Genomic DNA, 46,614 nt, shown 5'->3' with positions numbered 1-46,614 from the left:
ACAAGGAAATGGTCATGCCCGGCGACAACGTGTCGATCACCGTCAAGCTGATCGCCCCGATCGCCATGGAAGAAGGCCTGCGTTTCGCCATCCGTGAAGGCGGTCGTACCGTCGGCGCCGGCGTCGTGGCAAAGATCCTCGACTGATAAGGTCGATCAGCGGATACGGCACCAACCGGCCGTATCCGTTGCCAGAGGGGTTGGCGCCAGCGCCGACCCCAAAGTTGTTTTAGGGGTATAGCTCAACTGGCAGAGCGTCGGTCTCCAAAACCGAAGGTTGGGGGTTCGATTCCCTCTGCCCCTGCCAATTCAATCAGCCGCGTCGCGATAGAGTATCGTGACGCGGCTTAGTCTCGTTTGCGAAACATGGCCAATCCCAACGTTGAAACCGTGAACGCCTCCAGCGGCAAGTTGTTGCTGGGCGTGGCGGTGCTACTGGTGGTTGCCGGCGTCATCGGTTTCTATGCCCTGGCACAGCAGCCCTCCTATGTGCGCGGCGCCGCGCTGTTCGGCGGCATCGCACTGGGCGTGGTGGTCGCGCTGGTCTCGGCGCCGGGCAAGGACTTCATCGGATTCGCCAAGGAATCCTATCGCGAAGTCCGCAAGGTCGTTTGGCCCACCCGCAAGGAAGCTGGCCAGATGACGGGCTTGGTGTTCGTCTTCGTCGTGATCATGGCCGTGTTCTTGTGGTCTGCGGACAAGCTCATCGAGTGGGTCATCTTTTCGCTCGTGCTTGGCTGGAAATGAAGGATAGGACATGACGGATAACGCACAACAGGAAGTCCCCGCAGCGGAATCGCCTTCGTCGAAGAAGCGCTGGTACGTGGTGCACGCTTATTCCGGCATGGAAAAGAGCGTACAGCGCGCGCTGCAGGAGCGCATCGAGCGCGCCGAGATGCAGGACAAGTTCGGCCGCATCCTGGTGCCGTCGGAAGAAGTGATCGAGATCAAGGGCGGGCAGAAGTCCGTTACCGAGCGCCGTTTCTTCCCCGGCTACGTGCTGGTCGAGATGGAAATGACCGACGAAACCTGGCACCTGGTGAAGAACACCAGCAAGGTCACCGGTTTCGTGGGCGGTGCGCGCAACCGCCCGAGCCCGATTTCCCAGAAGGAAGTCGACAAGATCATGACCCAGATGCAGGAAGGGGTCGAGAAGCCGCGTCCCAAGACGCTGTTCGAAGTGGGCGAAATGGTGCGCGTCAAGGACGGCCCGTTCACCGACTTCAACGGCAATGTCGAGGAAGTGAACTACGAGAAGTCGCGCCTGCGTGTCTCGGTCACGATCTTCGGACGCGCTACCCCGGTCGAACTCGAGTTCGGCCAGGTCGAGAAGGTCTAAGGATTTTCGGCCGTCGCCGGCCCGCAAGGCAGACGACGGGCGAAAGGGCGGGTCGAGAGGCCGCGCCCAAAGAGGAGCGTGAGGTCGTGCCAGCGGCACGGCGACAGCGCGTTACGACTCAACAGGATCCTTTTCAAAAGTGAAGGATCCGGATTGGAGTAAAGATGGCCAAGAAGATCATTGGCTTTATCAAGCTGCAAATTCCGGCTGGTAAGGCAAATCCCTCCCCGCCCGTGGGCCCGGCACTGGGTCAGCGCGGTCTGAACATCATGGAGTTCTGCAAGGCGTTCAACGCGCAGACCCAAGGCATGGAACCCGGCCTGCCGGTGCCGGTGGTGATTACCGCCTTCGCCGACAAGAGCTTCACGTTCGTGATGAAGTCGCCCCCGGCGACCGTGCTGATCAAGAAGGCTGCCGGCCTGACCAAGGGTTCGGCCAAGCCGCACACCGACAAGGTCGGCAAGATCACCCGCGCCCAGGCTGAAGAAATCGCCAAGGCAAAGAACGCTGACCTGACCGCTGCCGATCTGGACGCTGCCGTGCGTACCATCGCTGGCTCGGCTCGTTCGATGGGCATCACCGTGGAGGGTCTGTAAATGGCTAAGCTTTCGAAGCGCGCAGCCGCCAACAAGGCGAAGATCGAGCGCACCAAGTTCTACCCGATCGACGAGGCCCTGGGCCTGGTGAAGGGATGCGCATCGGCCAAGTTCGACGAATCGATCGACGTGGCCGTCCAGCTCGGCATCGATGCGAAGAAGTCGGACCAGGTGGTTCGCGGTTCCGTGGTGCTGCCTGCCGGTACCGGCAAGTCGGTGCGCGTGGCTGTGTTCGCGCAAGGCGAAAAGGCTGAAGCTGCCAAGGCAGCCGGTGCCGATATCGTCGGCATGGAAGACCTGGCAGAGCAAGTCAAGGCCGGTAACCTGAACTTCGACGTGGTGATCGCCTCGCCGGACACGATGCGTATCGTTGGTACGCTGGGTCAGATCCTCGGCCCGCGCGGCCTGATGCCGAACCCGAAGGTTGGCACGGTGACTCCCGACGTGGCCCAGGCCGTGAAGAACGCCAAGGCTGGTCAGGTGCAATACCGCGTCGACAAGGCCGGTATCATCCACGCCACCATCGGCCGTCGTTCGTTCCAGGACGCCGACCTGAAGCGCAACCTGAGCGCACTGATCGAAGCGCTGGTGAAGTCGAAGCCGGCCACGAGCAAGGGCGTGTACCTGCGCAAGATCGCCGTTTCGTCCACCATGGGCGTTGGCGTGCGCGTGGAACAGGGCTCGCTGTCGGCCTGAGGCTGGCGGCAAGGCACCGGGCGGACCCGATAACGTCGCCCGGCGCAAAGAATTGAAGATCCCGGCCCCAGGCCGGGATCGTCTCCAAGCCGGCGCAGGGCCTGAACAGGCACTGTGCGGAGCAAGGAGCAAGGCTTTGGGCAGTGGTGCCCGCCGGCGCGCAAGCGCGGCAGGCATCGCTGGTTATCAAAGACCGCTGGTGGCGGGCGTGGCCGAAGTCTGGCCGGCTCGCCTTAATCGGACGGAACGTACGCGACAGGGCTCTGGCCCTGCAGCCACGTCCCCCGCCCCACCAGCGCAGATGGCGCACCCGAGGGATTGGAGAATCCGGGCAATGACCCGGGTGATTCGGGCCAATCGGACGCCGTTCGTTTGGACTGATGTGCGTGCCCCGGACGATCCGGGGGACAAGCATCGTTTTGGAGCTTAACCGTGCCACTCAATATTGAAGATAAGAAGGCCGTCGTTGCTGAGGTTTCGGCGCAAGTCGCTAAAGCTCAGACCATCGTCGTGGCCGAATATCGCGGCATTGCGGTTGGCGATCTGACCAAGCTGCGCGCCAAGGCCCGCGAGCAAGGCGTGTACCTGCGCGTTCTGAAGAACACGCTGGCCCGCCGCGCCGTGGAAGGCACGCCGTTTGCCGGCCTCGCAGAGCAAATGACCGGCCCGCTGATCTACGGTATTTCCGAAGATGCAGTGTCGTCGGCCAAGGTTCTGAACGACTTTGCCAAGACCAACGACAAGCTGGTTCTGCGTGCAGCGTCGTACGACGGCAACGTGCTCGATGCTGCTGCCGTCAAGGCACTGGCCTCGATCCCGAGCCGTGACGAACTGATTGCTCAGCTGCTTGGCGTGATGCAGGCACCGGTGTCGGGCTTCGCCCGTCTGCTGGCCGCCCTGTCCGCCAAGAAGAGCGAAGGCGCCCCTGCCGAAGGCGAAGGCGCTGCTGCCGCCGCCGAGAGCGAAGGCGCTGCTGCTTAAGGCGCAAGCCCCCGCAGCCTGGCTCATCAAGATCGCATTACCGATACCGAATCACATTTAGCAGGAGTATTCCAAATGGCAATCAGCAAAGACGACATCCTCGAAGCCGTAGGCGCGATGTCCGTAATGGAACTGAACGACCTGGTCAAGGCGTTCGAAGAAAAGTTTGGCGTGTCCGCCGCTTCGATGGCCGTGGCTGCTGCCCCGGGCGCTGGCGCTGCCGCTGTCGAAGAGCAAACCGAGTTCAACGTTATCCTGTCGGAAATCGGCGCGAACAAGGTTGGCGTGATTAAGGCTGTCCGCGAAATCACCGGCCTGGGCCTGAAGGAAGCCAAGGACCTGGTCGACGGCGCACCGAAGGCTGTCAAGGAAGGCGTGGACAAGGCTGCTGCAGCCGACGCCAAGAAGAAGCTGGAAGACGCCGGCGCAAAGGTCGAAGTCAAGTAAGCTGTGCTCGCGTGCCATTTTCCGGCACGCGAATGGGGCTGGCAAAGGGAGTTTCCCGGCGCCAGCCTTTTTGCGCTTCTGCGATGAGTGTTTTATCCGGCACCCAGAACCGCGAAGTACCGTAGGCAAGACGTCAGAAAATGGCGCAATCGATGCTTGAACGCATGGGCTCGTGCCTAAGCTTCAGCAGAGGCCAAACATCAGTGGCACACTAAGTGGTTGCTGATGTTTGTCTTCTGAACCGACTGCAGAAGACAAGTTTGGTCGGGTGTCCCCCGGGCCGGCATGGCGCATCGCGTCGTAGCTGCCGGCTCGCAGCGTGCGGACACCGTCAGCCAGAGGTTGGTAGCGGCCAACCGCCAAATCCCCTCCCAGTCGCTGAACACCTCAGGTGCTGCGCCAGGTCCAGCCAGCCCCTGCGATGATTCGGAGATCCCATGGCGTACAGCTTCACCGAAAAGAAGCGCATTCGCAAAAGTTTTGCGAAGCGCGCGACGGTTCACCAGGTTCCTTTCCTGCTTGCCACCCAGATTGAATCCTACACTCAGTTTCTGCAAGAGGATACGCCACCCTCGCGTCGCAAAACAGAGGGCCTGCAAGCGGCATTCAGCGCAATCTTCCCGATTGTGTCGCACAACGGGCTCGCCCGCATGGAGTTCGTCTCCTACCATCTTTCCAACCCGCCGTTCGACGTCAAGGAATGTCAACAGCGTGGCCTGACCTTCCACTCGGCCCTGCGCGCGAAGGTGCGCCTGATCATCAACGATCGCGAAAACCCGGGCAAGGTCAAGGAAGTAAAGGAACAGGAAGTCTACATGGGCGAAATTCCGCTCATGACGTCGACCGGTTCGTTCGTGATCAACGGTACCGAGCGCGTGATCGTCTCGCAGCTCCACCGTTCGCCGGGCGTGTTCTTCGAACACGACAAGGGCAAGACCCACAGCTCGGGCAAGCTGTTGTTCTCGGCTCGTATCATCCCCTACCGCGGTTCGTGGCTCGACTTCGAGTTCGACCCGAAGGACATCCTGTACTTCCGTGTCGACCGCCGCCGCAAGATGCCGGTGACGATCCTGCTGAAGTCGATTGGCCTGACGCCCGAACAGATCCTCGCGCATTTCTTCGTGTTCGACAACTTCACGCTGCAGTCGGAAGGCGCGCAGATGGAGTTCGTGCCCGAGCGCCTGCGCGGTGAAGTCGCGCGCTTCGACATCGCCGACAAGAACGGCCGCGTCGTGGTGGAGAAGGACAAGCGTATCAACGCCAAGCACATCCGCGACCTGGACTCGGCCGGCACCAAGCTGATCAGCGTGCCGGAAGACTACCTGCTGGGCCGCGTGCTGGCCAAGAACATCATCGACCCGGACACCGGCGAGGTGATTGCCAACGCCAACGACGAACTCACCGAGACCGTCCTGGAGAACCTGCGCGAAGCCGGCGTCAAGCAGATCCAGACGCTGTACACCAACGACCTGGACCAGGGTCCGTACATGTCGCAGACCCTGCGCGTGGACGACACCGCCGACCAGACCGCTGCGCGTATCGCCATCTACCGCATGATGCGTCCCGGCGAGCCGCCGACCGAAGACGCGGTGGAAGCCCTGTTCCAGCGCCTGTTCTACAGCGAAGAGTCGTACGACCTGTCGCGCGTTGGCCGCATGAAGGTCAACAGCCGCCTGGGCCGCCCGAGCGGCGAAGGCAGCATGGTGCTGCAGGACGAGGACATCCTCGAGACCATCAAGATCCTGGTCAACCTGCGCAACGGCAAGGGCGAGGTCGATGACATCGACCACCTGGGCAATCGTCGCGTGCGTTGCGTCGGCGAACTCGCGGAAAACCAGTTCCGCGCCGGCCTCTCGCGCGTGGAGCGCGCCGTCAAGGAACGTCTGGGCCAGGCCGAGACCGAAAACCTGATGCCGCACGACCTGAYCAACTCGAAGCCGATTTCCTCGGCGATCCGCGAGTTCTTCGGTTCGTCGCAGCTGTCGCAGTTCATGGACCAGACCAACCCGCTGTCCGAGATCACGCACAAGCGCCGTGTCTCCGCACTGGGCCCGGGCGGTCTGACGCGCGAACGCGCAGGCTTCGAAGTCCGCGACGTGCACCCGACCCACTATGGCCGCGTGTGCCCGATCGAAACACCGGAAGGCCCGAACATCGGCCTGATCAACTCGCTGGCACTGTACGCCCGCCTGAACGAATACGGCTTCCTGGAAACGCCGTACCGCAAGGTCGTCGACAGCAAGCTGACCGACCAGGTCGACTACCTGTCGGCCATCGAGGAAGGCAAGTACGTGGTGGCGCAGGCCAACGCGACGGTGGACGCCGACGGCACCCTCATCGACGAACTGGTGTCGTCGCGTGAAGGCAGCGAGCGTGAAACCCGCATGGTCACGCCGGACCGCGTGCAGTACATCGACGTGGCGCCGTCGCAGATCGTCTCGGCCGCGGCATCGCTGGTGCCGTTCCTCGAGCACGATGACGCGAACCGTGCACTGATGGGCGCGAACATGCAGCGTCAGGCCGTGCCTTGCCTGCGTCCGGACAAGCCGCTGGTGGGTACCGGCATCGAGCGTACCGTCGCGGTCGACTCGGGTACCGCCGTGCAGGCCACCCGTGGCGGCGTGGTGGACTACGTCGATGCGATGCGTATCGTGATCCGTGTGAACGACGACGAAGCCGTTGCAGGCGAAGTCGGCGTGGACATCTACAACCTGATCAAGTACACGCGCTCGAACCAGAACACCAACATCAACCAGCGTCCGATGGTCAAGGTCGGTGATTTCGTCGCCCGCGGCGACGTGATCGCCGACGGCGCCTCGACCGACCTGGGCGAGCTCGCGCTCGGCCAGAACATGCTGGTGGCGTTCATGCCGTGGAACGGCTACAACTTCGAAGATTCGATCCTGATCTCCGAACGCGTGGTCGCCGAAGACCGCTATACCTCGATCCACATCGAGGAACTGTCGGTCGTCGCCCGCGACACCAAGCTGGGACCGGAAGAAATCACGCGCGACATCTCCAACCTCGCCGAAGCGCAACTGGCGCGCCTGGACGAGTCCGGCATCACCTACATCGGTGCCGAAGTGGAAGCCGGCGACGTGCTGGTCGGCAAGGTCACGCCCAAGGGCGAGACCCAGCTGACCCCGGAAGAAAAGCTGCTGCGCGCGATCTTCGGCGAGAAGGCTTCGGACGTGAAGGACACCTCGCTGCGCGTGCCGTCGGGCATGAGCGGCATCGTGATCGACGTCCAGGTCTTCACCCGCGAAGGCGTGACGCGCGACAAGCGCGCCCAGTCGATCATCGACGACGAACTCAAGCGCTACCGCCTGGACCTGAACGACCAGCTGCGTATCGTGGAAGGCGACGCCTTCCAGCGTCTGGAACGCCTGCTGCTCGACAAGACCGTCAACGGCGGCCCGAAGAAGCTGGCCAAGGGCGCCAAGCTGACCCACGAGTACCTGGCCGACCTGGACAAGTACCACTGGTTCGACATCCGCCCGGCCGACGAGGAAGTCGCTGCCCAGCTGGAAGCCGTCAAGGAAGCCATCGAGCAGAAGCGCCACGAGTTCGACCTGGCCTTCGAAGAGAAGCGCAAGAAGCTCACGCAGGGCGACGAACTGCCGCCGGGCGTGATCAAGATGGTCAAGGTGTACCTGGCCGTCAAGCGCCGCCTGCAGCCTGGCGACAAGATGGCCGGCCGTCACGGCAACAAGGGTGTGGTGTCGAAGATCGTCCCGATCGAAGACATGCCCTACATGGCTGACGGCACGCCTGCCGACATCGTGCTGAACCCGCTCGGCGTGCCGTCGCGGATGAACGTGGGCCAGATCCTGGAAACCCACCTGGGCTGGGCCGCGCGCGGCCTGGGCCTGCGTATCGGCAGCATGCTCAAGGCACAGGCCAAGGCACAGGAGCTGCGCAAGCTGCTGGCCCAGGTCTACAACGAGAGCGGCAAGCCGGAAGACCTCGACAGCCTGAGCGACGCCGAAATTCTGGAACTGGCCACCAACCTGAAGAAGGGTGTGCCGTTCGCCACGCCGGTGTTCGACGGTGCGCACGAGGACGAAATCCGCCGCATGCTGGACCTGGCTTACCCGGAAGAGATCGCCAAGGACATGGGCCTGACCGCTTCCAAGCAACAGGTCACGCTGCACGACGGCCGTACCGGCGAAGCGTTCGAGCGTCCGGTGACGCTGGGCGTGATGCACATGCTGAAGCTGCACCACTTGGTCGACGACAAGATGCATGCGCGTTCGACCGGCCCGTACTCGCTGGTGACCCAGCAGCCGCTGGGYGGYAAGGCSCAGTTCGGTGGCCAGCGTTTCGGTGARATGGAAGTGTGGGCGCTGGAAGCYTAYGGCGCSKCSTACGTGCTGCAGGAAATGCTGACGGTSAAGTCCGATGACGTGMACGGCCGKACCAAGGTSTACGAGARCATCGTCAAGGGCGARCACTCSATCGAWGCCGGCATGCCGGAATCGTTCAACGTGCTGGTGAAGGAAATCCGCTCGCTGGGTATCGACATCGATCTCGATCGCTACTGATCGAGAGCGCGCGGGAGGCCGGTCGCGGCCAGCCTCCCGCCGATTGCCCGCTACGGATTTCCCACAGAATGAATGCCGCGGGCCCGACATGACGTCGGGCTGGCGGCGAAACAAGGAGTTGCAATGAAAGCATTGCTCGATCTCTTTAAGCAGGTTCAGCAGGAAGAGCAGTTCGACGCGATCAAGATCGGCCTGGCTTCGCCGGAGAAGATCCGTTCGTGGTCGTACGGTGAAGTGAAGAAGCCGGAAACGATCAACTACCGCACGTTCAAGCCCGAGCGCGATGGCTTGTTCTGCGCCAAGATCTTTGGCCCGATCAAGGACTACGAGTGCCTGTGCGGCAAGTACAAGCGCCTCAAGCACCGTGGCGTGATCTGCGARAAGTGCGGCRYCGAAGTSACSCTGGCCAAGGTGCGCCGCGAGCGCATGGGCCACATCGAACTGGCTKCGCCGRYCGCGCACATCTGGTTCCTGAAGTCGCTGCCGTCGCGTCTGGGCATGGTGCTCGACATGACGCTGCGCGACATCGAGCGCGTGCTGTACTTCGAGGCATTCGTGGTGCTCGAGCCCGGCATGACCCCGCTCAAGAAGAGCCAGATCATGTCCGAGGACGACTACATCGCCAAGTGCGAGGAGTACGGCGAGGGCGAGTTCGTGGCCATGATGGGCGCCGAAGGCATCCGTGAACTGCTGCGTGGCATTGACATCGAAAAGCAGATCGAAACGATCCGCGCCGAGCTGCAGGCCACCGGTTCCGAAGCCAAGATCAAGAAGTTCGCCAAGCGCCTGAAGGTGCTCGAGGCGTTCCAGCGCTCAGGCATCAAGCCCGAGTGGATGATCCTGGAAGTGCTGCCGGTGCTGCCGCCCGAGCTGCGTCCGCTGGTGCCGCTGGACGGCGGCCGCTTCGCGACCTCGGACCTGAACGACCTGTATCGCCGCGTCATCAACCGTAACAACCGCCTGAAGCGCCTGCTGGAWCTGRMKGCGCCMGAKATCATCGTGCGCAACGAAAAGCGYATGYTGCAGGAAGCGGTCGAYKCRCTGCTGGACAACGGCCGTCGCGGCAAGGCGATGACCGGCGCCAACAAGCGTCCGCTGAAGTCCCTGGCTGAAATGATCAAGGGCAAGGGCGGCCGTTTCCGTCAGAACCTGCTGGGCAAGCGCRTCGACTACTCGGGCCGTTCGGTCATCGTGGTGGGCCCGACGCTCAAGCTGCACCAGTGCGGCCTGCCCAAGCTGRTGGCGCTCGAGCTGTTCAAGCCCTTCATTTTCCACAAGCTGGAAACGATGGGCATCGCCACCACCATCAAGGCGGCGAAGAAGGAAGTGGAAAGCCAGACCGCGGTGGTGTGGGACATCCTCGAAGAGGTGATCCGCGAGCATCCGGTCATGCTGAACCGCGCGCCGACGCTGCACCGCCTGGGTATCCAGGCGTTCGAGCCGGTGCTGATCGAAGGCAAGGCCATCCAGCTGCACCCGCTCGTCTGCGCGGCGTTCAACGCCGACTTCGACGGTGACCAGATGGCTGTGCACGTCCCGCTGTCGCTGGAAGCGCAGATGGAAGCCCGCACCCTGATGCTGGCCTCCAACAACGTGCTGTTCCCGGCCAACGGCGACCCCTCGATCGTGCCGTCGCAAGACGTGGTGCTGGGTCTGTACTACACGACCCGCGACAAGATCAATGGCAAGGGCGAAGGCCTGACGTTTGCCGACATCAGCGAAGTGATCCGCGCCTACGAGAACAAGGAAGTCGAGCTGGCTTCCCGCGTGAACGTGCGTATCACCGAGTATGAGCTGGTGGACAAGGACGCCGTGGGCGATGCCCGCTTCGCGCCCAAGATCACGCTGCAGGCCACCACGGTCGGCCGCGCGATCATGTCCGAGATCCTGCCGAAGGGCCTGCCTTTCTCGGTGCTGAACAAGCCGCTGAAGAAGAAGGAAATCTCGCGCCTGATCAACACCGCGTTCCGCAAGTGCGGCCTGCGCGAAACCGTGATCTTCGCCGACAAGCTGCTGCAGTCGGGCTTCCGCCTGGCAACGCGCGCCGGTATCTCGATCGCCATCGACGACATGCTGGTGCCGCCGCAGAAGGAAAAGATCATTTCCGACGCGGCAGCCAAGGTCAAGGAATACGACAAGCAGTACATGTCGGGCCTGGTGACCGACCAGGAGCGTTACAACAACGTCGTGGACATCTGGGGCGCCGCCGGCGACCAGGTGGGCAAGGCGATGATGGAACAGCTCCAGCACGAAGACGTGGTCGACCGCGACGGCAATACCGTCAAGCAGGACTCGTTCAACTCGATCTACATGATGGCCGACTCGGGTGCGCGTGGTTCCGCTGCGCAGATCCGTCAGCTGGCCGGCATGCGGGGCCTGATGGCCAAGCCGGATGGCTCGATCATCGAAACGCCGATTACGGCGAACTTCCGTGAAGGCCTGAACGTTCTGCAGTACTTCATCTCCACCCACGGCGCCCGTAAGGGTCTGGCCGACACGGCACTGAAGACCGCCAACTCGGGTTACCTGACCCGTCGTCTGGTCGACGTGACGCAGGATCTGGTGGTGGTGGAAGACGATTGCGGCACCACCAACGGCGTGGCCATGAAGGCCCTGGTCGAAGGCGGTGAAGTGATCGAAGCCCTGCGCGACCGTATCCTCGGCCGTGTGACGGTGAGCGACGTGGTGAACCCTGAAACCCAGGAAACCGCGATCGAAACCGGCACCCTGCTGGACGAAGACCTGGTCGACATGATCGACGCCCTGGGCGTGGACGAAGTGAAGGTGCGCACCCCGCTGTCGTGCGACACGCGCTACGGCCTGTGCGGCATGTGCTATGGCCGCGACCTCGGCCGCGGCGTGCTGGTGAACTCCGGCGAAGCGGTTGGCGTGATCGCCGCCCAGTCGATCGGCGAACCGGGCACGCAGCTGACCATGCGTACGTTCCACATCGGTGGCGCGGCATCGCGTGCGGCAGTGGCATCGAGCGTGGAAGCGAAGGCAACCGGTACCGTGCGTTTCACGGCGACCATGCGTTACGTCACCAACGCGAAGGGCGAGCTGATCGTCATTTCGCGTTCGGGCGAAGCGCTGATCACCGACGACCACGGCCGCGAGCGCGAGCGCCACAAGATCCCGTACGGCGCGACGCTGCTGGTGCAGGACGGCCAGGCCATCAAGGCTGGTACGCAGCTCGCAACGTGGGACGCACTGACGCGCCCGATCGTGTCGGAGTACACCGGCACGACCAAGTTCGAGAACGTCGAAGAAGGCGTGACCGTCGCCAAGCAGATGGACGAAGTCACCGGCCTGTCGACCCTCGTGGTGATCGACGCCAAGCGCCGCACGGCTGCCACCAAGGGCCTGCGCCCGCAGGTGAAGCTGCTCGACGCGAATGGCCAGGAAGTGAAGATCCCGGGCACGGACCACTCCGTGACCATCGGCTTCCAGGTCGGCGCGCTGATTACCGTGAAGGACGGCCAGCAGGTGCACGTGGGTGAAGTGCTTGCACGTATCCCGACCGAATCGCAGAAGACCCGCGACATTACCGGGGGTCTGCCGCGCGTGGCCGAACTGTTCGAAGCGCGTTCGCCGAAGGACGCCGCCGTGCTGGCGGAAGTCACCGGCACGACTTCGTTCGGCAAGGACACCAAGGGCAAGCAACGCCTGGTGATCACGGACCTGGACGGCAACGCCCACGAGTTCCTGATCGCCAAGGAAAAGCAGGTCCTGGTGCACGATGGTCAGGTGGTGAACAAGGGCGAAATGATCGTGGAAGGTCCGGCGGACCCGCACGACATCCTGCGCCTGAAGGGCATCGAGGAACTGGCGCACTACATCGTCGACGAAGTGCAGGACGTGTACCGTCTGCAGGGCGTGAAGATCAACGACAAGCACATCGAAGTGATCGTGCGCCAGATGCTGCGCCGCGTGCAGATCTCAGATGTGGGCGACACCAAGTTCATCCCGGGTGAACAGGTGGAGCGTTCGGAACTGCTCGACGAGAACGATCGCGTGATCGCCGAAGGCAAGCGTCCGGCCACGTACGAAAACCTGCTGCTCGGTATCACCAAGGCGTCGCTGTCCACCGACAGCTTCATCTCGGCGGCATCGTTCCAGGAAACCACCCGCGTGCTGACCGAAGCCGCGATCATGGGCAAGACCGACGACCTGCGTGGTCTGAAGGAAAACGTGATCGTCGGCCGTCTGATCCCGGCCGGTACCGGCCTGGCCTACCACCGCGCCCGCAAGGCGCGCGAGGCGGCCGAGCGCGAACGCGCCCAGGCGATCTCCGACGAAGAGCAGTCGCTCTTCATCGAGCCGCCGGTGGTGCCCGCGACGACGGAAGGCGAGGGCGACGCGGTCTGATTTCCATGACCACGTTCCATCCCGCCTGCTGAGTCACAGCGCAAGGCAGCAGATGTTGAAAAAGCCCGGCTTTCGAGCCGGGCTTTTTTTCGTCCGACGTTCCCGCATCGCGCATGGGGTCTTTCGGCAGCCTTTCATCATGCTTTCGCCCGCCTTTCAGCGGCCCGGCCGGGGTGTTGTCGCGCGTTTTCGGGAATCCCGCGGGATACGGCGGGATGCAGGCAAAAGCGGTTCAATTCGAAGCATTTGTCGGAAAGTCTGCCGAATTATTGCGAATTAAGAAATTAAAGACGCAACTCATTGACTTGACCCCTTCCGGCGATGCTCCTAGCATCCAGGCCAACCGCCTGTTTTGTTCGCAGCAAGAACCGGAGTTCGACAGGCGATACAAATCATCATCTTGTGGGGACAAGCAGTGAGCAAGATCGCAGGTTTCTTTACCGAATTGATGCGCCGGTATTTGCCGGATCCTTTCGTTTTCGCCATCGCGCTGACGTTGTTGACCATGGCCATGGCGGTCCTGGTGGAAGGGCAGCCGGCCCCTGCGGTGATCCTGAGCTGGGGCAAGGGATTCTGGAACCTGCTGTCGTTCACGACGCAGATGGCGGTGATCCTGGCCATGGGCTATGTGCTCGCCACCGCGCCGCTGACCGACCGGCTGCTTGAGCGCATCGTCAGCGCTGTGCACACCCCGCGCGGCGCCGTGATCGTCGCCACCCTGGTCGGCGGCATCGGCAGCTACCTGAACTGGGGCTTCGGCCTGGTCATCGGCGGCATCATCGCCAAGAAGCTCGCCACCAAGGTGCGCGGCGTGCATTACCCGCTGATCATCGCCGCCGCATACAGCGGCTTCACCATGTACGGGCTGGGCCTGTCGGCCAGCATCCCGGTGCTGATCTCCACGCCGGGACACCCGCTCGAGAAATCGATGGGCGTGGTGCCGCTGTCCGAGACCATCTTCTCGCTGCCGATGCTGCTGACCAGCCTGGTGGTCATCGTGACCCTGCCGCTGCTCAATGCCTGGCTGCACCCGCGCAATCCCGCCGACGTGGTCGAGATCAAGCCCGAGGCCGCCGGCGGCAACGACGCTGCGCAAGGTTCCGCGCACAGCCTGGGCGTGGAGAACACGATCGCATCGAAGCTCAACAACAGCCGCATCCTGAGCCTGGCCATCGGCCTGTGCGGCGTGGGCTACGCCGCGCTGTACTTCCGCGCCGGCGGCTCGCTCGACCTGAACCTGATCAACTTCATGATCCTGTTCCTCGGGGTGCTGCTGCTGGGCACGCCGGTCAACTACGTGGCCAAGCTCAACGAAGGCATCAAGACGATTTCCGGCATCATCCTGCAATACCCGTTCTATGCCGGCATCATGGCCATCATGGCGGGCTCGGGGCTGGTGGACACGATCTCGCGCGTGTTTGTCGACATCGCCACGCCGCAGACACTGCCGTTCTGGGGCCTGATCAGCTCCTTCGTCATCAACTTCTTCGCGCCGTCCGGCGGCGGCCACTGGGTGATCCAGGGCCCGTTCATGATCGATGCGGCCAAGGCCATCGGCAGCTCGATCAGCCAGACCTCGATGTCGGTGATGCTCGGCAACGCGTGGAACGACCTGGTGCAGCCGTTCTGGATCCTGCCCGCGCTGGCGCTGTCCAAGCTCAGCCTGAAGGACGTGATGGGCTACACCGTGATCATGATGTTCTGGGTGGGCCTGGTGTATATCGGCGCCCTGCTGCTGTGGGGCACGCAGATCGGCTGAGTGCCTGCCGCGGCGTAGATCGTGATGCATTTCGCAACGAAGCAGACAAGACAGAGGAGACCATCATGCCGTTCCTGATCGAAACCTGGGACAAGCCCGCCCACCAGCACGTGCGCCAGGCCAACCGGGCATCCCACCTCGGATACCTCGAGGCCAACAAGGCGCTGCTGCTGGCGTGCGGCGCCAAGCTCAACGACGACGGCAGCGATGCCGGCGGCGGTTTCTACATCGTCGACCTGGAAACACGCGAAGCCACGCAGGCCTTCATCGACGCCGATCCCTTTGCCGCCGCCGGGCTGTTCGCCGAGGTGCGCATCACGCGCTGGCGCAAAGCCTATCTGGGCGGCGAGCGCTACATCTGAACCTGCGTCCGGGCGACGCCAGACCCGGCCCGCGCGCCGGCACGACGGCCTGCCCTGGCAGGCGCGCGCCGGTGCAATACCCGAGATCAACATGCGATGGAAGAACCGGCCGGACGGCTCCAACTGGGGCGATTTCGGCCCTGACGACCAGCTCGGTCGCCTGAACCTGATCAGCCCGGACAAGGTGCGCGACGCGGCGCGCGAGATCCGCACGGGCAACACCTTCAGCCTCTCGCTGCCGCTCGACATGCCCGGCGGCAATGCACTCAATGTGCGGCGCCATCCGCCGCAACTGCGCCCGACCTTCCGCGACGGCGTCGCCTACGTCAACTTCCCGCTGGCCAAGGTCGACGCCAGCGCCGTCGACGTGCTCAGCGACGACCAGGTCCTGCTGTCGCTGCAATATTCGACGCAGTGGGACGCGCTGGCGCATGTCGGCGCGTTGTTCGACGCCGATGGCGACGGCGTGGCCGAGCGCGTCTACTACAACGGCTTCCGCCCGAACCAGGACATCGTCGGCCCGGTCGACTATGCCGAAGCGGACGGCTTCGCCGCCCACGCATGCGGCCACGACCACAGCCATGCGCACGCGCTGGGCATCGAACGCTTTGCCGAGCACGGCGTCCAGGGCCGCGGCGTGCTGCTGGACCTGGCCGAATACCACGGGCGCGAGTTCGCCACCCTCGGCTACGACGCCCTCATGCGCGTGATCGAGGCCGACCACGTGGAGATCGGTGAGGGCGACATCCTGGTGCTGCGCACCGGTTTTGCCGAGATGGTGCTCGAAATGAACGGCACCCCCGACGCCGAGCGCCTGCACCATAGCTGCGTCGCGCTCGACGGGCGCGACGAGCGCCTGCTGCAGTGGATCACCGACAGCGGCATCGCCGCGCTGGCGGCCGACAACTATGCCGTGGAGCGCTTTCCCGCGCGCCCGGCCAGCGGCACCGCGCCGGCACTTCCCCTGCACCACCATTGCCTGTTCAAGCTCGGCCTGCCGCTGGGCGAGCTGTGGTACCTGCGCGAGCTGGCGGCATGGCTGCGCGCCAACGGCCGCACGCGCTTCTTCCTCAGCGCGCCGCCGCTGCGGTTGCCGGGCGCGCTCGGCTCGCCGCTGACGCCGGTCGCCACGGTGTGACCCTGCATTCGTCGAACGAAATACCACTTCCCGCAAAGCTCAGGAGATATTCATGTTGTTCATGGCCGAAATGACCGTCCGCATCCCGCATTCGCTCGATCCGCAATTCGTCGAGCAGCTCAAGCAGGACGAGAAGGCGCTGTCGCAGAAGCTGCAGCGCGAGGGCAAGTGGCGCCACCTGTGGCGCGTGGCCGGCCAGTATGCCAATGTCAGCATCTTCGACGTCAGGGACAACGACGAGCTGCACACGCTGCTGACTTCGCTGCCGCTCTACCCATACATGGACATTTCGGTAACGGCGCTGGCGCAGCACGGTTCGGCCATCGCGCAGAACTGAGCGGCGCCGCCACCCGTCCGCCGGACGATTCGCCGACCGATTCGCCGACCGACCGTTCCAACCCATCGATCCACCGGAGTTCCGCACCATGCCCCACGCAGATCTTTCCGACGTCCGCCTGCACTATCGCCTCGACGGCGATGCCAGCCTGCCGGTGCTCGTCCTGTCCAACTCGCTCGGCACCAGTCTCGACATGTGGCAGCCACAGGTGGCGGCGTTCTCGCAGCGCTACCGCCTGTTGCGCTATGACACGCGCGGCCATGGCGCGTCCTCGGTCACGCCCGGGCCTTACACCATCGCGCAACTGGGCCAGGATGTGACCGGCCTGCTGGACCACCTGCAGATCGAGCGCGCGCATTTCTGCGGCCTGTCGATGGGCGGCATCACCGGCATGTGGCTGGGCGTGCACCAGCCGCAGCGCATCGACCGCCTGGTGCTGTGCAATACGGCGGCCTACATCGGCCCGCCGGAGAACTGGACCAACCGCGCGGCGGCGGTCGAGCGCGACGGCGTGGCGTCGATCGCCGCGGCGGTCGTCGATAAATGGCTCACCCCCGGGTTTGCCGCGCAGCAGCCCGCGCTGGTGGCGTCGCTGCAGGCCATGCTGGGCGCGACCGACGCGGCCGGCTACGCCGCCAACTGCCGCGCGGTGCGCGATTCGGACCTGCGCGAGGCCATCCAGGCCATCGCGCGCCCGACGCTGGTGATCGCCGGTGCCAACGACCTGCCCACGCCGCCGCGCGATGGCGCCTTCCTGGCGCAGGCCATCCCCGGTGCGCGCTATGTCGAGCTGGAGCCGGCGGCGCACCTGTCCAACCTGGAGCAGGCCGAGCCGTTCACCAGGGCCGTGCTGGATTTCCTGCAGGGCTGATGCGGCGGGAGGCGGGCCGGCAGGCTTGCCGCTGCCCCCGCCGTCTCCCCGCGGCCATCCGCGCGAATGCGCAACGGTCGGAAACGTTTGTACCGTGCCCTTAGTGGTATGGTTACGCCTTTCCCGGCTAGCCGGGGCTTTTCTGGCTTCACCGCTTTCGTTTCCCTATGTCGCGCGCGCTGGCGATTCTCAAGGATGTATTCGGGTACCACGCCTTCCGCGGCCGGCAGGCCGAGATCATCGACCATGTGGCCGAGGGCGGCGACTGCCTGGTACTGATGCCGACCGGCGGCGGCAAGTCGCTGTGCTACCAGATTCCCGCACTGCTGCGGCAGCGCGCGGGGCAGGGCACCGGCATCGTGGTGTCGCCGCTGATCGCGCTGATGCAGGACCAGGTCGCCGCGTTGTCCGAGGCGGGCGTGCGCGCTGCCGTGCTGAACTCGACACTCAGCGGGGCCGAGGCCGCCGCGGTGGAGCGCGACCTGCTCGCCGGCCGCCTCGAGATCCTCTATGTGGCGCCCGAGCGGCTGATGACGCCGCGCTTCCAGGACCTGCTCGAGCGTACCCGTATCGGCGTATTCGCCATCGACGAGGCGCACTGCGTGTCGCAGTGGGGGCATGATTTCCGCCCGGAATATATCCAGTTGTCGGTGCTGCACGAGCGCTTTCCGTACGTGCCGCGCATCGCGCTCACCGCCACCGCGGACTCGGTCACGCGCGAGGAAATCGTCGAGCGCCTGGCGCTGCATGACGCGCGCGTCTTCGTCTCCAGCTTCGACCGCCCCAATATCCGCTACCGCATCGTCGAGAAGGACAACGCGCGCCAGCAGCTGCTGTCCTTTATCAAGGCCGAGCATCTGGCGGCGGACGGCACCCACGACAGCGGCATCGTCTACTGCCTGTCGCGCAAGAAGGTCGAGGACACGGCCAGCTGGCTGAGCAGTCACGGTCTCAACGCGCTGGCATACCACGCCGGCATGGACGCTGGCGTGCGCCAGCATCACCAGGCCCGTTTCCGCRAGGAAGAGGGCGTGATCATGGTCGCCACCATCGCCTTCGGCATGGGCATCGACAAGCCCGACGTGCGCTTCGTCGCCCACCTGGACCTGCCCAAGAGCATGGAAGGCTACTACCAGGAAACCGGGCGCGCCGGCCGCGACGGGCTGCCCGCCAGCGCGTGGATGGCCTATGGCCTGGGCGACGTGGTCCAGCAAAAGCGCATGATCGACGAGTCGGAGGCCGACGAGGCCCACAAGCGCGTCTCCTCGGCCAAGCTCGATGCCCTGCTGGGACTATGCGAAACCGCGGGCTGCCGGCGCGTGCGCATCCTGGCGTACTTCGACGAGGCCAGCGAGCCATGCGGCAACTGCGACACCTGCCTGGAGCCGCCCGCAACCTGGGACGGCACGCGCGAGGCGCAGATGGCGCTGTCCTGCGTCTATCGCACGGCGCAGGCCAGCCGCGTGCATTTCGGCGCGACCCACCTGGTCGACGTGCTGCGCGGCAACGCATCCGAGAAAGTGCGCCAGTGGGGGCATGACAAGGTGTCGACGTTCGGCATCGGCGCCGAGCGCACGGTCTCGGAATGGCACGCGGTCTTCCGCCAGCTGATCGCCCACGGCCTGCTGGTGATCGACCACGGCGGGCATGGCGCGCTGCTGCTGGGCGAGTCTGCCCGCGCCGTGCTCAAGGGCGAGATGCAGATCACGCTGCGCCGGCAGGCCAGCAAGCCTGGCCGCAGCGGCGAGCGCGCCGCGCGCGGCGGCGGCACGCGCACCGACCAYACCGCGGACATGGATGCCGATGCGCTCGCCAACTGGGAGGCGCTGCGCAAGTGGCGCACCGAGACCGCGCGCGAACATGGCGTGCCGGCCTATGTGATCTTCCACGACGCCACGCTGGCCGAACTGGCGCGCAGCGCGCCGGACTCGCTGGTCGCGCTGGCCGAGGTGCCCGGCATCGGCGCGGCCAAGCTCGAGCGCTATGGCGACKCCCTCCTGGAGGCGCTGGGCTCGGTCTAGCAGGGCAGGCGGCGCCAAGGTATACGTATACGAAAGCGGCTTGACCGTTTACGGATCCCCTGCTAGCATGTCAGATTCGAGTTTTTGGCTTTGGATTTCGCTCGCCTGTCGGATTTGTGGCCTTCGGTTCGCAATCGGCAAGCCTGCCGGGGGATCAACGATGTTCCCGGCGGTGTGGTCGCAGTGGGATCCCTGGCGAGCTCGCGCTCTTTGGCCGTCTGTACTTCCACAGGTCCCGTCTCAAGAGCGCCCGCTCACTTTTCCCGCCCAAAACCCGTCGTTGCCCTTCCGGCCCATTGCTTGTGGCGGAGGGGTGTTTTTCCGTAAAACCAAGCTGGATTGAACAATGCCAACTATCAACCAACTGGTTCGCAAGCCGCGCGTCTCTGAAGTCGTCAAGAGCAAGAGCCCGGCGCTTGAGAACTGCCCCCAGCGTCGCGGCGTGTGCACCCGTGTGTACACCACKACKCCGAAGAAGCCGAACTCGGCMCTKCGTAAGGTYGCCAAGGTGCGCCTGACCAACGGTTTCGAGGTTATCTCGTACATCRGCGGTGAAGGCCACAACCTGCAAGARCACTCGGTYGTKCTGATCCGCGGCGGCCGTGTGAAGGACTTGCCGGGTGTGCGTTACCACATCGTCCGTGGCTCGCTCGACCTGCAAGGCGTGAAGGATCGCCGCCAGGCTCGTTCGAAGTACGGCGCGAAGCGTCCGAAGGCTGCCTGAGGCTAACGCCAGGCAAGCAGGGCGAACAGCCCGAAGCAACAACCGATGGCCTGTGGCGATTGCGTCATGGTGCTGTCACCAGGCGGCGGTACAACGGAGCGTTTTTCGCGCCGTGCCGTCGAGTAAGTGGTCACCCGGCGAATTTGCCTGAATGGAAAGGCAAGCTAGTTGGTGGCCGGAGAGCGGGAAATTTGTGCCGCGCTCTCAACTGAATCTAAAGGAAAAAAGATGCCACGTCGTCGTGAAGTCCCCAAGCGGGAAATTCTGCCTGATCCGAAGTTCGGTAACGTTGAAGTTGCCAAGTTCATGAACGTGCTGATGCTGGACGGCAAGAAGTCGGTTGCCGAACGTATCGTCTACGGCGCGTTCGACCAGATCGAGAAGAAGGCAGGCAAGGCCCCCGTCGAAGTGTTTTCCGTTGCCATCAACAACGTGAAGCCGGTGGTCGAAGTGAAGAGCCGTCGCGTGGGCGGCGCCAACTATCAGGTTCCGGTCGAAGTCCGTCCGTCGCGTCGTTTGGCATTGGCGATGCGTTGGCTGCGCGAGGCCGCGAAAAAACGCAGCGAGAAGTCGATGGCGCTGCGCCTGGCAGGTGAGCTGCTGGAAGCATCGGAAGGCCGCGGCGGCGCAATGAAGAAGCGCGACGAAGTGCACCGCATGGCCGAAGCCAACAAGGCGTTCTCGCACTTCCGCTTCTAAAGCGCGCGGGTTACGTCGTTGGTTGCCGGGCGGGCTGTGTCATGACACGCTCGCCCGTTTGTGTTACGGGTGCTGGCAATGAGATGTCGGCGCCTCACGGACGAATAGAGGATTAAAGTGGCTCGTAAGACTCCCATTGAGCGCTACCGCAACATCGGTATCTCGGCTCACATTGACGCGGGTAAAACCACCACGACCGAACGTATCCTGTTCTACACCGGTGTGAACCACAAGATCGGTGAAGTSCAYGATGGCGCMGCCACCATGGACTGGATGGAGCAGGAGCARGAGCGYGGCATCACCATCACCTCCGCTGCCACCACCGCCTTCTGGAAGGGCATGGCGGGCAACTACCCCGAACACCGCTTCAACATCATCGACACCCCGGGCCACGTGGACTTCACCATCGAGGTGGAGCGCTCCATGCGCGTGCTGGACGGCGCGTGCATGGTGTACTGCGCAGTGGGTGGCGTGCAGCCGCAGTCGGAAACCGTCTGGCGTCAGGCCAACAAGTACGGCGTGCCGCGTCTGGCATTCGTCAACAAGATGGACCGTACCGGCGCGAACTTCTTCAAGGTCTACGACCAGCTGAAGACCCGCCTGAAGGCCAACCCGGTGCCCGTCGTGGTGCCGATCGGCGCTGAAGACGGCTTCCAGGGCGTCGTCGATCTGCTGGAAATGAAGGCGATCGTTTGGGACGAAGCCAGCCAAGGCGTGAAGTTCGAATACCAGGACATCCCGGCTGAGCTGCAAGCCACCGCTGAAGAATGGCGCGAGAAGATGGTCGAGTCCGCCGCCGAAGCCAGCGAAGAGCTGATGGAAAAGTACCTGGGCGGCGAAGAGCTGACCCGCGCCGAGATCGTCAAGGCGTTGCGTGACCGTACCATCGCCTGCGAAATCCAGCCGATGCTGTGCGGCACCGCGTTCAAGAACAAGGGCGTGCAGCGTATGCTCGACGCCGTGATCGACTTCCTGCCGTCGCCGGTCGATATCCCGCCGGTCAAGGGCGTGGACGAAAGCAACGACGAGAAGAAGCTCGAGCGCAAGGCTGACGACAGCGAGAAGTTCTCGGCGCTGGCGTTCAAGATCATGACCGACCCGTTCGTCGGCCAACTGATCTTCTTCCGCGTGTATTCGGGCAAGATCAATTCGGGCGACACCGTGTACAACCCGGTGAAGCAGAAGAAGGAGCGTCTGGGCCGTATTCTGCAGATGCACGCCAACCAGCGCGAAGAAATCAAGGAAGTGCTGGCCGGCGACATCGCTGCTGCGGTGGGCCTGAAGGATGCCACCACGGGCGATACGCTGTGCGATCCGGCTGCCCCGATCGTGCTCGAGCGCATGGTGTTCCCGGAGCCGGTGATCTCGCAGGCTGTCGAGCCGAAGACCAAGGCTGACCAGGAAAAGATGGGCATCGCCCTGAACCGCCTGGCCGCTGAAGATCCGTCGTTCCGCGTGCGTACCGATGAAGAATCGGGTCAGACCATCATTTCGGGCATGGGCGAGCTCCACCTCGAAATTCTGGTCGACCGCATGAAGCGCGAATTCGGTGTGGAAGCCAACATCGGCGCGCCGCAGGTGGCCTACCGCGAAACCATTCGCAAGAAGGCCGAAGACGTCGAAGGCAAGTTCGTCAAGCAGTCGGGCGGCCGCGGCCAGTACGGTCACGCTGTGATCACGCTGGAACCGCAAGAGCCGGGCAAGGGCTTCGAGTTCATCGACGCCATCAAGGGCGGTGTGATTCCTCGCGAATACATCCCGGCGGTCGAGAAGGGTATCGTCGACACGCTGCCGGCCGGTATCCTGGCTGGCTTCCCTGTGGTGGACGTGAAGGTCACGCTGACCTTCGGTTCGTACCACGACGTGGACTCGAACGAAAACGCGTTCCGCATGGCCGGCTCGATGGCTTTCAAGGACGCCATGCGCAAGGCCAGCCCGGTTCTGCTCGAGCCGATGATGGCCGTGGAAGTGGAAACGCCGGAAGACTACACGGGTACCGTGATGGGCGACTTGTCGTCCCGCCGCGGCATCGTGCAGGGCATGGACGACATGGTGGGCGGCAGCAAGATCATCAAGGCCGAAGTCCCGCTGTCGGAAATGTTCGGTTATTCGACGTCGCTGCGCTCGGCCACGCAAGGCCGCGCCACGTACACCATGGAATTCAAGCACTACGCTGAGGCACCGAAGAACATCGCCGAAGCCGTGATGGCGGCCAAGGGCAAGTAAGTAAAGCTTAACCGCCGCGCGCGACCCGCGCGGCGGTGCAATGAACTGTATAAAAGACTGCATTCCATTAGGAGCTGAAAAATGGCAAAGGAAAAGTTCGAGCGGACCAAGCCGCACGTGAACGTTGGTACGATCGGTCACGTTGACCATGGCAAGACCACGCTGACGGCAGCGATCGCCACGGTGCTGGCAGCAAAGTTTGGCGGCTCGGCCAAGAAGTACGACGAAATCGACGCAGCGCCGGAAGAGAAGGCACGCGGTATTACCATCAATACCGCCCACGTCGAGTACGAAACGGCTAACCGCCACTACGCCCACGTTGACTGCCCGGGCCACGCTGACTATGTGAAGAACATGATCACGGGCGCAGCGCAGATGGACGGCGCGATCCTGGTGTGCTCGGCCGCCGACGGCCCCATGCCCCAGACCCGCGAGCACATCCTGCTGGCCCGCCAGGTTGGCGTGCCTTACATCATCGTGTTCCTGAACAAGTGCGACATGGTCGACGACGCCGAGCTGCTCGAGCTGGTCGAAATGGAAGTGCGCGAACTGCTCTCGAAGTACGAGTTCCCCGGCGACGACACCCCGATCATCAAGGGTTCRGCCAAGCTGGCACTCGAAGGCGACAAGGGCGAGCTGGGCGAAGTGGCGATTCTGAGCCTGGCCGACGCGCTGGACACCTACATCCCGACGCCGGAACGTGCCATCGACGGTACCTTCCTGATGCCGGTGGAAGACGTGTTCTCGATCTCGGGCCGTGGCACGGTTGTGACCGGTCGTATCGAGCGCGGCATCATCAAGGTCGGTGAAGAAATCGAAATCGTCGGTATCAAGCCGACGGTCAAGACCATCTGCACCGGCGTGGAAATGTTCCGCAAGCTGCTGGACCAAGGTCAAGCCGGCGACAACGTGGGTCTGCTGCTGCGCGGCACGAAGCGCGAAGACGTCGAGCGCGGCCAAGTGCTGTGCAAGCCGGGTTCGATCAAGCCGCACACGCACTTCACCGGCGAGGTCTACATCTTGTCGAAGGACGAAGGCGGCCGTCACACCCCGTTCTTCAACAACTACCGTCCGCAATTCTATTTCCGTACGACACAAGGAAATGGTCATGCCCGGCGACAACGTGTCGATCACCGTCAAGCTGATCGCCCCGATCGCCATGGAAGAAGGCCTGCGTTTCGCCATCCGTGAAGGCGGTCGTACCGTCGGCGCCGGCGTCGTGGCAAAGATCCTCGACTGATAAAAAACTTCCTGGAACTGGCTGGCGGTACAATACCGCTGGCCTTTTCCCATGTTCCAGGGCGCTCGCGCCCATCGCTCTTTTAAGGAAATATCATGCAGAACCAGAAGATCCGTATCCGCCTGAAGGCTTTCGACTATCGCCTGATCGACCAGTCGGCAGCCGAAATCGTGGATACCGCCAAGCGTACTGGCGCGATCGTCAAGGGCCCGGTGCCCCTGCCGACCCGCATCCAGCGCTTCGACATCCTGCGTTCGCCGCACGTCAACAAGACCAGCCGCGATCAGTTCGAGATCCGCACTCACCAGCGCCTGATGGACATCGTCGATCCTACCGACAAGACCGTTGACGCACTGATGAAGCTCGACCTGCCGGCAGGCGTCGACGTCGAAATCAAGGTGTAAAGTCATTCCGCGCAAGGCCGCTCCGGCGGCCTCGGGCAACAGAGACGGCGAACTTCGGTTCGCCGTTTTTGCTTTTGGGCTCCTGTGCCGTGCGCGGCTGCGCACCCTTACGGCGGTCCGCGCCGCCGCAAGGTCCGGCCCGGCGGTTCGCCGAAGCTTTTGCGGTACTCCACGCTGAACCGCCCCAGGTGGCTGAAGCCCCAGCGCAGCGCCGCCGCCGTCACCGAGTCGACGGTCTTGTCGTTGAGCAAATCGTGCCGGACGCGCTCGAGCCGCACCGCGCGCAGATAGGCCATGGGGCTGATGCCTCGATGCTCGCGGAAGCCCGCGTACAGGCCCCGCAGGCTGACGCCGGCCACCTCGGCCAGCACCGCCGGCGTCAGCGGCGCATGGGCATGCGCATGGATGTATTCCTCCACCAGCCTGACATGGCGCGGCGCCAGCGGCTTGCCCCGTGCCTGCAGCGCATCGCTGAGATTGTTCGGCTGCACCGTCAGCAGCGTTCCGATCACGAGCTGCTCGAGCTGGCAGGCGGTCAGCGGATGCCGCGCCGCGTCCGGCGCCAGCGCGAGCAGCTCCGCCAGGTAGTGCATCAGCTGGTACCAGGATGCCTGGCGGCGCCAGGCCATGCCAAGTTCGAAGCGCAGCGCCTGCTGCGGGCGATGGCCAAGGTGGGCCGCGCAGACCCGCTCCAGCGCGCCGCGCTCCACGCGCACGATCAGCTGGTCGCTATCGGCGCTCCAGCGCATCTGTAGCGGATCGGCGGGCGTCAGCACCGAGGCGGTGTCCTGGTCGGAAACGATGTGCTGGCGTCCGCAGCGGATCTCGGCATGCCCGGCGACAGGCATCTGCACCAGCAGGAAATCCTCGAGCGGGCCCGGCTCGATCCGGACCTCGGCCCCGTAGGACAACCGGTTGAACGATACCGCGCCGAGTGGCGCGTGATGCATGCGCGCGGCCAGCAGGGTGCCGGCAATGGTGAGCTTGTGGGGTTTGAAGACCGCGCCGACCGCCGCACGGGTGCGCGCGTGGTCGGTCGAGGCGAAGACCAGCCGGCTTGGGTCTGACAGCAGGGCGCCTGCCAGCGGCTCGGCGGCCGTGGCAGCGGGGGGCTGCGGCATTGTCTCGCTCCTCGGCGTCAGTGCGCGCCGTTGCTGGGGGTGGCTCCACGGTCCCGCGCGGGCGGGTTCCTTCGCACCACTATAGTGGATCGCCGCGCCCCGGTTTCGCGCGTCCCTTGCCCGGGCCGGCATTTTCCTGCACTAATCGGATAGCCGCTGCATCCGGCGGCTAGCTTGCTGCAGTGCGGATATCCCATCATGGAATCCAGCACGGCAGCCCCAACCCCCCGACAAGACAAGAAAGGAACGCAGCTCATGGGCCAGACCATCCAGATCCAAGCCGCCGACGGCAGCGGTGCGTTCAACGCCTACCTGGCCACACCCGCGGCGGGCAAGGGCCCCGGCATCGTGCTGTGCCAGGAAATCTTCGGCGTCAACGCCACCATGCGAGCGGTGGCGGACTACTACGCCGAGGAGGGCTACACGGTGCTGGTCCCGGATCTGTTCTGGCGCCTCGCACCCGGCATCGAGCTGGACGAGCGCGGCGAAGATTTCCAGCGCGCGCTCGGCCTCTACCAGCGGTTCGACGAAGACCTTGGCGTGCAGGACGTCGGCGCCACGCTTGCCGCGCTGCGCGCGCGCCCCGAATGCGCGGGGCATGCCGGCGTGCTCGGCTTCTGCCTGGGCGGCAAGCTGGCCTACCTGGCCGCCTGCCGGCTCGAYGAGGTGGCTTGCGCGGTAGCGTACTACGGGGTCGGCATCGAACGCGCGCTGGATGAGGCCCGCCATATCAAGGGCCGCCTGGTGCTGCATGTCGCCCAGCGCGACGGCTTCTGCCCACCCGAGGCACAGGCGCAGATCCGCGCCGCGCTGGGCGGCCGCGACGGCATCGAGCTTTATGTCTACCCCGACGTCGACCACGCCTTCGCGCGCGCCGGCGGCGAGCACTATGACCGCCCCTCTGCGCTGATGGCGCACCAGCGCTCGATCGGCGCGCTGCGCGCCGAGATGGGCCCGTACTACGACTTCTCGGCGTTGTGGGACAAGCATTGCGAATACGAATTCGCCACCCGCGATGTCGACGCAACCATGGCGACGATGGTGGCCCAGCCCTACGTCAACCATATCCCGACCATGACCGGCGGCGTGGGCCACAGCCAGCTCAAGCGCTTCTACAAGAACCATTTCGTCCACAGCAATCCGCCCGACACCACGCTGATCCCGCTCTCACGCACGGTAGGTGCCAGCCAGATCGTCGACGAGATGCTGTTCTGCTTCACCCATACCTGCGAGATCGACTGGATGCTTCCGGGCGTGCCGCCGACCGGCAAGCGGGTGGAAGTCCCGCTCATCGCCATCGTCAAGTTCCGCGGCGACAAGCTTTATCACGAGCACATCTACTGGGACCAGGCCAGCGTGCTGGTGCAGATCGGCAAGCTCGATCCCGCGGGCCTGCCCGTGGCCGGCGTGGAAACGGCGCGCAAGCTGCTCGATGAAACGCTGCCGTCGAACACGCTGATGGCGCGCTGGCAGGAGAGCGAAGGCAAGTAGCCGCCGCCTTCGAAGGGATCCTGATCTCGTCGCGACGTATTCATATTTCAAAAAGGGCGCGCCCGCCTTGTGCGGCGACGCCCCATCATCGGGAGACAACGTCATGAAAGGACTGCAGGACAAGGTCGCCATCGTCAGCGGCGGCGCCACCCTGATCGGCGCGGGCGTGGCCAGGGCCTTCGCCCAGGCCGGCACGCGGGTAGCCATACTCGACATCGACGCCGCCGGCGGCGAGCGCATCGCCGCAGAACTCGGCGAACGGGCGCTGTTCGTGCGCACCGACATCACCGACGACGTCCAGGTCGGTGCCGCGGTGGCGCAGGTGAAGCAGCATTTCGGCGGCATCGATTACCTGGTCAACCTGGCTTGTACCTATCTCGACGACGGCTTCAGGTCAGGCCGCCGCGACTGGCTTGCCGCGCTCGACGTCAACGTCGTATCCGGCGTGATGCTGGCGCAGGCCGTGCACGGCGTCATGCGCGAGCGCGGCGGCGGCGCCATCGTCAACTTCACCAGCATCTCGGCCAATGTGGCGCAGACCGGGCGCTGGCTCTATCCCGCCTCCAAGGCGGCGATCCGGCAACTCACGCGCAGCATGGCCATGGACCTCGCGCCCGACGGCATTCGCGTCAACGCCGTCTCGCCCGGCTGGACCTGGTGCCGGCTGATGGACGAGGTCAGCGGCGGCAACCGCGAGCGCACCGATCGCGTGGCGGCCGACTTCCACCTGCTCGGCCGCGCCGGCGAGCCCGACGAAGTGGCCCAGGTCGTGCTGTTCCTCTGCTCCGACCACGCCAGCTTCGTCACCGGCGCCGACTATGCCGTGGATGGCGGCTACGCGGCGATGGGGCCGGAGCAGAACGTCCCCGCGATTCCACGGCTCGCAGGCTGACGCCACGCAGCCCGAGGGCGGCCGGCACGAGCCGGCGCCGGACCGCCAATCCAGACCGTCATTCCAAGCGCGCTATCCGCATCGAGGAGATTGCCATGAGCCAACGCATTGCCATCGTGGGCGCCGGCCAGTCCGGCCTGCAGATGGCCCTCGGCCTGCAGGCCCGGGGTTACCAGGTGACATTGATGACCAACCGCACGCCGGACCAGGTCCGCGCGGGCAAAGTCATGTCCAGCCAGTGCATGTTCGACCGCGCCCTGCAGTGCGAGCGCGAACTCGGGCTCGGCTGGTGGGACGATACGTGCCCGCCCGTCGAAGGCATCGGCCTGGCGGTGCCGCACCCCGAGCAGCCCGGTGCGAAGCTGATCGACTGGGCCGCCCGCCTCGAGCGTCCGGCACTGGCAGTGGACCAGCGTCTCAAGATGCCCGCCTGGATGGAGGCCTTCGCGCAGCGCGGCGGCGACCTGCGTATCGCCGACGCCGGCGTGGCCGAGCTGGAGGCGCTGGCAGGCGAGCACGACCTGGTGCTGCTCGCCGCCGGCAAGGGTGAGATCGTGAGCCGCTTCGAGCGCGATCCCGCCCGCAGTCCCTTCACCGCGCCCCAGCGCGCGCTGGCGCTGACCTATGTGAACGGCATGCGGCCCAGCAGCCCGTACTCGCGCGTCGCCTTCAACCTGATCCCGGGCATCGGCGAGTACTTCGTCTTCCCCGCGCTGACGCTCAGCGGGCCCTGCGAGATCATGGTGTTCGAAGGCGTGCCGGGCGGCCCGATGGATCGCTGGGCCGAAGCCCGCACCCCGGAGCAGCACCTCGCCGAAAGCCTGCGCATCCTGCGCACGTGGCTGCCGTGGGAGGCGCAACGCTGCGAGGCGGTGACGCTGACCGACGAGCAGGGCATCCTGGCCGGCCGCTTCACGCCGACCGTGCGCCATCCTGTCATGACGCTGCCATCCGGCAAGCTGGTCTTCGGCATGGCCGACGCGGTGGTAGTCAACGATCCCATCACCGGGCAGGGCTCGAACAACGCCGCCAAGTGCTGCAAGGTCTACCTCGACGCCATCGTCACGCACGGCGAGCGCGCCTTCGATGCTGGCTGGATGGAGCAGACCTTCGCGCGGTACTGGCAGTACGCCGGCGACGTGGTGAACTGGACCAACTCCCTGCTCACGCCGCCRCCGCCGCATATCCTGTCGCTGCTCGGCGCCGCCGGGCAGGCGCCGGCACTGGCCGCGCGCATCGCCAACGGCTTCGACAATCCGCCGGACTTCTTCCCCTGGTGGGCGGATCCCACAGCCTGCCAGCAACTGATCGACCGGCATCTGCCAAGGGCGGCGTGAGATGGCGGTCGCCCAAGCGATGCACGACCCCCGGGCCCTGCGGCGCGCCTGCGGGCGCTATGCGACGGGCGTGGCGGTCATCGGCGCGCGCGGCGCTGGCGGCCGCCCGATCGGCCTTACCATCAACTCCTTCGCCTCGCTGTCGCTGGCGCCGCCGCTGATCCTCTGGAGCCTGGCCCTGCATTCGCCGAATGTCGCGCACTTCGCCGCTGGCGCCAGTTTCGGCGTCAGCATCCTGCGCGCAGGGCAGGGGGGACTGGCGCGCCGCTTCGCGACGCCGGCCGAGGACAAGTTCGCGGGCATCGCGCACCGGTGCTGCGAGCGCGGGGTGCCGTACCTGGAAGAAGCGCTGGCCACGCTTGCCTGCCGCGTCGAGCGCGCCGATCCGGTGGGGGATCACCTGCTGATCGTGGGCGCGGTCGAAGGGTTTGAGGTGGGGGAGGGGGACCCACTGGTGTTCTATGGCGGCGAGTTCGTCAGGGTCGGGCCGTAAGACCCTTGGGGAATCGCCGGCGGCGATGGGAGGCCCGGACCGGGGCCATCCGCGGCGCGAACCCCGCAACGCGGAGCCGGTGAGGAGCGAAAGCAGCACAATCGCGCCGCGATCCGACGGCAAAAGAGCGGGAAAACGCCATAAAGCAACACGCAGCCCCGCGCACCGTCACTACCTCCCACTCAAACTCTTGCTCTTTCCAAACCAGTCGGATATAGTGTAAGGCTACCCGTTTGTCTATGGGTAATCGGGCTGGCCATTTTGGCCATGCGCAGTCTTCTTTAGCGCAAGCCCTTGTACTGCAAACACACAGTTTTCGTGTATCAATCAGCCCCGGCCAATCGCAGCTGGGAATGGAGCAAACCATGAGCCTTGGCCTTGTAGGTCGCAAGGTTGGCATGACCCGTATTTTCACGGACGACGGTGATTCGATTCCCGTTACCGTGGTCGAGGTCGGCGACAACCGCGTGACGCAAATCAAGACGGACGAGACCGACGGTTATACCGCGGTTCAAGTCACTTTCGGCGCACGCCGCGCTAGCCGCGTCACCAAGCCGCTGGCGGGTCACCTCGCCAAAGCCGGTGTCGAAGCTGGCGAAATCATCCGCGAATTCCGTATCGATGCCGCTAAGGCTGGCGAACTGCAAACTGGCGGTTCGCTGTCGGTCGACCTGTTCGAAGTCGGTCAGAAGATCGACGTCCAGGGCGTGACCATCGGTAAGGGCTACGCCGGTACCATCAAGCGCCACCATTTCGCATCCGGTCGTGCCACCCACGGTAACTCGCGTTCGCACAACGTGCCGGGTTCCATCGGTATGGCGCAGGATCCGGGCCGTGTGTTCCCCGGCAAGCGCATGACGGGCCACCTGGGTGACGTCACCCGCACCGTCCAGAACCTGGAAATCGCCAAGATCGACGCAGAGCGCAAGCTGCTGCTGGTCAAGGGCGCGATCCCCGGTTCCAAGGGCGGCAAGGTCATCGTGACCCCGGCCGTCAAGGCCAAAGCCAAAGCTTAAGGAGCGAATCAATGGAACTCAAGCTCCTTCAGGACAATGGCCAAGTCGGCGCAGGCGTTGACGCCTCGCCCGAAGTCTTCGGCCGTGACTACAACGAAGCCCTCGTTCACCAGATCGTCGTCGCTTACCAGGCCAACGCTCGCAGCGGTAACCGTAAGCAGAAGGATCGTGAAGAGGTCAAGCACACGACCAAGAAGCCGTGGCGTCAGAAGGGTACGGGCCGTGCTCGTGCCGGTATGTCTTCCTCGCCGCTGTGGCGCGGGGGCGGCCGCATCTTCCCGAATTCGCCGGAAGAGAACTTCACGCAGAAGGTCAACAAGAAGATGTTCCGTGCCGGCATGCGCTCGATTTACTCGCAGCTCGCACGTGAAGGTCGTATCAACGTGGTGGAAGGTTTCACCGTCGATGCGCCCAAGACCAAGCTCTTGGCCGACAAGTTCAAGGCCATGGGCCTGGACTCGGTGCTGATCATCACCGACAGCCTCGACGAAAACCTCTACCTGGCTTCGCGCAACCTGCCGCACGTGGCAGTTGTCGAGCCGCGCCAGGCTGACCCGCTGTCGCTCGTGCACTACAAGAAGGTGCTGGTGACCAAGGCAGCCGTCGCGCAGATCGAGGAGTTGCTGAAATGACGCAAGTAGCCAAGAACGATCATCGTTTGATGCAGGTGCTGCTCGCCCCGGTGGTTTCCGAAAAGGCAACCCTGGTCGCCGACAAGAACGAACAAGTCGTGTTCGAAGTCGCTCGCGATGCCAACAAGGCAGACGTGAAGGCGGCGGTCGAACTGCTGTTCAAGGTCGAGGTGCAGTCCGTTCAGATCCTGAACCAAAAGGGCAAGCAAAAGCGCTTTGGCCGCTTCATGGGGCGTCGCAACCACGTGAAGAAGGCTTACGTTTCGCTCAAGCCGGGTCAGGAAATCAATTTTGAAGCGGAGGCCAAGTAATCATGGCACTCGTCAAGACCAAGCCGACGTCCCCGGGCCGTCGCTCCATGGTGAAGGTTGTTAACCCCAACCTGCACAAGGGCGCGCCCCATGCTCCGCTGCTGGAAAAGCAATTCCAGAAGTCGGGCCGTAACAACAACGGTCACATCACCACCCGCCACAAGGGCGGTGGTCATAAGCACCACTACCGCGTGGTCGACTTCAAGCGCAACGACAAGGACGGCATCGCCGCCAAGGTCGAGCGCCTGGAATACGATCCGAACCGCAGCGCCAATATCGCGCTGGTGCTGTTCGCCGACGGCGAACGCCGCTACATCATCGCCACGAAGGGCATGGTAGCTGGCCAGCCGCTGATGAACGGCTCGGAAGCGCCGATCAAGGCTGGTAACAACCTGCCCATCCGCAACATCCCGGTCGGTACCACGATCAACAACGTGGAAATGCTGCCTGGCAAGGGTGCCCAGATCGCCCGCGCCGCCGGCGGTTCCGCCGTGCTGCTGGCTCGTGAAGGCATCTACGCTCAAGTGCGTCTGCGCTCGGGTGAAGTGCGTCGCGTGCACATCGAATGCCGTGCCACCATTGGCGAAGTCGGCAACGAAGAGCACAGCCTGCGCGTCATCGGCAAGGCCGGCGCAACCCGTTGGCGCGGTATCCGCCCGACGGTGCGTGGCGTTGTGATGAACCGCCACGGGCGGCAAGGACAAGAAGCCCATCAAGACTTGGTCGCGTCGCTCGACCATTCTGCCGGAATTCATCGGCCTGACGATCGCCGTCCACAACGGCCGTCAACACGTGCCGGTGTACGTTTCGGAAAACATGGTCGGCCACAAGCTCGGCGAATTTGCGCTCACGCGTACGTTCAAGGGCCACGCGGCTGACAAGAAAGCGAAGAGGTAAGGTGCCATCATGGAAGTGAAAGCGATTCATCGCGGTGCCCGCATCTCCGCCCAGAAAACTCGCCTGGTCGCCGACCAGATCCGCGGTCTGCCGATCGAGCGCGCGCTCAACGTCCTGACGTTCAGCCCGAAAAAGGCTGCAGGGATCGTGAAGAAGGTGGTCGAATCGGCCATCGCCAACGCCGAGCACAACGAAGGCGCCGACATCGACGAACTGAAGGTCAAGACCATCTTCGTCGACAAGGCAACCTCGCTCAAGCGTTTCACGGCACGAGCAAAGGGCCGCGGCAACCGCATCGAGAAACAAACTTGTCACATCACTGTGACGCTCGGCAACTAAGGAGTCACGATGGGACAGAAGATTCATCCGACTGGCTTCCGTCTGGCCGTCAGCCGTAACTGGGCTTCGCGTTGGTACGCCAACAACACGAAGTTCGCCGGCATGCTGAAGGAAGACATCGAAGTTCGCGAGTTTCTGAAGAAGAAGCTCAAGAACGCTTCGGTTGGCCGCGTCGTCATCGAGCGCCCCGCCCGCAATGCACGCCTGACCATTTATAGCTCGCGTCCGGGCGTGGTCATCGGCAAGAAGGGCGAGGACATCGAACTGCTCAAGGCTGAGCTGCAACGCCGCATGGGTGTGCCCGTGCACGTGAACATCGAGGAAATCCGCAAGCCGGAAACCGATGCGCAGCTGATCGCCGACTCGATCACCCAGCAGCTCGAGCGCCGCATCATGTTCCGCCGCGCCATGAAGCGCGCGATGCAGAACGCGATGCGCCTCGGTGCCCAGGGCATCAAGATCATGAGCGCCGGTCGTCTGAACGGCATCGAAATCGCACGTACCGAATGGTATCGCGAAGGCCGTGTGCCCCTGCACACCCTGCGCGCCGACATCGACTACGGCTTCTCCGAAGCAGAAACCACCTACGGCATCATCGGTGTCAAGGTGTGGGTCTACAAGGGTGATCACCTCGGCCGCAACGACGCGCCGGTGGTGGAAGAGCCGCAAGACGAACGTCGCCGTCGCCCGGGTCGTCCCGAAGGCCGCCGCCGTGAAGGCGAAGGCCGTCCGGGCGGCAACCGCCGCGGTGGTGCTGGTGCCGGTGCCGGTCGCCGCGCTGGGCCTGGCGCAGATGCGAAGAGTGGAGAATAASRATGCTGCAACCTAAGCGCAGRAARTAYCGCAAGGAGCAGAARGGCCGCAACACGGGTAAGGCTACCCGTGGCAACGCCGTGTCTTTCGGTGAATTCGGCCTGAAGGCAATGGGCCGTGGCCGTCTGACGGCTCGCCAGATCGAGTCGGCACGTCGTGCGATGACCCGTCACATCAAGCGTGGCGGCCGCATCTGGATCCGGATTTTCCCGGACAAGCCGATCTCGAAGAAGCCCGCCGAAGTCCGTATGGGTAACGGTAAGGGCAATCCGGAATACTACGTGGCAGAAATCCAGCCGGGCAAGATGCTGTACGAAATGGATGGCGTGACGGAAGAGCTGGCACGTGAGGCGTTCCGCCTCGCAGCTGCCAAGCTGCCGATCGCCACCAATTTCGTGGTGCGCCAGGTCGGGACGTAAGGAGAGCAGGGATGAAAGCATCCGAACTTCGCGGCAAAGATGCCGCAGGGCTGAACCAGGAGCTCTCCGAGCTGCTGAAGGCCCAATTTAGCCTGCGCATGCAAAAGGCCACCCAACAGCTGCAGAACACCAGCCAGCTGAAGAAGGTGCGCAAGGACATCGCGCGGGTGCAAACCGTGCTGAACGAGAAGGCGACCACGAAATGACTGAAACTGCACAAACGGAATCGTCGCTTCGCCGCACTCTGGTCGGCCGTGTAGTTAGCGACAAGATGGACAAGACCGTCACGGTCCTGATCGAAAACCGCGTCAAGCATCCCCTGTACGGCAAGTACGTGCTGCGTTCCAAGAAGTACCACGCACACGACGAAGCCAACCAGTACAAGGAAGGCGACAAGGTCGAGATCCAGGAATCGCGTCCGCTCTCGCGGACCAAGTCCTGGGTGGTTTCCCGTCTGGTCGAAGCTGCGCGCGTCATCTAAAAACCACAAGGTTTGCGGTTGACTTGCGAGTCCAGGGTTATGTGCTATAATCCTGGACTTCCGCTTTGTTGCATTCGCCTTAGCTGTATCACCCCGGCGAATTGACTGAGCGAACCTAGGCCGAGCGGCTCCTGATTAACCATGTTCAGGCCGCCTGGTAACTACCGACTTCAAAGTTGATCAACCCAAACGGTTGCTGGCGCAAAGCCGGAGACCGACGGGACCAAGACTGACCGGCGGGCGTTGCCCGGTGGATTAAGTTGGGAAGATAACACCATGATTCAGACAGAAAGCCGGCTCGAAGTGGCCGATAACACTGGTGCGCGCGAAGTACTGTGCATCAAAGTGCTGGGTGGGTCCAAGCGCCGCTATGCGAGCGTGGGCGACATCATCAAGGTGACCGTCAAGGACGCAGCGCCGCGCGGTCGCGTGAAGAAGGGCGATATTTACAATGCCGTCGTCGTGCGTACCGCCAAGGGCGTGCGTCGCGCTGATGGTTCGCTCGTCAAGTTCGACAGCAATGCCGCTGTCCTGCTGAACACCAAGCTCGAGCCGATCGGCACCCGTATCTTCGGGCCGGTGACTCGTGAACTCCGTACCGAGCGCTTCATGAAGATCGTGTCGCTCGCGCCGGAAGTGCTGTAAGGAGCCGCCATGAACAAGATTCGCAAAGGCGACGAAGTCATCGTCCTGACCGGCAAAGACAAGGGCAAGCGCGGTACCGTGCAAGCCATGCTCGGCGACAAGGTCGTGGTTGACGGCGTGAACGTTGCCAAGAAGCACGCACGTCCGAACCCGATGCTGGGCACCACTGGTGGTGTGGTCGACAAGGTCATGCCGCTGCATATTTCCAACGTTGCGCTCGTGGATGCCAATGGCAAGCCGTCGCGCGTCGGCATCAAGGTGGAAGACGGCAAGCGCGTGCGCGTGCTGAAGACCACCGGCGCCGTCGTGGCAGCTTGATTCTGGGCAAGGATAGGAGTTGAGCATGACAGCACGTCTGCAAGAGTTTTACAAAGAACAGGTCGTACCGAAGCTGATCGAACAGTTCGGTTTCAAGTCGGTCATGGAAGTGCCGCGCATCACCAAGATCACCCTGAACATGGGCCTTGGCGAAGCCATCAATGACAAGAAGGTCATTGAGCTGGCCGTGGGCGACCTGACCAAGATCGCCGRTCAGAAGCCGGTGGTGACCAAGGCCAAGAAGGCAATCGCCGGCTTCAAGATCCGCCAGGGTTATCCCATCGGCGCGATGGTGACGCTGCGTGGCGAGCGCATGTTCGAATTCCTGGATCGTTTCGTCACCGTGGCACTGCCCCGCGTGCGTGACTTCCGTGGTGTGTCGGGCCGCTCGTTCGATGGTCGTGGCAACTACAACATCGGTGTGAAAGAGCAGATCATTTTCCCCGAAATTGAGTACGACAAGATCGACGCACTGCGTGGTCTGAACATCAGCATCACGACGACGGCGAAGAATGACGAGGAAGCCAAGGCACTCCTCGGCGCATTCAAGTTCCCGTTCCGCAATTAAGGGGTTACCGTGGCTAAATTGGCTCTGATTGAACGTGAGAAGAAGCGCGCCAAGCTCGTGGCAAAGTATGCCGACAAGCGCGCAACCCTCAAGGCCATTATTGACGATCAGGAAAAGTCGGAAGAAGAGCGTTATGGCGCACGTCTGGAGCTGCAACAGCTCCCGCGCAACGCGAACCCGACCCGTCAGCGCAATCGCTGCGCGATCACCGGTCGTCCCCGCGGTACCTTCCGCAAGTTTGGCCTGGCGCGTAACAAGATCCGTGAAATCGCCTTCCGTGGCGAAATCCCGGGTCTGACGAAAGCCAGCTGGTAATTACGCACAGGCTACAGGAGAAACAGTATGAGCATGAGCGATCCTATCGCCGATATGCTGACGCGCATCCGCAACGCCCAAGGCGTGCAGAAAGCGTCGGTTGTCATGCCGTCGTCGAAGCTGAAAGTGGCAATCGCCAAGGTCCTGAAGGACGAAGGCTATATCGACGACTACGCCGTGAAGGAAGAAGGCGGCAAGGCACAACTGAGCATCGGTCTGAAGTACTACGCCGGCCGTCCGGTCATCGAGCGCATTGAGCGCGTCTCGAAGCCCGGTCTGCGCGTGTACAAGGGCCGCAGCGACATTCCCCAAGTGATGAACGGCCTGGGCGTCGCGATCATCTCGACCCCGCAGGGTCTGATGACCGACCGCAAGGCACGTGCCACTGGCGTGGGCGGCGAAGTTCTTTGCTACGTCGCGTAAGGAGTAACCATGTCCCGTGTAGGTAAGGCTCCCATCGCGCTGCCCAAAGGCGCAGAAGTCAATGTGGCGGCTGGCGTGCTCTCCGTGAAGGGCCCGCTCGGCACGCTGWCSCAGCCGATTCACARCCTGGTGCAGGTCAAGGTCGAAAACGACACGCTGACCTTCGCCCCGGCCGACGAATCGCGCGAAGCAAACGCACTGCAGGGCACCATGCGCGCCCTGGTGGCCAATATGGTCAAGGGTGTGACCACCGGTTTCGAGCGCAAGCTGAACCTGGTCGGCGTGGGCTACCGTGCCCAGCTGCAAGGTGCTGCGCTGAAGCTCCAGCTTGGTTTCTCGCACGACGTGATCCATGCGATGCCGGAAGGCGTGACGGCGACAACGCCCACGCAGACCGAGATCATCATCAAGGGTGCGGACAAGCAGAAAGTCGGTCAGGTTGCCGCGGAAGTTCGCGCGTACCGTCCGCCTGAGCCCTACAAGGGCAAGGGCGTTCGCTACTCGGACGAGCGCGTCATCCTGAAGGAAACCAAGAAGAAGTAAGGGGTGCAATCATGAACAAGAAAGACGCTCGTTTGCGCCGTGCACGTCAGACCCGCGCCAAGATCGCGGAGATGAAGATCAATCGTCTGACCGTGTTCCGTACGAATTCGCATATTTACGCCCAGGTCTACTCGCCGTGCGGCACGCAAGTGCTGGCTTCGGCTTCGACCGTCGAGGCAGAAGTGCGCAAGGAACTGACTGGCAGCGGTGCTACCGCCGCCGCCGCGACCCTGATTGGCAAGCGCATCGCCGAAAAGGCGAAGGCTGCCGGCGTGGAAACCGTTGCGTTCGATCGCGGCGGCTTCCGCTTCCATGGTCGCGTGAAGGCTCTGGCTGACGCTGCGCGTGAAGCCGGTCTCAAGTTCTAAGCGCACATAGAGAGATACGTCATGGCAAAAATGCAAGCAAAAGTCCAGCAGGACGAACGCGACGACGGCCTCCGCGAGAAGATGATCTCGGTCAACCGCGTCACCAAGGTGGTGAAGGGTGGCCGGATTCTCGGTTTCGCTGCGCTGACTGTGGTTGGTGACGGCGATGGCCGCATCGGCATGGGCAAGGGCAAGGCCAAGGAAGTGCCGGTGGCAGTTCAGAAGGCAATGGACGAAGCCCGTCGCAAGATGGTCAAGGTCTCGCTGAAGAACGGCACGCTGCAACACGAAGTCGTGGGCAAGCACGGCGCCGCCAAGGTGCTGATGATGCCGGCCAAGGAAGGTACCGGCGTGATCGCCGGCGGCCCGATGCGCGCGATCTTCGAAGTGATGGGCGTCACCAACGTGGTGACCAAGTCGCACGGCTCGACCAATCCGTACAACATGGTTCGCGCCACGCTGGACGGTCTTCAGAAGATGAGCACGCCCGGCGAGATCGCCGCGAAGCGCGGCAAGTCGGTTGAAGACATCCTCGGTTAAGGAGTCGGACGAAATGTCGCAACAAACCGTAAAAGTGCAACTCGTGCGCAGCCTGATCGGCACGCGTGAGGATCATCGCGCCACCGTCCGTGGCCTGGGCCTGCGCCGCATCAACTCGGTGTCGGAGCTGCAGGACACGCCCGCCGTGCGCGGCATGATCAACAAGGTGTCGTACCTGGTCAAGGTTCTGGCCTGATACAGGACACGGAGAGCAAGATGCAACTGAACAACCTGAAACCGGCCGCCGGTTCGAAGCACGCCAAGCGTCGCGTCGGCCGCGGTATCGGCTCCGGCCTGGGCAAGACTGCCGGTCGTGGTCACAAGGGTCAGAAGTCGCGTTCGGGCGGCTTCCACAAGGTCGGCTTCGAAGGCGGTCAAATGCCGCTGTATCGTCGTCTGCCGAAGCGTGGCTTCACCTCGCTGACGAAGGAATTCACCGCCGAGGTGAGCCTGCGCGACATCGAGCGTCTGGAAGCTGCCGAAGTGGATCTGCTGGTTCTGAAGCAGGCTGGCCTGGTGGGCGATCTGATCAAGAGCGCCAAGGTCATCAAGGCCGGTGAGCTGACCCGCAAGGTGACGATCAAGGGTCTGGGTGCCACCGCTGGCGCCAAGGCTGCGATCGAAGCCGCCGGCGGTCAGATCGCGGCGTAATTTAGCAGCTGATTTCGCAGCATAGGCGAGTCACAGTCGGAGCATCGTTTGGCCACGGCGAAACCCAATGCAAGCACGCAAGCCAAGAACACGGCGAAGTACGGCGACCTCAAGCGCCGGCTGATGTTCCTGGTGCTGGCCCTGATCGTGTACCGCATCGGAGCGCATATTCCGGTGCCGGGGATCGATCCGGAACAGCTTGCGAAGCTTTTCCAGAGTCAGTCGGGTGGCATCCTCGGGATGTTCAACCTGTTCTCGGGCGGTGCGCTGTCGCGCTTTACCGTCTTCGCGCTCGGCATCATGCCGTACATCTCGGCGTCGATCATCATGCAATTGCTGACGATCGTGCTGCCGCAGCTGGAGTCGCTGAAGAAGGAAGGGCAGGCGGGTCAACGCAAGATCACGCAGTACACGCGCTACGGCACGGTGGTCCTGGCCACCTTCCAGGCGCTGTCGATCGCGGTCGCGCTGGAGTCTCAGCCCGGCCTGGTGATCGACCCGGGTCTGATGTTCCGGGCTACGGCGGTGATCACGCTGGTGACCGGCACGATGTTCCTGATGTGGCTGGGTGAGCAGATCACCGAGCGGGGTCTGGGCAACGGCATTTCGATCATCATTTTCGGCGGTATCGCGGCGGGCTTGCCCAACGCGATCGGCGGTCTCTTCGAACTGGTTCGCACTGGTTCCATGAGCATCATCGCGTCGATCCTGATTGTCGCGATCATCGCCGGCGTGACGTTCGCCGTGGTGTTCGTCGAACGTGGCCAGCGCAAGATCCTGGTGAACTATGCCAAGCGTCAGGTCGGCAACAAGGTGTACGGCGGTCAGTCGTCGCACCTGCCGCTGAAGCTGAACATGGCAGGGGTGATTCCGCCGATCTTCGCATCGTCGATCATCCTGTTCCCGGCGACCATCGCGGGCTGGTTCACGTCTGACTCGACGGGCGCTGCAGGCCGGTTCATCAAGGACCTGGCGGCAACGCTGTCGCCGGGCCAGCCGGTCTACATCCTGCTGTACGCTGCTGCGATTGTATTTTTCTGCTTCTTCTATACGGCTCTGGTGTACAACAGCCGTGAAGTGGCGGATAACCTGAAGAAAAGCGGTGCCTTCATTCCGGGCATTCGTCCGGGCGAGCAGACGACGCGCTACATCGACAAGATCCTTGTGCGTCTGACGCTGGCTGGTGCGATCTACATCACACTGGTCTGCCTGTTGCCGGAATTCCTGGTACTGCGCTGGAACGTTCCGTTCTATTTTGGCGGAACCTCGCTGCTGATCATCGTGGTCGTCACGATGGACTTCATGGCCCAGGTCCAGTCCTATGTCATGTCGCAGCAATATGAGTCCCTGCTGAAGAAAGCGAATTTCAAGGGTAATTTGACCTTGCGCTAAAGCCGGGTCGGTACGGGCTAGGTATGGCAAAAGACGACGTCATCCAGATGCAGGGGGAGGTCCTGGAAAACCTTCCCAATGCGACGTTCCGAGTCAAACTGGAGAATGGCCACGTAGTGCTGGGCCACATCTCCGGAAAGATGAGAATGAACTACATCCGGATTCTTCCGGGTGACAAGGTGACGGTTGAGCTGACTCCATATGATCTGTCACGCGCGCGTATCGTCTTTCGGACGAAGTGAAGCGAACAGGAATTGAAGGAAGAGGAAAATCATGAAAGTGCTGGCTTCTGTTAAGCGCATTTGCCGCAACTGCAAAGTTATCAAGCGCAACGGTGTCGTGCGCGTGATCTGCTCGTCGGATCCCCGCCACAAGCAACGCCAAGGCTAATCGTAAAGAGGATTGACGAATGGCACGTATCGCAGGGGTTAACATCCCGAACCACAAGCATACCGAGATCGGCCTGACGGCTATTTACGGTATCGGCCGCTCGCGCGCCCGCAAGATTTGCGAGGCCACCGGCGTTCCGTTTGACAAGAAGGTCAAGGACCTGACCGACGCCGACCTGGAAAAGCTTCGTGACGAAGTCGGCAAGGCCACGGTCGAGGGTGACCTGCGTCGTGAAACCACGATGAACATCAAGCGTCTGATGGACCTTGGTTGCTATCGTGGCGTCCGTCACCGCAGGGGTCTCCCGATGCGCGGTCAGCGCACCCGCACCAACGCCCGTACCCGCAAGGGTCCGCGTAAGGCCGGCGTGGCTCTGAAGAAGTAAAGCCGAAGGCAGAGGAAGAAACTAATGGCAAAAGGTCCGAATAACGCCGCCCAGCGCGCGCGTAAGAAGGTCAAGAAGAACGTTGCCGACGGCATTGCGCACGTCCACGCTTCGTTCAACAACACCATCATCACGATCACCGACCGTCAGGGCAATGCCCTGGCGTGGGCGACCTCGGGTGGCCAGGGCTTCAAGGGTTCGCGCAAGTCGACCCCGTTTGCAGCCCAGGTCGCAGCAGAGAACGCCGGCCGCGTGGCGCAAGACCAGGGCATCAAGAACCTGGACGTGCGCATCAAGGGCCCCGGCCCTGGCCGTGAATCGGCTGTCCGTGCGCTGAACGCGCTGGGCATCAAGATCTCGGTGATCGAAGACGTGACGCCGGTGCCGCACAACGGCTGCCGTCCGCCGAAGCGCCGCCGCATCTAAGCGACGCTGTCATACCCGGGTGGCCGGCGGGGTTTCTTGCCGGTGGCCCGGTGTGGTATCATCGCACGTTGACCTGCTGCATCAGCTTTGCGGCAGGTTTTCGTTTTGCGCCTTTGCGTTTGTCGGGTCGAAGTCTTGGTCCGCCGCCTGGCGCAGTAGCCAGTCATGCTTTTGCGTGCCCCTCCGGGAGCGCGCTGGATAAGCCCACCGTCTGCCACTCAGGCGCCCCCAAGGGGCGGAGAAGGCGGACTCGCGGCGCGTACACAAGGCGCCGCGATCGATCAGGAAGGAAGATAAAGTGGCACGTTATATCGGCCCGAAGGCCAAACTCTCCCGCCGTGAAGGCACCGACCTGTTCCTGAAGAGCGCACGTCGCTCGCTCGCCGACAAGTGCAAGCTGGACAGCAAGCCGGGCCAGCATGGCCGTACCTCGGGTACGCGCACCTCCGACTACGGCAACCAGCTGCGTGAAAAGCAGAAGGTCAAGCGTATCTATGGCGTGCTCGAGCGCCAGTTCCGCCGTTACTTCGCCGAAGCCGACCGCCGCAAGGGCAACACCGGCGAAAAGCTGCTGCAACTGCTGGAATCGCGCCTGGACAACGTCGTCTATCGCATGGGCTTCGGCTCGACCCGCGCCGAAGCGCGCCAGCTCGTGTCGCACAAGGCGATCCTGCTGAACGGTCAGGCCCTGAACGTGCCGTCGGCACAGGTCAAGGCTGGCGACGTCATCACCATCCGCGAGCAGTCGAAGAAGCAAGTCCGTATCGCCGAAGCGCTGTCGCTGGCCGAGCAATCTGGTTTCCCGCAATGGGTCGCCGTTGACGCGAAGAAATTCGAAGGCACGTATAAACAAGTGCCGGATCGCGCCGATATCTCCGGTGACATCAACGAAAGCCTGATCGTCGAATTGTATTCGCGTTAATCGCACGAATCTGTCCGACACCATCGAACGGTCAGGGGCTTGCGTTTCTCGTCAAGCTTCACATTCAGCCCGACGCGCTGCCGCGCGCCGGGCTTATTGCCCATCGTACGATGGGATTTTCAGGTTCCATACGTCAGCCTTATCGGTGTAACGAGCCGAGGGTATTGAAAAGGACAACCTAATGCAAACAGCACTCCTCAAGCCTAAAATCATCGCCGTAGAGCCGCTGGGCGACCATCACGCGAMGGTCGTGATGGAGCCGTTCGAGCGTGGCTACGGCCATACGCTCGGTAACGCCCTGCGTCGCGTGCTGCTGTCGTCGATGGTCGGCTATGCCCCGACCGAAGTCACGATCGCTGGGGTGGTCCACGAGTATTCCACCATCGATGGCGTGCAGGAAGACGTAGTCAACCTGCTGCTCAATCTGAAGGGTGTGGTCTTCAAGCTGCACAACCGTGATGAAGTCACGGTGTCGCTGCGCAAGGAAGGCGAAGGCGTTGTGACGGCTGYCGATATCGAGCTGCCGCACGATGTCGAGATCATCAACCCCGGCCACGTGATCGCTCACCTGTCGGCCGGCGGCAAGCTCGACATGCAGGTCAAGGTCGAACAAGGCCGTGGCTATGTGCCGGGCAACGTGCGCAAGTTCGGCGACGAAGCGGGCAAGGTCATCGGCCGCATCGTGCTGGACGCTTCGTTCTCGCCGGTGCGCCGTGTGTCGTACGCAGTGGAATCCGCTCGCGTGGAACAGCGTACCGACCTCGACAAGCTGGTGATGAACATCGAAACCGATGGCGTGATCTCGCCCGAGGAAGCGATCCGCCAGTCGGCCCGCATCCTGGTCGACCAGCTGTCCGTGTTCGCCGCGCTGGAAGGCACCGAGTCGTCGGCGGAAGCCGCTTCGAGCCGCACGCCGCAGATCGACCCGATCCTGCTGCGCCCGGTCGACGACCTGGAGCTGACGGTGCGTTCGGCCAACTGCCTGAAGGCCGAAAACATCTACTACATCGGCGACCTGATCCAGCGCACCGAGAACGAGCTGCTGAAGACCCCGAACCTGGGTCGCAAGTCGCTCAACGAAATCAAGGAAGTGCTGGCTTCGCGCGGCCTGACCCTTGGCATGAAGCTCGAGAACTGGCCGCCCGCAGGTCTGGAGAAGTAATTTCGCCGCGCGCGGCGGGGGGCAGGTCCCCGCGCCGCGCCGGTGATCCCGGCAGCCGGCATGTGCCGGCCGCTCCAATCGACTACCGGCCCGCGCCGAACCGGGGATTGACCCGGCCAAGCGATAGAAGAGCTGGTCAAACATTGCAATAAAGGAATCATCATGCGTCACCGTCATGGTTTGCGGAAACTGAACCGCACCTCGTCGCACCGTCTCGCGATGCTGCGCAACATGTCCAACTCGCTGTTCCAGCACGAGCTGATCAAGACCACCCTGCCCAAGGCCAAGGAACTGCGCAAGGTTGTCGAGCCGCTCATCACGCTGGCCAAGAAGGACACCGTTGCCAACCGCCGCCTGGCCTTCGCCCGCCTGCGCGACCGCGACATGGTCACCAAGCTGTTCAACGAACTCGGCCCGCGCTACAACGCTCGTCCGGGCGGCTACACGCGTATCCTGAAGTTCGGCTTCCGCCAGGGCGACAATGCGCCGATGGCGCTGGTCGAGCTGGTTGACCGTCCGGAAATCACCGAAGCCCCGGCAGAAGAAGCCGCGGAATAAGGTTGATGCCGTCCCGCCGCCTGCGACCATTGGTCCCCGGCGGCTGGCGCGGACACCGCTTACAATCGAGCCAGGCTAGATGCCTGGCTCTTTTGTTTTTGCGGCCCCCGGTTTGCGGGCCGCAAGCCTGGGGCCGGGTGGCGAGTGGGAGACGAGCGATGAGCGACAGCGAGACGATACTGGTGATGACGGCGTTGCCCGATGCCGAAGCCGCCGCGCGCGTGGCGCGCGCCGTGCTGGAATCGCGCCTGGCAGCCTGCGTGAACCGGCTTGCGCCGTGCGAGTCCGAATACTGGTGGCGCGGCGAGATCGAGACGGCGAAGGAGTGGCCGCTGGTGATCAAGACCACGCAGGACCGCTACGCGGCGCTGGAAGCCGCGATCCGCCTGGCCCACCCCTACGAGGTGCCGGAGATCGTGGCCGTGCCCGTGGTGGCCGGCTTCGCGCCCTACCTGGCCTGGGTCGCCGAGGAAACGGGTGCGGCCCCGGCCGGTGACGAGCGGGCATAGCAACGCCGGGCGGCCGTGATGCCGATCGCCGCGCGGCAAGACCAACGATATTTTCAAGGACGGAGCATGGGTTTCGCAGTGGAGTCGGGCGCGTTGGGCCGCCAGCCGGCAACAACGGTGGTGCGGCAAAATGCCGCAGTGCGCTTGCTGTTCTCGCTGCTGGCCATGCTGTGGCTCTGCTTCGGCGGTATCGCGCATGCGGCCTCGGAGGAAGACTTCCTGCCGCCGGAACAGGCGTTCCGCTTCGCCGCGCGCCAGGTCGACGCGCAGACCATCGAGGTCCGCTTCGACGTGGCCGACGGCTACTACCTCTACCGCGACCGTTTTGCCTTTGCCGCGCAACCGGCATCGGTCAAGCTGGGCGCGCCTGCGTTTCCGCCGGGCAAGGTCAAGTTCGACGAGACCTTCGGCAAGGAGATGGAGACCTATCACGGTGGCCTGACCATTCGCGTGCCGGTCGAAGCCGCGCCCGCCGATGGCAAGTGGTCGCTGGTGGTGACCTCGCAGGGCTGCGCCGACAAGGGCTTGTGCTATCCGCCGATGGAGAGTGTCTTCAAGGTGGGCGGTGGTGCGCTCGACGGCCTGTTTGGCAAGACTGCGAAGGCGGATTCGACTCCTGCCGGCGTACCCGCCCCTGCGGGGACGGCCAGGAGCGCTGGCAACGCCAGCGCCGCGGCCGACGCGGCTGCCGCCCCCCTGTCGGGCCCGGCCGACGAGAACGACCGCATCGCGGGCGCGCTGGCCAGCCGCAATCTCGGCCTGATCGCTGCACTGTTCTTCGGCCTCGGCGTGCTGCTGACCTTCACCCCCTGCGTGCTGCCGATGGTGCCGATCCTGTCCTCCATCGTGGTGGGCGAGCACGTCACGCGCGGCCGTGCGCTGCTGGTGTCCCTGGCCTATGTGTTCGGCATGGCGGTGGTCTACACCGGCGTCGGGGTGGCCGCCGGGGTGCTCGGCGAAGGCTTGTCCGCCGCGCTGCAGGCCCCGTGGGTGCTGGCATTGTTCGCCGCGCTGATGGTGGGCCTGTCGCTGTCCATGTTCGGCCTCTACGAACTGCAGTTGCCGCAGCGCTGGCAGACCCGGCTGACGGCATCGTCCAACCGGCGCCAGGGCGGGCAGCTGGCCGGCGCCGCCGCCATGGGCGCAATCTCCGCGCTGATCGTCGGCCCCTGCGTGACCGCGCCGCTGGCCGGCGCGCTGGCCTATATCGCGCGTACCGGCGACGCCATGACCGGTGGCGCGGCGCTGTTCGCCATGGCGCTCGGCATGGGCCTGCCGCTGGTGCTGGTGGGCGTTGGCGCGGGTAACCTGCTGCCTCGCGCCGGGYGCTGGATGGAGATGACCAAGCGCTTCTTCGGTTTTCTGCTGCTGGGCGTGGCGCTGTGGATGGTCAGCCCGGTCCTGCCAGCCTGGGTGCTGATGACGGGGTGGGCTGCCCTGCTGCTGGTGGGCGCCGTGTTCCTGAGCGCCTTCGAGGCGCTCGGCCCGGATGCGCATGGCCTGGCC

Annotated in this window: 53 protein-coding genes, 1 tRNA gene and 3 pseudogenes; 56 read left to right on the top strand and 1 reads right to left on the bottom strand. The window is 63.6% G+C overall.

Translation table 11 applies throughout. The features are described 5' to 3' along the window. The 22 genes and pseudogenes from AC1DO7_RS23730 to rpsJ form a co-directional block, all read left to right on the top strand. The coding region (locus tag AC1DO7_RS23730; RefSeq protein ID WP_477101491.1) for an EF-Tu C-terminal domain-related protein at positions 1-146 on the top strand (146 nt) is incomplete at its 5' end. An 84-nt stretch (positions 147-230) separates the two neighbouring features. Then, positions 231-306 (top strand) — tRNA-Trp (locus AC1DO7_RS23725). 59 nt (positions 307-365) lie between these two features. Then, positions 366-746: a preprotein translocase subunit SecE gene (gene secE / locus AC1DO7_RS23720; RefSeq protein WP_441623859.1), complete on the top strand. Its 381-nt coding sequence runs from the start codon at positions 366-368 to the stop codon at positions 744-746. Positions 747-756: 10 nt separating this feature from the next. Then, complete coding sequence (gene nusG / locus AC1DO7_RS23715) at positions 757-1,338, top strand: transcription termination/antitermination protein NusG (RefSeq protein WP_441623857.1); 582 nt, start codon at positions 757-759, stop codon at positions 1,336-1,338. A gap of 164 nt (positions 1,339-1,502) precedes the next feature. Then, on the top strand, positions 1,503-1,934 hold the full coding sequence (rplK, locus tag AC1DO7_RS23710; RefSeq protein ID WP_006162338.1) for a 50S ribosomal protein L11: 432 nt from the start codon (positions 1,503-1,505) through the stop codon (positions 1,932-1,934). Then, a complete protein-coding gene (rplA, locus tag AC1DO7_RS23705; protein ID WP_441623855.1) occupies positions 1,935-2,630 on the top strand; it encodes a 50S ribosomal protein L1 in 696 nt (231 codons plus the stop codon). Between the two features lie 432 nt (positions 2,631-3,062). Further along, the gene (gene rplJ, locus AC1DO7_RS23700; RefSeq protein ID WP_006162335.1) at positions 3,063-3,611 is read left to right on the top strand and encodes a 50S ribosomal protein L10; all 549 of its coding nucleotides are present in this window, start codon (positions 3,063-3,065) and stop codon (positions 3,609-3,611) included. Between the two features lie 75 nt (positions 3,612-3,686). Continuing rightward, positions 3,687-4,058: a 50S ribosomal protein L7/L12 gene (rplL, locus tag AC1DO7_RS23695; protein ID WP_441623853.1), complete on the top strand. Its 372-nt coding sequence runs from the start codon at positions 3,687-3,689 to the stop codon at positions 4,056-4,058. A gap of 437 nt (positions 4,059-4,495) precedes the next feature. Beyond that, the gene (gene rpoB, locus AC1DO7_RS23690) at positions 4,496-8,602 is read left to right on the top strand and encodes a DNA-directed RNA polymerase subunit beta (protein ID WP_477116631.1); all 4,107 of its coding nucleotides are present in this window, start codon (positions 4,496-4,498) and stop codon (positions 8,600-8,602) included. Between the two features lie 123 nt (positions 8,603-8,725). Beyond that, a complete protein-coding gene (rpoC, locus tag AC1DO7_RS23685; RefSeq protein WP_477116630.1) occupies positions 8,726-12,970 on the top strand; it encodes a DNA-directed RNA polymerase subunit beta' in 4,245 nt (1,414 codons plus the stop codon). 215 nt (positions 12,971-13,185) lie between these two features. Continuing rightward, entirely contained in the window at positions 13,186-13,389 is a 204-nt protein-coding gene (locus tag AC1DO7_RS23680; RefSeq protein ID WP_441623847.1) for a hypothetical protein, read from the top strand. Beyond that, complete coding sequence (locus tag AC1DO7_RS23675) at positions 13,386-14,729, top strand: short-chain fatty acid transporter (RefSeq protein ID WP_441623846.1); 1,344 nt, start codon at positions 13,386-13,388, stop codon at positions 14,727-14,729. The genes AC1DO7_RS23680 and AC1DO7_RS23675 overlap by 4 nt, the downstream gene beginning before the upstream one ends. Positions 14,730-14,794: 65 nt before the next feature. Further along, complete coding sequence (locus tag AC1DO7_RS23670) at positions 14,795-15,091, top strand: YciI family protein (RefSeq protein ID WP_441623844.1); 297 nt, start codon at positions 14,795-14,797, stop codon at positions 15,089-15,091. 91 nt (positions 15,092-15,182) lie between these two features. After that, positions 15,183-16,229, top strand: a complete 1,047-nt coding sequence (locus tag AC1DO7_RS23665) for a cyclase family protein (RefSeq protein WP_441623842.1) — start codon at positions 15,183-15,185, stop codon at positions 16,227-16,229. A gap of 52 nt (positions 16,230-16,281) precedes the next feature. After that, entirely contained in the window at positions 16,282-16,566 is a 285-nt protein-coding gene (gene catC, locus AC1DO7_RS23660) for a muconolactone Delta-isomerase (protein WP_441623840.1), read from the top strand. Between the two features lie 88 nt (positions 16,567-16,654). Then, entirely contained in the window at positions 16,655-17,437 is a 783-nt protein-coding gene (gene pcaD / locus AC1DO7_RS23655; RefSeq protein WP_441623838.1) for a 3-oxoadipate enol-lactonase, read from the top strand. Positions 17,438-17,604: 167 nt separating this feature from the next. Further along, entirely contained in the window at positions 17,605-19,458 is a 1,854-nt protein-coding gene (gene recQ / locus AC1DO7_RS23650) for a DNA helicase RecQ (protein ID WP_477116629.1), read from the top strand. 346 nt (positions 19,459-19,804) lie between these two features. Continuing rightward, the gene (gene rpsL / locus AC1DO7_RS23645; protein WP_477116628.1) at positions 19,805-20,182 is read left to right on the top strand and encodes a 30S ribosomal protein S12; all 378 of its coding nucleotides are present in this window, start codon (positions 19,805-19,807) and stop codon (positions 20,180-20,182) included. Positions 20,183-20,410: 228 nt separating this feature from the next. Then, entirely contained in the window at positions 20,411-20,881 is a 471-nt protein-coding gene (gene rpsG / locus AC1DO7_RS23640; RefSeq protein ID WP_017224519.1) for a 30S ribosomal protein S7, read from the top strand. A 117-nt stretch (positions 20,882-20,998) separates the two neighbouring features. Continuing rightward, on the top strand, positions 20,999-23,107 hold the full coding sequence (gene fusA / locus AC1DO7_RS23635; RefSeq protein ID WP_441643626.1) for an elongation factor G: 2,109 nt from the start codon (positions 20,999-21,001) through the stop codon (positions 23,105-23,107). A gap of 81 nt (positions 23,108-23,188) precedes the next feature. Beyond that, positions 23,189-24,278 (top strand): annotated as a pseudogene (gene tuf / locus AC1DO7_RS23630) (elongation factor Tu); the annotation flags it as partial. A gap of 164 nt (positions 24,279-24,442) precedes the next feature. Beyond that, positions 24,443-24,751, top strand: a complete 309-nt coding sequence (gene rpsJ, locus AC1DO7_RS23625) for a 30S ribosomal protein S10 (RefSeq protein WP_006160488.1) — start codon at positions 24,443-24,445, stop codon at positions 24,749-24,751. A 107-nt stretch (positions 24,752-24,858) separates the two neighbouring features. Here rpsJ and AC1DO7_RS23620 read toward each other — a convergent pair whose 3' ends face one another. Further along, a complete protein-coding gene (locus tag AC1DO7_RS23620) occupies positions 24,859-25,872 on the bottom strand; it encodes an AraC family transcriptional regulator (protein ID WP_441617930.1) in 1,014 nt (337 codons plus the stop codon). Positions 25,873-26,127: 255 nt separating this feature from the next. Here AC1DO7_RS23620 and AC1DO7_RS23615 point away from each other — a divergent pair, with 255 nt between their 5' ends. The 34 genes and pseudogenes from AC1DO7_RS23615 to dsbD form a co-directional block, all read left to right on the top strand. Beyond that, the gene (locus AC1DO7_RS23615) at positions 26,128-27,363 is read left to right on the top strand and encodes a dienelactone hydrolase family protein (protein WP_441617932.1); all 1,236 of its coding nucleotides are present in this window, start codon (positions 26,128-26,130) and stop codon (positions 27,361-27,363) included. A gap of 103 nt (positions 27,364-27,466) precedes the next feature. Continuing rightward, positions 27,467-28,255: an SDR family oxidoreductase gene (locus tag AC1DO7_RS23610; RefSeq protein WP_441617934.1), complete on the top strand. Its 789-nt coding sequence runs from the start codon at positions 27,467-27,469 to the stop codon at positions 28,253-28,255. Positions 28,256-28,350: 95 nt separating this feature from the next. Continuing rightward, positions 28,351-29,592 (top strand): styrene monooxygenase/indole monooxygenase family protein, encoded by a 1,242-nt coding sequence (locus AC1DO7_RS23605; RefSeq protein ID WP_441617936.1) that lies wholly within the window; start codon positions 28,351-28,353, stop codon positions 29,590-29,592. A gap of 1 nt (position 29,593) precedes the next feature. Next, entirely contained in the window at positions 29,594-30,085 is a 492-nt protein-coding gene (locus AC1DO7_RS23600) for a flavin reductase family protein (RefSeq protein WP_441617938.1), read from the top strand. Between the two features lie 365 nt (positions 30,086-30,450). Beyond that, positions 30,451-31,101 carry a 50S ribosomal protein L3 gene (gene rplC / locus AC1DO7_RS23595; RefSeq protein WP_441617940.1) on the top strand — a complete coding sequence of 217 codons (651 nt, stop codon included), beginning with the start codon at positions 30,451-30,453 and terminating at the stop codon, positions 31,099-31,101. Positions 31,102-31,112: 11 nt separating this feature from the next. Next, on the top strand, positions 31,113-31,733 hold the full coding sequence (rplD, locus tag AC1DO7_RS23590) for a 50S ribosomal protein L4 (RefSeq protein WP_441617942.1): 621 nt from the start codon (positions 31,113-31,115) through the stop codon (positions 31,731-31,733). Continuing rightward, positions 31,730-32,044: a 50S ribosomal protein L23 gene (gene rplW, locus AC1DO7_RS23585; protein WP_006160473.1), complete on the top strand. Its 315-nt coding sequence runs from the start codon at positions 31,730-31,732 to the stop codon at positions 32,042-32,044. The genes rplD and rplW overlap by 4 nt, the downstream gene beginning before the upstream one ends. A 2-nt stretch (positions 32,045-32,046) precedes the next feature. After that, positions 32,047-32,727, top strand: a pseudogene (gene rplB, locus AC1DO7_RS23580) (50S ribosomal protein L2); the annotation flags it as partial. Position 32,728: 1 nt separating this feature from the next. Then, positions 32,729-32,941, top strand: a pseudogene (gene rpsS, locus AC1DO7_RS23575) (30S ribosomal protein S19); the annotation flags it as partial. Positions 32,942-32,950: 9 nt separating this feature from the next. Further along, positions 32,951-33,280: a 50S ribosomal protein L22 gene (gene rplV, locus AC1DO7_RS23570; protein WP_020203852.1), complete on the top strand. Its 330-nt coding sequence runs from the start codon at positions 32,951-32,953 to the stop codon at positions 33,278-33,280. Positions 33,281-33,289: 9 nt separating this feature from the next. Next, positions 33,290-34,093 carry a 30S ribosomal protein S3 gene (rpsC, locus tag AC1DO7_RS23565; RefSeq protein WP_441617947.1) on the top strand — a complete coding sequence of 268 codons (804 nt, stop codon included), beginning with the start codon at positions 33,290-33,292 and terminating at the stop codon, positions 34,091-34,093. A gap of 2 nt (positions 34,094-34,095) precedes the next feature. After that, positions 34,096-34,512, top strand: a complete 417-nt coding sequence (rplP, locus tag AC1DO7_RS23560; protein ID WP_006160465.1) for a 50S ribosomal protein L16 — start codon at positions 34,096-34,098, stop codon at positions 34,510-34,512. Positions 34,513-34,523: 11 nt separating this feature from the next. Beyond that, positions 34,524-34,718, top strand: coding sequence for a 50S ribosomal protein L29 (gene rpmC / locus AC1DO7_RS23555; protein WP_020203850.1), 195 nt, complete (start codon positions 34,524-34,526; stop codon positions 34,716-34,718). After that, the gene (gene rpsQ / locus AC1DO7_RS23550; protein ID WP_020203849.1) at positions 34,715-34,993 is read left to right on the top strand and encodes a 30S ribosomal protein S17; all 279 of its coding nucleotides are present in this window, start codon (positions 34,715-34,717) and stop codon (positions 34,991-34,993) included. Before rpmC ends, rpsQ begins: the two co-directional genes overlap by 4 nt. A gap of 276 nt (positions 34,994-35,269) precedes the next feature. Continuing rightward, positions 35,270-35,638: a 50S ribosomal protein L14 gene (gene rplN, locus AC1DO7_RS23545; protein WP_017225233.1), complete on the top strand. Its 369-nt coding sequence runs from the start codon at positions 35,270-35,272 to the stop codon at positions 35,636-35,638. A 9-nt stretch (positions 35,639-35,647) separates the two neighbouring features. Then, the gene (gene rplX / locus AC1DO7_RS23540; RefSeq protein ID WP_441617949.1) at positions 35,648-35,956 is read left to right on the top strand and encodes a 50S ribosomal protein L24; all 309 of its coding nucleotides are present in this window, start codon (positions 35,648-35,650) and stop codon (positions 35,954-35,956) included. A gap of 25 nt (positions 35,957-35,981) precedes the next feature. Further along, positions 35,982-36,524, top strand: coding sequence for a 50S ribosomal protein L5 (rplE, locus tag AC1DO7_RS23535; RefSeq protein ID WP_477116627.1), 543 nt, complete (start codon positions 35,982-35,984; stop codon positions 36,522-36,524). Positions 36,525-36,533: 9 nt separating this feature from the next. Then, complete coding sequence (gene rpsN / locus AC1DO7_RS23530) at positions 36,534-36,839, top strand: 30S ribosomal protein S14 (RefSeq protein WP_035807814.1); 306 nt, start codon at positions 36,534-36,536, stop codon at positions 36,837-36,839. A 27-nt stretch (positions 36,840-36,866) separates the two neighbouring features. Further along, complete coding sequence (gene rpsH / locus AC1DO7_RS23525; RefSeq protein WP_017225229.1) at positions 36,867-37,262, top strand: 30S ribosomal protein S8; 396 nt, start codon at positions 36,867-36,869, stop codon at positions 37,260-37,262. Between the two features lie 9 nt (positions 37,263-37,271). After that, positions 37,272-37,805, top strand: coding sequence for a 50S ribosomal protein L6 (gene rplF / locus AC1DO7_RS23520; RefSeq protein WP_477116626.1), 534 nt, complete (start codon positions 37,272-37,274; stop codon positions 37,803-37,805). Positions 37,806-37,816: 11 nt separating this feature from the next. Beyond that, positions 37,817-38,173: a 50S ribosomal protein L18 gene (gene rplR / locus AC1DO7_RS23515; RefSeq protein ID WP_441617956.1), complete on the top strand. Its 357-nt coding sequence runs from the start codon at positions 37,817-37,819 to the stop codon at positions 38,171-38,173. 21 nt (positions 38,174-38,194) lie between these two features. Further along, positions 38,195-38,713, top strand: coding sequence for a 30S ribosomal protein S5 (rpsE, locus tag AC1DO7_RS23510; protein WP_006160449.1), 519 nt, complete (start codon positions 38,195-38,197; stop codon positions 38,711-38,713). A 13-nt stretch (positions 38,714-38,726) separates the two neighbouring features. Continuing rightward, a complete protein-coding gene (gene rpmD, locus AC1DO7_RS23505; protein WP_006160440.1) occupies positions 38,727-38,909 on the top strand; it encodes a 50S ribosomal protein L30 in 183 nt (60 codons plus the stop codon). Positions 38,910-38,929: 20 nt separating this feature from the next. Next, positions 38,930-39,364, top strand: a complete 435-nt coding sequence (rplO, locus tag AC1DO7_RS23500) for a 50S ribosomal protein L15 (protein ID WP_441617958.1) — start codon at positions 38,930-38,932, stop codon at positions 39,362-39,364. A gap of 48 nt (positions 39,365-39,412) precedes the next feature. Then, on the top strand, positions 39,413-40,756 hold the full coding sequence (gene secY / locus AC1DO7_RS23495; protein ID WP_020203843.1) for a preprotein translocase subunit SecY: 1,344 nt from the start codon (positions 39,413-39,415) through the stop codon (positions 40,754-40,756). Positions 40,757-40,779: 23 nt separating this feature from the next. Continuing rightward, a complete protein-coding gene (gene infA / locus AC1DO7_RS23490; RefSeq protein WP_010812378.1) occupies positions 40,780-40,998 on the top strand; it encodes a translation initiation factor IF-1 in 219 nt (72 codons plus the stop codon). 31 nt (positions 40,999-41,029) lie between these two features. Continuing rightward, positions 41,030-41,146 (top strand): 50S ribosomal protein L36, encoded by a 117-nt coding sequence (gene rpmJ / locus AC1DO7_RS23485; RefSeq protein ID WP_006160433.1) that lies wholly within the window; start codon positions 41,030-41,032, stop codon positions 41,144-41,146. Between the two features lie 19 nt (positions 41,147-41,165). After that, positions 41,166-41,531 carry a 30S ribosomal protein S13 gene (gene rpsM, locus AC1DO7_RS23480; protein WP_020203842.1) on the top strand — a complete coding sequence of 122 codons (366 nt, stop codon included), beginning with the start codon at positions 41,166-41,168 and terminating at the stop codon, positions 41,529-41,531. 24 nt (positions 41,532-41,555) lie between these two features. Further along, positions 41,556-41,957 carry a 30S ribosomal protein S11 gene (rpsK, locus tag AC1DO7_RS23475; protein ID WP_017225223.1) on the top strand — a complete coding sequence of 134 codons (402 nt, stop codon included), beginning with the start codon at positions 41,556-41,558 and terminating at the stop codon, positions 41,955-41,957. A 298-nt stretch (positions 41,958-42,255) separates the two neighbouring features. Continuing rightward, positions 42,256-42,879, top strand: a complete 624-nt coding sequence (rpsD, locus tag AC1DO7_RS23470; RefSeq protein ID WP_441617961.1) for a 30S ribosomal protein S4 — start codon at positions 42,256-42,258, stop codon at positions 42,877-42,879. Positions 42,880-43,060: 181 nt separating this feature from the next. Continuing rightward, entirely contained in the window at positions 43,061-44,041 is a 981-nt protein-coding gene (locus AC1DO7_RS23465; RefSeq protein WP_477116625.1) for a DNA-directed RNA polymerase subunit alpha, read from the top strand. A gap of 162 nt (positions 44,042-44,203) precedes the next feature. Continuing rightward, positions 44,204-44,599, top strand: coding sequence for a 50S ribosomal protein L17 (gene rplQ, locus AC1DO7_RS23460; RefSeq protein WP_130393142.1), 396 nt, complete (start codon positions 44,204-44,206; stop codon positions 44,597-44,599). A gap of 158 nt (positions 44,600-44,757) precedes the next feature. Continuing rightward, entirely contained in the window at positions 44,758-45,108 is a 351-nt protein-coding gene (gene cutA / locus AC1DO7_RS23455) for a divalent-cation tolerance protein CutA (RefSeq protein WP_441617965.1), read from the top strand. Between the two features lie 165 nt (positions 45,109-45,273). Further along, positions 45,274-46,614: protein-disulfide reductase DsbD (gene dsbD / locus AC1DO7_RS23450; protein WP_477116632.1), on the top strand; the 1,341-nt coding region annotated here is incomplete at its 3' end.

It is taken from the genome of Cupriavidus sp. 05N40 (assembly GCF_056397305.1).
The sequence above is the reverse complement of the archived record's forward strand: the minus strand, read 5'-3'. Positions and strand labels throughout refer to the sequence as shown.

What these genes read in the sequence shown, in the direction of transcription:
- secE (WP_441623859.1), top strand. Translation starts at nt 366, where the DNA reads ATGGCCAATCCCAACGTTGAAACCGTGAACGCCTCCAGCGGCAAGTTG.
- nusG (WP_441623857.1), top strand. Translation starts at nt 757, where the DNA reads ATGACGGATAACGCACAACAGGAAGTCCCCGCAGCGGAATCGCCTTCG.
- rplK (WP_006162338.1), top strand. Translation starts at nt 1,503, where the DNA reads ATGGCCAAGAAGATCATTGGCTTTATCAAGCTGCAAATTCCGGCTGGT.
- rplA (WP_441623855.1), top strand. Translation starts at nt 1,935, where the DNA reads ATGGCTAAGCTTTCGAAGCGCGCAGCCGCCAACAAGGCGAAGATCGAG.
- rplL (WP_441623853.1), top strand. Translation starts at nt 3,687, where the DNA reads ATGGCAATCAGCAAAGACGACATCCTCGAAGCCGTAGGCGCGATGTCC.
- AC1DO7_RS23680 (WP_441623847.1), top strand. Translation starts at nt 13,186, where the DNA reads ATGCAGGCAAAAGCGGTTCAATTCGAAGCATTTGTCGGAAAGTCTGCC.
- AC1DO7_RS23670 (WP_441623844.1), top strand. Translation starts at nt 14,795, where the DNA reads ATGCCGTTCCTGATCGAAACCTGGGACAAGCCCGCCCACCAGCACGTG.
- AC1DO7_RS23665 (WP_441623842.1), top strand. Translation starts at nt 15,183, where the DNA reads ATGCGATGGAAGAACCGGCCGGACGGCTCCAACTGGGGCGATTTCGGC.
- catC (WP_441623840.1), top strand. Translation starts at nt 16,282, where the DNA reads ATGTTGTTCATGGCCGAAATGACCGTCCGCATCCCGCATTCGCTCGAT.
- pcaD (WP_441623838.1), top strand. Translation starts at nt 16,655, where the DNA reads ATGCCCCACGCAGATCTTTCCGACGTCCGCCTGCACTATCGCCTCGAC.
- rpsG (WP_017224519.1), top strand. Translation starts at nt 20,411, where the DNA reads ATGCCACGTCGTCGTGAAGTCCCCAAGCGGGAAATTCTGCCTGATCCG.
- rpsJ (WP_006160488.1), top strand. Translation starts at nt 24,443, where the DNA reads ATGCAGAACCAGAAGATCCGTATCCGCCTGAAGGCTTTCGACTATCGC.
- AC1DO7_RS23620 (WP_441617930.1), bottom strand. Translation starts at nt 25,872, where the DNA reads ATGCCGCAGCCCCCCGCTGCCACGGCCGCCGAGCCGCTGGCAGGCGCC.
- AC1DO7_RS23610 (WP_441617934.1), top strand. Translation starts at nt 27,467, where the DNA reads ATGAAAGGACTGCAGGACAAGGTCGCCATCGTCAGCGGCGGCGCCACC.
- AC1DO7_RS23600 (WP_441617938.1), top strand. Translation starts at nt 29,594, where the DNA reads ATGGCGGTCGCCCAAGCGATGCACGACCCCCGGGCCCTGCGGCGCGCC.
- rplC (WP_441617940.1), top strand. Translation starts at nt 30,451, where the DNA reads ATGAGCCTTGGCCTTGTAGGTCGCAAGGTTGGCATGACCCGTATTTTC.
- rplD (WP_441617942.1), top strand. Translation starts at nt 31,113, where the DNA reads ATGGAACTCAAGCTCCTTCAGGACAATGGCCAAGTCGGCGCAGGCGTT.
- rplW (WP_006160473.1), top strand. Translation starts at nt 31,730, where the DNA reads ATGACGCAAGTAGCCAAGAACGATCATCGTTTGATGCAGGTGCTGCTC.
- rplV (WP_020203852.1), top strand. Translation starts at nt 32,951, where the DNA reads ATGGAAGTGAAAGCGATTCATCGCGGTGCCCGCATCTCCGCCCAGAAA.
- rpsC (WP_441617947.1), top strand. Translation starts at nt 33,290, where the DNA reads ATGGGACAGAAGATTCATCCGACTGGCTTCCGTCTGGCCGTCAGCCGT.
- rpmC (WP_020203850.1), top strand. Translation starts at nt 34,524, where the DNA reads ATGAAAGCATCCGAACTTCGCGGCAAAGATGCCGCAGGGCTGAACCAG.
- rpsQ (WP_020203849.1), top strand. Translation starts at nt 34,715, where the DNA reads ATGACTGAAACTGCACAAACGGAATCGTCGCTTCGCCGCACTCTGGTC.
- rplN (WP_017225233.1), top strand. Translation starts at nt 35,270, where the DNA reads ATGATTCAGACAGAAAGCCGGCTCGAAGTGGCCGATAACACTGGTGCG.
- rplX (WP_441617949.1), top strand. Translation starts at nt 35,648, where the DNA reads ATGAACAAGATTCGCAAAGGCGACGAAGTCATCGTCCTGACCGGCAAA.
- rpsH (WP_017225229.1), top strand. Translation starts at nt 36,867, where the DNA reads ATGAGCATGAGCGATCCTATCGCCGATATGCTGACGCGCATCCGCAAC.
- rplR (WP_441617956.1), top strand. Translation starts at nt 37,817, where the DNA reads ATGAACAAGAAAGACGCTCGTTTGCGCCGTGCACGTCAGACCCGCGCC.
- rpsE (WP_006160449.1), top strand. Translation starts at nt 38,195, where the DNA reads ATGGCAAAAATGCAAGCAAAAGTCCAGCAGGACGAACGCGACGACGGC.
- rpmD (WP_006160440.1), top strand. Translation starts at nt 38,727, where the DNA reads ATGTCGCAACAAACCGTAAAAGTGCAACTCGTGCGCAGCCTGATCGGC.
- rplO (WP_441617958.1), top strand. Translation starts at nt 38,930, where the DNA reads ATGCAACTGAACAACCTGAAACCGGCCGCCGGTTCGAAGCACGCCAAG.
- infA (WP_010812378.1), top strand. Translation starts at nt 40,780, where the DNA reads ATGGCAAAAGACGACGTCATCCAGATGCAGGGGGAGGTCCTGGAAAAC.
- rpmJ (WP_006160433.1), top strand. Translation starts at nt 41,030, where the DNA reads ATGAAAGTGCTGGCTTCTGTTAAGCGCATTTGCCGCAACTGCAAAGTT.
- rpsM (WP_020203842.1), top strand. Translation starts at nt 41,166, where the DNA reads ATGGCACGTATCGCAGGGGTTAACATCCCGAACCACAAGCATACCGAG.
- rpsK (WP_017225223.1), top strand. Translation starts at nt 41,556, where the DNA reads ATGGCAAAAGGTCCGAATAACGCCGCCCAGCGCGCGCGTAAGAAGGTC.
- rplQ (WP_130393142.1), top strand. Translation starts at nt 44,204, where the DNA reads ATGCGTCACCGTCATGGTTTGCGGAAACTGAACCGCACCTCGTCGCAC.
- cutA (WP_441617965.1), top strand. Translation starts at nt 44,758, where the DNA reads ATGAGCGACAGCGAGACGATACTGGTGATGACGGCGTTGCCCGATGCC.